This window comes from Hyphococcus sp. D3-15 (assembly GCF_055809375.1).
This window is the reverse complement of the sequence record NZ_CM147910.1, coordinates 2,292,769-2,348,768: the sequence shown is the minus strand read 5'-3', so window position 1 is coordinate 2,348,768 and position 56,000 is coordinate 2,292,769. Positions and strand designations below refer to the sequence as shown.

Annotated in this window: 54 protein-coding genes and 2 pseudogenes (2 of these 56 only partly in view); 22 read left to right on the top strand and 34 right to left on the bottom strand. The window is 59.9% G+C overall.

Annotated elements, in window-relative coordinates; translation table 11 throughout:
* The 5 genes from AC0L8G_RS11595 to AC0L8G_RS11575 form a co-directional block, all read right to left on the bottom strand.
* Positions 1 to 949, bottom strand: partial view of a Ppx/GppA phosphatase family protein gene (locus AC0L8G_RS11595; RefSeq protein ID WP_473384352.1) — the 5' portion only. 533 nt of this gene lie to the left of the window's left edge; the window shows 949 of its 1,482 coding nt (coding positions 1–949); the start codon lies at positions 947 to 949; its stop codon lies beyond the left edge, outside the window.
* Between the two features lie 87 nt (positions 950 to 1,036).
* Positions 1,037 to 3,217, bottom strand: coding sequence for an RNA degradosome polyphosphate kinase (locus AC0L8G_RS11590; protein WP_473384351.1), 2,181 nt, complete (start codon positions 3,215 to 3,217; stop codon positions 1,037 to 1,039).
* Between the two features lie 32 nt (positions 3,218 to 3,249).
* On the bottom strand, positions 3,250 to 3,411 hold the full coding sequence (locus AC0L8G_RS11585; protein WP_473384350.1) for a hypothetical protein: 162 nt from the start codon (positions 3,409 to 3,411) through the stop codon (positions 3,250 to 3,252).
* Positions 3,412 to 3,467: 56 nt separating this feature from the next.
* A complete protein-coding gene (locus AC0L8G_RS11580) occupies positions 3,468 to 3,926 on the bottom strand; it encodes a P-loop NTPase family protein (RefSeq protein ID WP_473384349.1) in 459 nt (152 codons plus the stop codon).
* Positions 3,927 to 4,002: 76 nt separating this feature from the next.
* The gene (locus AC0L8G_RS11575; RefSeq protein ID WP_473384348.1) at positions 4,003 to 5,460 is read right to left on the bottom strand and encodes a DUF2066 domain-containing protein; all 1,458 of its coding nucleotides are present in this window, start codon (positions 5,458 to 5,460) and stop codon (positions 4,003 to 4,005) included.
* Positions 5,461 to 5,647: 187 nt separating this feature from the next.
* Here AC0L8G_RS11575 and AC0L8G_RS11570 point away from each other — a divergent pair, with 187 nt between their 5' ends.
* From AC0L8G_RS11570 to purN, 4 genes are all read left to right on the top strand, one after another.
* Positions 5,648 to 6,007: a serine hydrolase gene (locus AC0L8G_RS11570; protein WP_473384347.1), complete on the top strand. Its 360-nt coding sequence runs from the start codon at positions 5,648 to 5,650 to the stop codon at positions 6,005 to 6,007.
* Positions 5,985 to 6,911, top strand: a complete 927-nt coding sequence (locus tag AC0L8G_RS11565) for a serine hydrolase domain-containing protein (RefSeq protein ID WP_473384346.1) — start codon at positions 5,985 to 5,987, stop codon at positions 6,909 to 6,911. The genes AC0L8G_RS11570 and AC0L8G_RS11565 overlap by 23 nt, the downstream gene beginning before the upstream one ends.
* A 132-nt stretch (positions 6,912 to 7,043) precedes the next feature.
* Positions 7,044 to 8,051: a phosphoribosylformylglycinamidine cyclo-ligase gene (purM, locus tag AC0L8G_RS11560; protein ID WP_473384345.1), complete on the top strand. Its 1,008-nt coding sequence runs from the start codon at positions 7,044 to 7,046 to the stop codon at positions 8,049 to 8,051.
* Positions 8,051 to 8,704 (top strand): phosphoribosylglycinamide formyltransferase, encoded by a 654-nt coding sequence (gene purN / locus AC0L8G_RS11555; protein WP_473384344.1) that lies wholly within the window; start codon positions 8,051 to 8,053, stop codon positions 8,702 to 8,704. The genes purM and purN overlap by 1 nt, the downstream gene beginning before the upstream one ends.
* Here purN and AC0L8G_RS11550 read toward each other — a convergent pair whose 3' ends face one another.
* Positions 8,705 to 9,502, bottom strand: coding sequence for a DUF1499 domain-containing protein (locus tag AC0L8G_RS11550; RefSeq protein ID WP_473384343.1), 798 nt, complete (start codon positions 9,500 to 9,502; stop codon positions 8,705 to 8,707). It lies immediately after the preceding gene.
* A gap of 152 nt (positions 9,503 to 9,654) precedes the next feature.
* Between AC0L8G_RS11550 and AC0L8G_RS11545 the strand changes: the two genes are divergently transcribed.
* Positions 9,655 to 10,533 (top strand): dienelactone hydrolase family protein, encoded by an 879-nt coding sequence (locus AC0L8G_RS11545; RefSeq protein WP_473388858.1) that lies wholly within the window; start codon positions 9,655 to 9,657, stop codon positions 10,531 to 10,533.
* Between the two features lie 57 nt (positions 10,534 to 10,590).
* On the top strand, positions 10,591 to 10,908 hold the full coding sequence (locus tag AC0L8G_RS11540) for a polyhydroxyalkanoic acid system family protein (RefSeq protein WP_473384342.1): 318 nt from the start codon (positions 10,591 to 10,593) through the stop codon (positions 10,906 to 10,908).
* 5 nt (positions 10,909 to 10,913) lie between these two features.
* Here AC0L8G_RS11540 and AC0L8G_RS11535 read toward each other — a convergent pair.
* Both AC0L8G_RS11535 and AC0L8G_RS11530 read right to left on the bottom strand, forming a co-directional pair.
* Positions 10,914 to 12,196: pseudogene (locus tag AC0L8G_RS11535) on the bottom strand (alpha/beta hydrolase).
* A 142-nt stretch (positions 12,197 to 12,338) separates the two neighbouring features.
* Positions 12,339 to 13,742: a carboxypeptidase-like regulatory domain-containing protein gene (locus AC0L8G_RS11530; protein ID WP_473384341.1), complete on the bottom strand. Its 1,404-nt coding sequence runs from the start codon at positions 13,740 to 13,742 to the stop codon at positions 12,339 to 12,341.
* A gap of 87 nt (positions 13,743 to 13,829) precedes the next feature.
* On the opposite strand from AC0L8G_RS11530, the gene AC0L8G_RS11525 reads away from it, so the two are divergent.
* Both AC0L8G_RS11525 and AC0L8G_RS11520 read left to right on the top strand, forming a co-directional pair.
* The gene (locus AC0L8G_RS11525; protein WP_473384340.1) at positions 13,830 to 14,411 is read left to right on the top strand and encodes a hypothetical protein; all 582 of its coding nucleotides are present in this window, start codon (positions 13,830 to 13,832) and stop codon (positions 14,409 to 14,411) included.
* A gap of 29 nt (positions 14,412 to 14,440) precedes the next feature.
* On the top strand, positions 14,441 to 17,098 hold the full coding sequence (locus tag AC0L8G_RS11520) for a glycoside hydrolase family 3 protein (RefSeq protein ID WP_473384339.1): 2,658 nt from the start codon (positions 14,441 to 14,443) through the stop codon (positions 17,096 to 17,098).
* A gap of 56 nt (positions 17,099 to 17,154) precedes the next feature.
* Here the strand turns inward: AC0L8G_RS11520 and AC0L8G_RS11515 are convergent, their stop codons facing one another.
* Positions 17,155 to 18,531 carry an amidohydrolase gene (locus AC0L8G_RS11515; protein WP_473384338.1) on the bottom strand — a complete coding sequence of 459 codons (1,377 nt, stop codon included), beginning with the start codon at positions 18,529 to 18,531 and terminating at the stop codon, positions 17,155 to 17,157.
* A gap of 226 nt (positions 18,532 to 18,757) precedes the next feature.
* Between AC0L8G_RS11515 and AC0L8G_RS11510 the strand changes: the two genes are divergently transcribed.
* A complete protein-coding gene (locus AC0L8G_RS11510; RefSeq protein WP_473384337.1) occupies positions 18,758 to 19,747 on the top strand; it encodes a VIT1/CCC1 transporter family protein in 990 nt (329 codons plus the stop codon).
* A gap of 8 nt (positions 19,748 to 19,755) precedes the next feature.
* Here AC0L8G_RS11510 and AC0L8G_RS11505 read toward each other — a convergent pair whose 3' ends face one another.
* Positions 19,756 to 20,391 (bottom strand): SDR family NAD(P)-dependent oxidoreductase, encoded by a 636-nt coding sequence (locus AC0L8G_RS11505; RefSeq protein WP_473384336.1) that lies wholly within the window; start codon positions 20,389 to 20,391, stop codon positions 19,756 to 19,758.
* Between the two features lie 106 nt (positions 20,392 to 20,497).
* Positions 20,498 to 20,668 (bottom strand): annotated as a pseudogene (locus tag AC0L8G_RS11500) (SDR family NAD(P)-dependent oxidoreductase); the annotation flags it as partial.
* Between the two features lie 274 nt (positions 20,669 to 20,942).
* Here AC0L8G_RS11500 and AC0L8G_RS11495 point away from each other — a divergent pair.
* Both AC0L8G_RS11495 and AC0L8G_RS11490 read left to right on the top strand, forming a co-directional pair.
* Positions 20,943 to 21,320 (top strand): BlaI/MecI/CopY family transcriptional regulator, encoded by a 378-nt coding sequence (locus AC0L8G_RS11495; RefSeq protein ID WP_473384335.1) that lies wholly within the window; start codon positions 20,943 to 20,945, stop codon positions 21,318 to 21,320.
* Positions 21,307 to 22,890: a M56 family metallopeptidase gene (locus AC0L8G_RS11490; protein ID WP_473384334.1), complete on the top strand. Its 1,584-nt coding sequence runs from the start codon at positions 21,307 to 21,309 to the stop codon at positions 22,888 to 22,890. The genes AC0L8G_RS11495 and AC0L8G_RS11490 overlap by 14 nt, the downstream gene beginning before the upstream one ends.
* Before the next feature lie 187 nt (positions 22,891 to 23,077).
* On the opposite strand, the gene AC0L8G_RS11485 is transcribed toward AC0L8G_RS11490, so the two are convergent.
* The 4 genes from AC0L8G_RS11485 to AC0L8G_RS11470 all read right to left on the bottom strand — a co-directional run bounded on the left by AC0L8G_RS11485 (position 23,078) and on the right by AC0L8G_RS11470 (position 26,597).
* On the bottom strand, positions 23,078 to 23,866 hold the full coding sequence (locus AC0L8G_RS11485; protein WP_473384333.1) for an SDR family oxidoreductase: 789 nt from the start codon (positions 23,864 to 23,866) through the stop codon (positions 23,078 to 23,080).
* An 11-nt stretch (positions 23,867 to 23,877) separates the two neighbouring features.
* Positions 23,878 to 24,318, bottom strand: coding sequence for a nuclear transport factor 2 family protein (locus tag AC0L8G_RS11480; RefSeq protein WP_473384332.1), 441 nt, complete (start codon positions 24,316 to 24,318; stop codon positions 23,878 to 23,880).
* A gap of 10 nt (positions 24,319 to 24,328) precedes the next feature.
* A complete protein-coding gene (metG, locus tag AC0L8G_RS11475) occupies positions 24,329 to 26,035 on the bottom strand; it encodes a methionine--tRNA ligase (protein WP_473384331.1) in 1,707 nt (568 codons plus the stop codon).
* Between the two features lie 67 nt (positions 26,036 to 26,102).
* Positions 26,103 to 26,597 carry a GNAT family N-acetyltransferase gene (locus AC0L8G_RS11470; protein WP_473384330.1) on the bottom strand — a complete coding sequence of 165 codons (495 nt, stop codon included), beginning with the start codon at positions 26,595 to 26,597 and terminating at the stop codon, positions 26,103 to 26,105.
* Positions 26,598 to 26,882: 285 nt separating this feature from the next.
* Here AC0L8G_RS11470 and AC0L8G_RS11465 point away from each other — a divergent pair, with 285 nt between their 5' ends.
* Entirely contained in the window at positions 26,883 to 27,716 is an 834-nt protein-coding gene (locus AC0L8G_RS11465) for a glycine/sarcosine N-methyltransferase (protein ID WP_473384329.1), read from the top strand.
* 6 nt (positions 27,717 to 27,722) lie between these two features.
* Positions 27,723 to 28,559: an SAM-dependent methyltransferase gene (locus tag AC0L8G_RS11460; RefSeq protein WP_473384328.1), complete on the top strand. Its 837-nt coding sequence runs from the start codon at positions 27,723 to 27,725 to the stop codon at positions 28,557 to 28,559.
* A gap of 17 nt (positions 28,560 to 28,576) precedes the next feature.
* Here AC0L8G_RS11460 and AC0L8G_RS11455 read toward each other — a convergent pair whose 3' ends face one another.
* The 4 genes from AC0L8G_RS11455 to AC0L8G_RS11440 form a co-directional block, all read right to left on the bottom strand.
* Positions 28,577 to 29,032: a hypothetical protein gene (locus AC0L8G_RS11455; RefSeq protein ID WP_473384327.1), complete on the bottom strand. Its 456-nt coding sequence runs from the start codon at positions 29,030 to 29,032 to the stop codon at positions 28,577 to 28,579.
* Between the two features lie 265 nt (positions 29,033 to 29,297).
* Positions 29,298 to 29,801, bottom strand: coding sequence for a DUF1801 domain-containing protein (locus AC0L8G_RS11450; protein WP_473384326.1), 504 nt, complete (start codon positions 29,799 to 29,801; stop codon positions 29,298 to 29,300).
* Entirely contained in the window at positions 29,798 to 31,216 is a 1,419-nt protein-coding gene (locus AC0L8G_RS11445) for a spinster family MFS transporter (protein ID WP_473384325.1), read from the bottom strand. Before AC0L8G_RS11445 ends, AC0L8G_RS11450 begins: the two co-directional genes overlap by 4 nt.
* A gap of 9 nt (positions 31,217 to 31,225) precedes the next feature.
* Complete coding sequence (locus AC0L8G_RS11440; RefSeq protein WP_473384324.1) at positions 31,226 to 31,537, bottom strand: hypothetical protein; 312 nt, start codon at positions 31,535 to 31,537, stop codon at positions 31,226 to 31,228.
* Between the two features lie 97 nt (positions 31,538 to 31,634).
* Between AC0L8G_RS11440 and AC0L8G_RS11435 the strand changes: the two genes are divergently transcribed.
* Positions 31,635 to 32,630 carry an NADPH:quinone oxidoreductase family protein gene (locus tag AC0L8G_RS11435; protein ID WP_473388856.1) on the top strand — a complete coding sequence of 332 codons (996 nt, stop codon included), beginning with the start codon at positions 31,635 to 31,637 and terminating at the stop codon, positions 32,628 to 32,630.
* Positions 32,631 to 32,994: 364 nt separating this feature from the next.
* On the opposite strand, the gene AC0L8G_RS11430 is transcribed toward AC0L8G_RS11435, so the two are convergent.
* Positions 32,995 to 34,176 carry an acyl-CoA dehydrogenase gene (locus AC0L8G_RS11430; protein ID WP_473384323.1) on the bottom strand — a complete coding sequence of 394 codons (1,182 nt, stop codon included), beginning with the start codon at positions 34,174 to 34,176 and terminating at the stop codon, positions 32,995 to 32,997.
* Between the two features lie 121 nt (positions 34,177 to 34,297).
* Between AC0L8G_RS11430 and AC0L8G_RS11425 the strand changes: the two genes are divergently transcribed.
* Complete coding sequence (locus tag AC0L8G_RS11425; RefSeq protein WP_473384322.1) at positions 34,298 to 35,188, top strand: TIM barrel protein; 891 nt, start codon at positions 34,298 to 34,300, stop codon at positions 35,186 to 35,188.
* A gap of 9 nt (positions 35,189 to 35,197) precedes the next feature.
* Here AC0L8G_RS11425 and AC0L8G_RS11420 read toward each other — a convergent pair whose 3' ends face one another.
* From AC0L8G_RS11420 to AC0L8G_RS11410, 3 genes are read right to left on the bottom strand one after another with little or no spacing between them, the layout of a single operon-like run.
* Positions 35,198 to 36,385, bottom strand: a complete 1,188-nt coding sequence (locus AC0L8G_RS11420) for a thiolase family protein (RefSeq protein WP_473384321.1) — start codon at positions 36,383 to 36,385, stop codon at positions 35,198 to 35,200.
* Between the two features lie 25 nt (positions 36,386 to 36,410).
* Positions 36,411 to 37,370: a Glu/Leu/Phe/Val dehydrogenase dimerization domain-containing protein gene (locus tag AC0L8G_RS11415; protein ID WP_473384320.1), complete on the bottom strand. Its 960-nt coding sequence runs from the start codon at positions 37,368 to 37,370 to the stop codon at positions 36,411 to 36,413.
* The gene (locus AC0L8G_RS11410) at positions 37,309 to 37,461 is read right to left on the bottom strand and encodes a hypothetical protein (protein WP_473388943.1); all 153 of its coding nucleotides are present in this window, start codon (positions 37,459 to 37,461) and stop codon (positions 37,309 to 37,311) included. Before AC0L8G_RS11410 ends, AC0L8G_RS11415 begins: the two co-directional genes overlap by 62 nt.
* Positions 37,462 to 37,616: 155 nt before the next feature.
* On the opposite strand from AC0L8G_RS11410, the gene AC0L8G_RS11405 reads away from it, so the two are divergent.
* Positions 37,617 to 38,093 carry an Lrp/AsnC family transcriptional regulator gene (locus AC0L8G_RS11405; RefSeq protein WP_473384319.1) on the top strand — a complete coding sequence of 159 codons (477 nt, stop codon included), beginning with the start codon at positions 37,617 to 37,619 and terminating at the stop codon, positions 38,091 to 38,093.
* Between the two features lie 15 nt (positions 38,094 to 38,108).
* Here the strand turns inward: AC0L8G_RS11405 and AC0L8G_RS11400 are convergent, their stop codons facing one another.
* The 8 genes from AC0L8G_RS11400 to AC0L8G_RS11365 form a co-directional block, all read right to left on the bottom strand.
* Positions 38,109 to 39,965 carry an ATP-binding protein gene (locus AC0L8G_RS11400; RefSeq protein ID WP_473384318.1) on the bottom strand — a complete coding sequence of 619 codons (1,857 nt, stop codon included), beginning with the start codon at positions 39,963 to 39,965 and terminating at the stop codon, positions 38,109 to 38,111.
* A 184-nt stretch (positions 39,966 to 40,149) separates the two neighbouring features.
* Complete coding sequence (locus AC0L8G_RS11395) at positions 40,150 to 41,463, bottom strand: APC family permease (protein ID WP_473384317.1); 1,314 nt, start codon at positions 41,461 to 41,463, stop codon at positions 40,150 to 40,152.
* Between the two features lie 15 nt (positions 41,464 to 41,478).
* Positions 41,479 to 42,789, bottom strand: a complete 1,311-nt coding sequence (astB, locus tag AC0L8G_RS11390) for an N-succinylarginine dihydrolase (RefSeq protein WP_473384316.1) — start codon at positions 42,787 to 42,789, stop codon at positions 41,479 to 41,481.
* Between the two features lie 44 nt (positions 42,790 to 42,833).
* Positions 42,834 to 43,139, bottom strand: a complete 306-nt coding sequence (locus AC0L8G_RS11385; RefSeq protein ID WP_473384315.1) for a GIY-YIG nuclease family protein — start codon at positions 43,137 to 43,139, stop codon at positions 42,834 to 42,836.
* 104 nt (positions 43,140 to 43,243) lie between these two features.
* Entirely contained in the window at positions 43,244 to 43,573 is a 330-nt protein-coding gene (locus AC0L8G_RS11380; protein ID WP_473384314.1) for a helix-turn-helix domain-containing protein, read from the bottom strand.
* 40 nt (positions 43,574 to 43,613) lie between these two features.
* A complete protein-coding gene (astD, locus tag AC0L8G_RS11375) occupies positions 43,614 to 45,074 on the bottom strand; it encodes a succinylglutamate-semialdehyde dehydrogenase (protein ID WP_473384313.1) in 1,461 nt (486 codons plus the stop codon).
* A 4-nt stretch (positions 45,075 to 45,078) separates the two neighbouring features.
* A complete protein-coding gene (locus tag AC0L8G_RS11370; RefSeq protein ID WP_473384312.1) occupies positions 45,079 to 46,089 on the bottom strand; it encodes an arginine N-succinyltransferase in 1,011 nt (336 codons plus the stop codon).
* Positions 46,089 to 47,336: a hydrolase gene (locus tag AC0L8G_RS11365; RefSeq protein WP_473384311.1), complete on the bottom strand. Its 1,248-nt coding sequence runs from the start codon at positions 47,334 to 47,336 to the stop codon at positions 46,089 to 46,091. Before AC0L8G_RS11365 ends, AC0L8G_RS11370 begins: the two co-directional genes overlap by 1 nt.
* 128 nt (positions 47,337 to 47,464) lie before the next feature.
* On the opposite strand from AC0L8G_RS11365, the gene AC0L8G_RS11360 reads away from it, so the two are divergent.
* From AC0L8G_RS11360 to AC0L8G_RS11345, 4 genes are all read left to right on the top strand, one after another.
* Positions 47,465 to 50,056: an MMPL family transporter gene (locus tag AC0L8G_RS11360; RefSeq protein ID WP_473384310.1), complete on the top strand. Its 2,592-nt coding sequence runs from the start codon at positions 47,465 to 47,467 to the stop codon at positions 50,054 to 50,056.
* Between the two features lie 335 nt (positions 50,057 to 50,391).
* Positions 50,392 to 51,018 (top strand): MlaC/ttg2D family ABC transporter substrate-binding protein, encoded by a 627-nt coding sequence (locus AC0L8G_RS11355; RefSeq protein WP_473384309.1) that lies wholly within the window; start codon positions 50,392 to 50,394, stop codon positions 51,016 to 51,018.
* 14 nt (positions 51,019 to 51,032) lie between these two features.
* On the top strand, positions 51,033 to 51,530 hold the full coding sequence (locus AC0L8G_RS11350) for a hypothetical protein (protein WP_473384308.1): 498 nt from the start codon (positions 51,033 to 51,035) through the stop codon (positions 51,528 to 51,530).
* A gap of 29 nt (positions 51,531 to 51,559) precedes the next feature.
* A complete protein-coding gene (locus tag AC0L8G_RS11345) occupies positions 51,560 to 51,784 on the top strand; it encodes a hypothetical protein (RefSeq protein ID WP_473384307.1) in 225 nt (74 codons plus the stop codon).
* A gap of 7 nt (positions 51,785 to 51,791) precedes the next feature.
* Here the strand turns inward: AC0L8G_RS11345 and AC0L8G_RS11340 are convergent, their stop codons facing one another.
* The 3 genes from AC0L8G_RS11340 to AC0L8G_RS11330 all read right to left on the bottom strand — a co-directional run bounded on the left by AC0L8G_RS11340 (position 51,792) and on the right by AC0L8G_RS11330 (position 53,962).
* Positions 51,792 to 52,679, bottom strand: a complete 888-nt coding sequence (locus tag AC0L8G_RS11340) for a polyprenyl synthetase family protein (protein WP_473384306.1) — start codon at positions 52,677 to 52,679, stop codon at positions 51,792 to 51,794.
* A gap of 139 nt (positions 52,680 to 52,818) precedes the next feature.
* The gene (locus AC0L8G_RS11335) at positions 52,819 to 53,232 is read right to left on the bottom strand and encodes a hypothetical protein (protein ID WP_473384305.1); all 414 of its coding nucleotides are present in this window, start codon (positions 53,230 to 53,232) and stop codon (positions 52,819 to 52,821) included.
* Between the two features lie 64 nt (positions 53,233 to 53,296).
* Positions 53,297 to 53,962, bottom strand: coding sequence for a hypothetical protein (locus AC0L8G_RS11330; protein WP_473384304.1), 666 nt, complete (start codon positions 53,960 to 53,962; stop codon positions 53,297 to 53,299).
* A 310-nt stretch (positions 53,963 to 54,272) separates the two neighbouring features.
* Between AC0L8G_RS11330 and ispH the strand changes: the two genes are divergently transcribed.
* Positions 54,273 to 55,265, top strand: coding sequence for a 4-hydroxy-3-methylbut-2-enyl diphosphate reductase (ispH, locus tag AC0L8G_RS11325; RefSeq protein ID WP_473384303.1), 993 nt, complete (start codon positions 54,273 to 54,275; stop codon positions 55,263 to 55,265).
* Between the two features lie 47 nt (positions 55,266 to 55,312).
* Positions 55,313 to 56,000: the 5' portion of an adenosyl-hopene transferase HpnH gene (gene hpnH / locus AC0L8G_RS11320; RefSeq protein ID WP_473384302.1), read on the top strand. The gene runs 467 nt beyond the window's last position; 688 of the gene's 1,155 nt are visible here — the first part of the coding sequence; the start codon lies at positions 55,313 to 55,315; its stop codon lies off the right edge, out of view.

The window sequence follows — 56,000 nt, the reverse complement described above, 5'->3', positions numbered from 1 at the left end:
CGTAAAAATGACAGGCGTCCAGAAACGGATCGCGCGCTTTTTCTTTGGGGTCCAGCGCGCGATACAACAATCCTTCGCGCACGCCGCCCGTCGACACCACCACATGTTTGGCTTTCATCCGTGTCAGGACGGATGTCAGGACCAGCGACGCGAGCGGCAGCGTATCGATGCGCCGGCGCGGAATGCCCGGAAGGTCTTCAAGCGATTTGCGGCTTTGTTTCGCCAGCAGATCGCAGACTTCGGCAATCTGGGCGACGGACAATTCATAGTGATGGAGAACCGGCAGCGGATAGCCTTTAAGGCCCATGTGAATCCGCGCGACGGCGCGCCAGGCGCCGCCAACAGTGAACAGCGTGTCGGAGACGCCCTTGGAGAGAAACGGCACTTTGTTCAGATGATCGTCAATGATCTTGGCGGCGAGACGCGGATCGCCTTCCGCCGCCTGCATCAAATTCAACGGCCCGATCGGCAGGCTGACGCTTTCAGTGACGTCGCCCGCAATCAGCATGGCGAGCTCAAGACTGCCGCCGCCCATATCGCCGACAATGCCGGTGGCGCCGGGCTCGACCAGCACAACCCCAAGCGCGGCGAGCTCGCCCTCCTCCGGGCCTGACACCACATCCACATCGAAACCGAGCGTGCGCGCCGCCTCGACAAAACGCGCGCCATCCTTGGCGACGCGCACCGCCGCCGTCGCGATGGCGGTGACCGGCGGGCGGCCAAGATCGTCGAGCACATGACGGAAGCGCGCCAAAGTCGCCAGCGCATCGGATACGGCGGCGGGGTTCAGCCCGCCTTCCGGCGTCATGTCGCGACCAAGGCCGCATAGCGCCTTTTCATTGCAGATTGGAATCGGCGCGCGCGGCGGGCCTTCATAGACAACGAGGCGAACGGAATTGGAGCCGATATCCACAACCGCCCGGCGGTCGCTGATGGAATGGTTTGTCATCCGGGCCGCCATGTCTTCAAACGAACTTCATCTTATACAGCAGAAAGCGCAATGAGTACTCTTTGCCGATCTGACCGGGGAGCACCCCTATTTCCGCCGTTTTAGCTCACGCGGGGCGTTATACTGGATGGAGCCGCCGCGCCCGGAGAGCGACGGATTGGTCATCATATAGGTGTGGATATTAAACGCCTCGCCGTCCCCGGAGGGAACGACCCGCTCATAATTGCCATCGGATTTCAGTTTCCAGCTCTGGCCTTCATCATTGAGATTGGCGACCATGATGTAATCGAGGATCTGGCTATGCACCGTCGGATTGTCGATCGGGCAGAAAACTTCGACCCGGCGATTGAGATTGCGCGGCATCAGATCGGCGGAGGAGACAAAAACCTTGGCGCCAGGATTGGGCAGGCTGTCGCCCGCGCCGAAACAATAAATCCGCGCATGCTCCAGGAAGCGGCCGACAATACTCTTGACACGGATGTTTTCGGATAGCCCCGGCACGCCCGGACGCAGGCAGCAAATGCCGCGCACCACCAGATCGATCTGAACGCCCGCGCGCGATGCGTCGTAAAGCTTGTCGATCAGCGCGCCATCGACCAGCGCGTTCATTTTCATCCAGATCGCCGCCGGCTTGCCCTTGCCGGCATTGCGGATTTCCTTGTCGATCAGCTTGGTGATGTGCTGGCGCGCATCCAGCGGCGCGATCGAGAATTTTTCAAGCGCGTCCGGCGCGGCGTAACCGGTGATGAAGTTGAACACTTTCGCAGCGTCGCGGCCAATCGCCGGGTCGCAGGTGAACAGCGACAAATCGGTGTAAATTTTCGCGGTGATCGGATGGTAGTTGCCGGTGCCCACATGCGTATAGGTGCGCGCCCCGGTGTCTTCCTGACGCACCACCAGCGACAATTTCGCGTGGGTTTTATATTCGAGGAATCCATACACCACATTGACGCCGGCGCGCTCCAGCGCGCGAGCCCAGCGGATATTGGCCTCCTCGTCAAAACGCGCCTTGAGCTCCACCAGCGCGGTGACGTTCTTGCCGGCTTCCGCCGCCTCGATCAGCGCTTCGACGATCGGCGATTGTTTGGACGTGCGATACAGCGTCTGCTTGATCGCGACGACTTTCGGGTCCGCCGCGGCCTGTTTCAGGAACTGCACCACCACGTCGAAGGATTCATAAGGGTGATGAACCAGAATGTCCTTCGCCCGGATCGCCGAGAAGCAATCGCCGCCATGTTCGCGGATGCGCTCGGGAAAGCGCGGCTCAAACGGCGCGAATTGCAGGTCCGGACGATCCGCCGGGATAAGCTCATTGGTTTGCGCCAGGCCGAGAATGCCATCCACAAACACCACATCCTGCGCATTCGCCTGCAGGCGCTCGCGGATCAATTCGCGCAGATGTTCCGGCGTGCGCGAGTCGATCTTGACGCGGATCACATCACCGCGGCGACGGCGCTTCAGCATGGTCTCAAACACGCGGACCAGATCTTCCGCTTCTTCCTCGATCTCCACATCGGAGTCGCGCAGCACGCGGAAGGAACCATGAGCCTTGATTTCAAAACCGGGAAAGACGTGGTGAATGAACCGGACGATGGTTTTTTCCAGCGAGATGAAGCGCGCCGGCGCGCGGGTTTCATCGCCGGCGGGGGCGTCGGGCAGGCGGATGAAGCGGCCGATCTTCACCGGCACCGGCAACAACGCTTCAAGCGGGGTGCCGTCGACGCGGTTCAGTTCAAAGCACAGGACGAAACCGAGATTGGGCACAAAGGGAAAGGGATGCGCAGGATCGAGCGCCAGCGGCGTCAGGATCGGAAAGATGTTCGACTGAAATTCCTGTTCCAGCCAGACAAGATCGCTTTCGGTCAGTTCGTCATCATTAAGCACGACGACGCCGGCCTCGCGCATGAGCGGCGTCAATTCGCGCCAGCAGCGCTGTTGTTCTTCCATCAGCGCCGCTGCGCGATCGGAAATCATGTTGAGCTGTTCCTGCGCCGACATGCCTTCCTGGCTGACTGCGGAAACGCCCTCGCGCACCTGTCCGCGCAAACCGGCGACGCGCACCATGAAAAATTCATCGAGGTTGCTGGATGAAATCGACAGGAAGCGCAGGCGCTCCAGCAAGGGATGGTTTTCGTTAAACGCTTCTTCCAGCACCCGGCCATTGAAGGCCAGCCATGACTGTTCGCGGTTGAGGAAACGCGCAGGCGCGTCAGGCGCAATCAATGCGGCGCCCTCAATTGTCTGCCTTACACCGTCATCCGCCGCCATCAATGCGCCCCATCATTACCGTCAAAGGTCTTTTATGGCGCCGGATCGCCTTCAGAAAGGTTATCAAGGAGTTTTTGAATGAAAGGCGCAGTGATTTTGCGCTTTTCTTCAAGCGCCGACTGGTCTGCGAGCGCCACAAAGGCCCGCGCGGCGGCGAAAGTGAGCGGCAGGCGCGGCACGGCGTAGTCGATCACCGCCGGGGCGACCGAAACCTGGCGGTCGCGAAAGCCCTTGGCGATGACCGCGCGGATCAGCGCTTCATCGGGGTCGGCGAGCGCCGCCCGGGGGCCGCCTCGATCCGGGTGCGCAGATCCTTCAGTCCCACCGCCCAGGAAGAGGGATGGCCCTCCCCGGTCAGGATGAACCGCCGCCCTTCCCCGGCGCCGCCCTCCAGCGCCGCCAGAAAGCTTTTCGGATCGCCCGGCGGCAGGTCGTCGATGATGGTGAGGCGGGCCTTGGGCGCGGTGACGAATGTTGCTGCGTCAACGATGACCGGATCGAGGCCTTCGCTCAGGGCTCTGGTGAAATGCGTCTTGCCGGCGCCTTGCGGTCCGCTCACCACCAGCACCGGGGCGGTGTCGGCGAGCCACGCTTCGCCGGCGCGCCATGCGGCGTCATTGGCGGCGGCGCGCACAAACGCCGCGCGTTCATAACGCGGCGGGGCGGCTGGCAGGTTCAGCGGCAATTGGCGCATGCTTGCTGTTTTCACAGCAGACGCGCTTGGGTCAGAACTGGGCATAGGCCTTCAGACGGGGTGTCCCCGCAGATGATGAAATGCAGATGATTTAATATTGCTGGACGCCGGTTTCGCCGCCGTAATTGGCGGGCTGCACCGGCGAATTGTCATCCGTCGCGCCAAAGCGTCGGCCGCGGCGGTCACGCAAGCGCACTTCCTGCGCCGTCGCCGGCGTCGCCACCAGCCAGCGTTCGCCGTCATCGGTCCACAGAACCAGACCTTGCGCTTCCATGGCGATGATCAGCTTGGCCGGATCGCCATAAGCGCGGACCAGCATTTCAGCGCCCTTGCGCGACAGGGAACGCACCTGCACCGAACCCACCAACGGGGTGGAGATCAGCGCCGCGCGGATTTTCGACCATTCGCTCAAGGAGCGGAAATAGGCGCTGGCTTCAAGCAGCGCGGCTTCGGTGTGGTCGATCAGGGTTTGCGTCTTCCATGGCTTTGCATGTTTGGCGATGACCACTTCGATGGCTTCCTCGGCGAGCGCGGGGAAATTGCCCGCCGGACGGCGGAACCAGGATTCCGCGAGCACGTCGCCGACCTTGGCGAGATTGAAGCTGTTGGTGTCCGGCCCTTGCGCGGCGACCCCGAAATCCGCCTGCGGGCGGCCATCGGCTGCGATGCGGTTCAGCAAGTCTTCATCAGCGTCGCCCAGATCGGTGCTTTCGCGATAGCCGTTGATCAGCCGCACGCGCAGAACATGCTCGCCATTTTCCTGTTTGAGATACGCATGCGCGACAATCACCTGGCTCACGCCATAGCGGTCGGCAATGGCGGCGAGCGCTTCCTTGTTGATCGCAATCGCCTGCCGCGCGGAAATCGTGCTGGTGTCGTCAAGATCGCCAAGCGGCGCCGTCATCGGCGTCAGTTCGTTATTATAGGGGCGGACTTTCCACGCCGCCATCCAGGGATTGTTTTCCTCCCATAGATAGAGGCCGTTCTCGGTTTGCAGAACCGGCAGCACCAGCGCCATGCGGGTCTGCGCTTCGGAATAGGGAATCTGCGCGTCACGCAACAGCTTGCGGATCGCGGACGGCTTGAAGCGATAGGTGATGTAAGCGCGGTAGGTCTGTGCCGAACTTTTTTCGTTGTAAACTTCAAAACCGGATTCAAGGCTCTCCAGAGTCTCGTCGGTCAGCGTAATGATCGCGCGCGGTTCCGGTCCGAAGGCGCTGAACGTATCCATACCGTCTGGCATGCTGCCCGGCTCAAGCGGGCTGCCCGCGGCGGCGAGTTCATCAGCGGCGGCTCCGTCATGGGCGTCATTCGATACGGTCGGCAAATAGGGCCAGTCATCTTCGACCGTCAGGCGGCGCAACAGGATCTCGATGGCTTTGCGCCGGCCTTCGCGCTGGGCGATGATCTTCGCCGCTGTCGCATTGTCGGCCTGCGCCTGAACCGTCACGCGCGGCACGACGAAAATATCGTCACCTGCCGCCCAAGCGCCGGAAAGACTGGCGACGCACGCCGCCATCATCACTACTGCCCACCGCAACAAATTCATCAAAAACTCCGTTTTCCGGCTCTCATCGACTATAGCCGCCGAATGCGGCCGTTTATAGCCGCGTCAGCGGCTTGAAACGACCCCAATTCGCCCGCCTTTACGATATTTCAGCATGGTCCGCTCATGCTTGACGGGACAGAGGGGCGCCCAGCATAAGAATTGGCGTGATTGCAGTGTGGAGTATCGAATGGGTAAACGGCTAGCAGCCTTAACAGCCGCCGGATTTTTGGGAATTTCCAGCATTGCCGCGCCGGCGGCGCTGGCCCAAGAGGGCGGCCCGACATTGCTGGCGCCGTTTAATTCGCCCGAAAGCATTCAGTCCGCCCTGCTCGCCGAACTCGACGACACGCTTGAACGCTCAATGGCCAGCGGCGATTTCGTCGGCTTCGCGGTCGCCGTCGTGCGCGGCGAGGAAACGATTTTTCTCAAAACCTATGGCGAAACCGAAATTGGCGGCGGCGCGCCCGTCACGCCGGACACGCTGTTTCAGAATCGCCTCCCTGTCAAAGGGATTCGCCTCCAGCATGGTCGGGCTCGCGGTTTCTGAAGGCAAACTTTCGCTCGACGCCCATGCGACGGATTTTGCACCGACGCTCGCGCTGGCCAATGGCGCGGAAAAATCCCTGACGCTTGAACAATTGCTGAGCCAGCGCACCAGCCTGCCGCCCAACGCCTATGACAATCTGCTGGAAGCGGGCATCGCGCCCGATGCGATCCTGCCGCAATTTCGCAAAGTGCGGCCGATCTGTCCGGTCGGCCAGTGCTACGCCTATCAGAACATCACCTATGACATTGCCGGCAGGGCCGTCGCCAGCGTCTATGGCCAACCTTTCCCGGATCTCGTCGCGGCGCGCCTGTTCACGCCGCTCGGCATGAATACCGCATCTTATGGCTTCGAGGCGCTGACCCAGAGCGCCGACTGGGCGCGTCCGCATTTGCGCAAACGCAACCGGGACAAGACCGCGCCGCCCAATCCGTGGGAAGCGATCGACGTCAAGACGCCCTATTACGCAACGCCCGCCGCCGGCGGCGTCAACGCCAGCATCAAAGACATGGCGCAATGGCTGAAGGCGCAAATGGGCGAAACGCCCGAGGTCCTCTCCCCGCAAGTGCTCAATCTCATTCACGCGCCGCGCGTCGACACGCCGTCGGAATCGCGCCGCATGCGCGCGGTGATGTCGAATTTGCGGGCGTCGAAATACGGCTATGGCTGGCGCGTTTATGATTATGGCGGCACCCGGGTGATCGCCCATGGCGGCTCTGTCGATGGCTATGGCGCCCAGATCGCCTTCATTCCAGAGCTTGAGACCGGCATTGTGATCTTGTCCAACACCCGCACCAGGCGGCTGTGGAGCATTGCGCCGATGTTTCTCGATTTGACCCTGGGACTGCCCCACAAGGACTGGCTGGCGCTGGAGGATATCGCGGCGGCAAGCGCCGGATCGCCGTAGTCACGCGCGGCGCCGGTCGCCGCCAAGCTTGCCCAACCGGGCTCCCCCGCTAGGACGGCGGCCATAGGCAGGCGCCGATTCCGGCCCTGAGCGGAGCGATAAATTCGGCCTGAGCGGAGCGATCATTTCGGCATGAGCGAAGCATATAAAAAAGCTGGCGTAGACATCGATGCGGGCGAACGCCTGGTCGACGCCATTGGCCCCCTGGCCAAGGCGACTGCGCGCCCCGGCGCCGATGCGGCGCTGGGCGGTTTCGGCGGCATGTTCGATCTCAAAGCCGCCGGCTTTAAAGACCCTATTCTGGTCTCCGGCACGGACGGCGTCGGCACCAAGCTGAAAATCGCATTCGAAACCGGTCTGCATGACACGATCGGCGTCGATCTTGTCGCCATGTGCGTCAATGACGTGTTGGCGCAGGGCGCGGAGCCGCTTTTCTTTCTCGACTATTTCGCCACCGGCAAGCTCGACGAAAACACCGCCGCGCGGGTCGTCGCAGGCATTGCGCGCGGCTGCGCCGATGCAGGCTGCGCGCTGATCGGCGGCGAGACGGCGGAAATGCCCGGCATGTACGGACCGGGCGAATATGATCTTGCGGGATTTTGCGTCGGCGCGGCGGAACGCGACCGCTTGCTGCCGCGCAAGGTTTCCGCCGGCGATGTGATGATCGGCCTCGCCTCCTCAGGGGCTCATTCCAATGGCTATTCGCTGATCCGCAAGATCGCGGCTGACGCCGGCGCCAAATATGATGCGCCCGCGCCGTTTGATGCGTCGCGCTCCCTTGGCGAAGCGCTGATCGCGCCAACGCGCATCTATGTGAAAAGCATTCTCGGCCTGCTCGATGATGAAGGCGTCAAAGCCTTCGCCCATATCACCGGCGGCGGGCTTACCGACAACACGCCGCGCGTGCTGACCGACGACCTTGCGCCGCGCTATGATGAAAGCGCGCTCGCTCTGCCGCCGCTGTTTCAATGGCTGAAAGAAGCCGGCGGCCTGTCGGATGCGGAAATGCGCCGGACCTTTAATTGCGGCATTGGCGGCGTTGTCGTGGTCGCGCCGGATGCGGTCGAGGCGGCCTTGTCGAAACTCGCCGCCTCCGGTGAAGATGCGCGGGTCATCGGCGAGATTGCGAGCAACGCGTAATGGCGAATGCGCGCATCGCAGTCCTGATTTCCGGCCGGGGCAGCAATCTCCAGGCCCTGATCGACGCTTGCGCGGACCCGGACTATCCCGGCGAGGTGGCGCTGGTGATTTCGAACCAGCCGAAAGCCGGCGGCCTTGAGCGCGCCCGCAAAGCCGGGATCAAACGCGAAGTCATCGATCACAAGGATTTTGAAAGCCGCGAAGATTTCGAAGCGGCGATCAACCATGCGCTGAAGACCGAAAAGATTGATTTCGTCTGCCTCGCCGGATTCATGCGGGTGCTGACCGGCGGGTTCGCCAGCGACTGGCGCGGCCGCCTGATCAATATTCACCCTTCCTTGCTGCCTTCATTCGAAGGTTTGCATGTGCATGAACGCATGATCGAAGCGGGCGTTAAACTCGCCGGATGCAGCGTGCATTTCGTTTCAGCGGAAGTGGACTCCGGACCGATCATCGGCCAGGCCGCCGTGCCGGTTCTGCCAGGCGATGACGCGGACAAACTCGCCGCGCGCATTCTGGTCGAAGAGCACCGGCTTTATCCCGCTTGCCTGCGTATGCTGATCGACGGAAAAGCGCGGCTGACCGGCGCGACGGTCACTTATGACGAAAGCGTCAAAGCAACCGGCGCGCTGATCAATCCCCCTGCTAGTTAATTACGACGTCGCGGCGTCAAGCTTTTCGAAAAACGCCAGCACGCGTTTTGCGTTGGCGCCGAGATCGGAACCGCCAACCCGTGATTTCGAACGCACATCGACGCGGGTCATCGACCCTTCCGGCGTCAGGCGCACAACAAAGTCATCAATGAAGCCGAACCAGGCGGATTTATAACTCGCCTCGATCAGCCAGCCATCATCGGTCAGCGTTTCATCAAGCAGTTCCATATTCATCGCCTGCACGATTTCGCGCACGATCTCCGCGGTTTCATCAAGCCCGGCATTCACCTTTCTCGGCGTGATGTCGGGAAACGCTTCGATCTGCGCTTCTTTGACCGTTTTCGCCGGCGCGGCGGGATCCAGACTCGGGACCGGATCATCGCCCAGATATTCCGGCGGATTGAGCCGCTCGGCTCCGGCGCCGGCGATAATCTGCGGGGGATTATCGAAATCCGTGGTGATGTCATGAATGAACGGATTGGCTTCGAAATCGGCTTTCATCTGCAATGGCACCTGGCCGAGCGCGCCGGCGATAACCGCCGACAAAATCGCGACGACGCCGAGACCGCGCGAGCGCATAAAGAAACTGATCACGCCGGTGAGCGCCGCCAGTCCCGCCGCCGTAAACAACGGCGACAAGGCAATCGGCCCCACATCAATCGGCGTTGAAACCTTGCGGATCATGGTCAGGCCGTCGCCCCATGACCACCACCCCATTTGCGACCCCGGTCCGGCCGCAGCAATCACCAGCGCGCAGCCCAGCGCCGCCAGCAAGAAAAGTATCGTAATAATTCGCATCAACTAGCCCCTGGATACAAATGCCCCGGCGGGACCATAACCCAAGCGTTAGCGCATTGCACGGGGCGCCGCTGCATGTGATTTGCCTGCCCATGCCGGTTCCGCTAGCGTCGCCCTATACCGGGCCGGTAGCGGAATGGAGCGACAACGCCATGTGTGACGAGCAGACAGCGCAAGAGAATAAAGACTATCTGAAGCGCAATAGCGCGCTCTCCCGCCGTGATTTCAACGTGCTCGCCGCCGGTGCGGGCGCTGCAATAATTCTTCCCGCACCTGCGAACGCGAAAGACGTCAGCGAATCCGATGTCACCATAACAACGCCCGATGGCGAGGCGGACGCGTATTTCGTGCATCCGGGCAAGGGCGAGCATCCCGCAGTGATTATCTGGCCGGATATCAAGGGCATTCGCCCGGCCTTCCGGCAGATGGGCAAGCGCCTCGCGCAGTCCGGTTATTCCGTACTCGTTGTAAATCCCTATTACCGCACCGCCAAAGGCGCGGTGATTACGGTAGGCGAAAGCTTTTCAGATCCGGCCGTGCGCGAGCGCCTGATGCCCCATGCCAGGTCGCTTTCGCCGGAAACAACGGTGACCGACGCCCATGCGTTTGTGAAATTCCTCGACGCGCAGGATTGCGTTGATACGGCGCGGAAAATGGGCGTCACCGGCTATTGCATGACCGGCTCTTTCGCCATGCGCTGCGCCGCGGCGCTGCCGGAGCGTTTCGGCGCTGTCGGCTCGTTCCATGGCGGCGGCCTTGCGACCGATGAGGCTGACAGCCCGCATCTGTTGATCCCGCAGATGAAAGCCAGCACGCTCATCGCCATCGCCGAAAATGACGACGCCCGCGATCCGGAGGCCAAGACGAAATTGCGCGAAGCCTATGACGCGGCGGGCCTTGCGGCGGAAATCGAAGTCTATGAGGGCGCGATGCATGGCTGGTGCCCGCCGGATTCCGACGTGTACAACGAAGCGCAGGCAGAGCGCGCATGGTCGCGGCTGCTGGCGTTGCTCGAAAACTCGCTGGCGTAATCTTGAATTAGCGCTGATCGTTCCTATCTGTGTGAGAAGAGCAGAGGGAGCGCACCTATGGGCCGTCCGGTCACCATCACCATCTCGCATGACCTCGGCAAGGACGAGGCGCGGACACGCGTGCGCGACGGTTTTGACAAGCTGAAAGGCGCCATGACCGGCGGCATGATGTTCAAATTCGCGGAAGAATGGACGAGCGAAGACACGCTGTCCTTCACCGCGAAAGGTCTCGGGCAAAACATCACCGGCACGATCGATATTTTCCCGGCCCATATCCGCATCGTCGCGACATTGCCCGGCGTATTGGCGACGATCGCCGAAACTGTCGCTGGCCGCGTTGAAAAACAGGGCAAGCTCCTGCTTGAACAGAAATAATCAACTCACGGGCAGGACGGGTTTTCACGGCCCTTTCCCGACAGCATTTCCTTCGATATCGCGCGCGTCGGCAAATATAGCGGATGATTTAGGATCCAGGCGCTTTGATGCGCGCCAAACTGGTCTGTGAGCGACGTATTTATTTCTGACAATTCCGCTGGAGACGGCATCCATTGAAAAACCTGAACCGCATCGTCAGCATCAAAAAGCCGATCATATAAATCGAAATCCTCAGACGTTTCGTTTGGCCATTCTTCAAGAAACAACCGGTCAAAATCCGAAGTGAACCGCTCCTCGCCGCCAAATTTCAGCAGCGCTGAAGCAGCATCGAAGGCGCGCAGGCTGCATTGTTTCGGATCAAGTTTGAGGTAAGCCTTGCCTGATCGCTTGCGCGTCTCGTGCTTTAAATAGCACCGGCCCAAAGGCTCGAACTGTCGCTGCCAAATGCGCGAGCGAATGTCGGAGATCACAGATACGCTTGTCGCAAAATATCCGTGACCGAGAAAACTCGTCGCGAGTTCCGTCGTATCAATGCTGGTGATACCGCAAACCAACGGCATGGTGCTCGCTCGCCCGGCGCGGGGCGAACCGGTTTTCAGGGCTTTTGATAGACGCAACGCCTTGTCGCGATCAGACGCATATAGCGTAATTCTTTCAGCGATCGTCAGTAATTCCCCAACCCGGCGCTGACGTTCAAGCTCGCGCGCATCCTGGTCTGGCGCAGCCAGAAACAATTCGCCGATCAGGGGCTCTTCGCGAGTCTGGTCCTCTAAATATATCTCCCTCAGTGCGCGCAGGACGTAACGATTGCCCATGCTGTGCGCCAGGATGTGGACTTTTTTTGCGCCGGCGACTTCAGCAGCAGTCTGAATAAACTCTGCGAGATCGGCGACGGAATGGTCATGCACCTGCGCGTCGCGACCATAATCAAAAAGGAGCCGCCCGCCGGCCAGGAATAAAACATTGCCGCGCCGTCAAAGGCGAGATCATAAGTCAATTGCGCGGTGCGTTTCGCTGCATCGGAAAACGACACATTATATCCATGCACAAAAATGAACGCGCCTTCCTCCCTGTCACCGACCGCAGCCTTAAGTCGTGTCTGAAATTCCTCCTTCGAAAGCGGCTCGGGATCTTTAAGCGAGAAAAAGCGTCCGCGATCCTTGCCGTCATCCCAAGAGCCGCGCAGCAAGGGCGCGCCAAGATCTAGCAACGACGCTTCGAGCGTAATAACGCCTCTTTCGCCTTCGCCATAGCTGACGGCGCCGGAGTAAAACTTCTCAGGGCGCACACTATTGTTTCGCCCGCGTTTTCCGCGTTTACGCGTCGTGCCATAATACAGATCAACCGAATAGGTTGAGCCCTCGATCTCTCCAGGCAAGGACGGTCCGCCGGATTTCCCGCCGGTGACGACTATGACATCCGAACTGTCTTCAATGCGGCTCAAGGTGAATTGAATGTTCGTTGCTTCCCCCGGCGTGATCTCTGACACCCTCAATCATCGTGGGCGTGAACTCTGCTGCGGAGATGCTTATCGAATATTCGCCATTGAGCGGCAAACCCGTTAGTTCAAAACGGCCATTATCGTCCGTCGCGGTGCGATATACCTTTCCGGTTGCGGCGTTTACCGCGAAGACTTCAGCATTAGCAACAGGCGCGCCGCTCTCCTCGGATACAACAACGCCCGTCAGCACCCCTAGAACAACAGATGCACTTCCCGCTTGCGATTCCGAAGAAGCCTGTATGCGCCAAATATCTTGTTGCGCCACCTGACTGAAGGAGGCGACCTTCGCCGGATTGCGAATGATTGGGGGCGCCGCCTTCACTTCAGCGAAATCGCGATCAAATATCGGCAGTTCTTCCTCGAGAGTGTAAACCGTGTCCGAAACGCTCTCCACACAGCGCGCACGAAAACCTTCCTCTTCCACAAACAACGCGCGACAGAATTGATCGAAGAGGTCCGCGCGCGCTTCCGCCGCCTTCATCCACCCCGATGCAAATGGAATAGCGAATTCGCGCTCAAAAAAGAATTCGCCTATAACTTCTATGATTACACCGTAAAAATCATCCTCAATCGCAGACAGTCTGGCTTGCGGAGATTCCCACTCTGCTGCCTCGTAAGCTTCCGCAAGATAACCCGTTGCGGCGCTTATCAATAAGCCATGCGCCTTTTCGCGTTCGCCGAGCCGATCAAACAAAATGGCTTTGTCGATTATATGAGTTCGCTCACCGCTCCCTTCCCACCCGTCATCACTCGCGCTGATGCGTTCTGCACGGTCATAGGCCGCCAGCGCCTTTTCAATATCAAGTTCTGGCGATGCGGCGATGATACGTCCGTAATTCACTTCGAAATAATAAGGATCTACATTTTCCCATAACGGAATAAATGTTTCGACGCCTACCATGTTGCTAAATCGCGATGAAAGCAGGTCGTATATTTCCACTGCGAGCGGGCTTCCTTTGCTTTCGCGTGCAAAGGACAACAAATGATCAACAATGAATGTCGCGAGCTCCCTATCGGAACGCACCTTGCATCCGAGCGAACTCGAAAGCTTGATGACTGCATCACCATCCAGCGCCTCGTCAGCCGCGAAAACTGGGAGCAATTGATCTAGAATTGGCGCAAGGACAGATATGCGCGCGCGTATCATTTCCTCACCCGCACTCAAAGCCGCCTCTGTGTCGCCTGCTTTGGCCTGCAGAGCGCGCATCTCGGACAACGCATAATCGAAAACATAGTTTTCGCCGGGCTCGCCGGATCCGTCGCGGCACAATAATGGTTCGTCACCGCCTGCCTGTTCGCTCAGACGCCCCGCCTCAAAATCGATTTCGACCACAGCGCGCAGCGACGCGAGCCGAACCGAATCGTCTGGCGCAACGCCATCGGACTGAAAGCGCTCGGCGTCATCATAATAATCGAAATCATGATCCTCCCAGTCGAGATCCTCGGGCTCCAACTCTTTTTCATCATAAGCATCGCGCCACGCATCAACGCGCGAATGATCCAAGGACAGAATATTGTACGCATCTGCGTACATGCCTCGCGCTTTAGCCAAATCGCCGGAAGCGCGCGCCTGATCAGCCACGCGGATCGTAAATGTCGCGTAATCGGCGGGTCTCGCCTCGTCATCAGCATCCAGTTGAGTGAGAAGCCGCCCGCCCAGCGCCACGGCGCGTTCATGACGCCCTTCCGCTTCCGCATTGAGAAAGTCGGTGTAAATTTGGTTTTGGTGGTGCAACCAGCCTGCATAGGCCGCATAGATTGCGACCAGCGCCAGAAAAACGATACGCAGATTCGTCATCACGCTTTCCCCGTGAGCGTATGCCAACCTTCAATGATCGTAGAATTAAATTATAACATCGACGCGACGAACGGCAATATTCAGTACTTTAGCGCACTTGTTGCAGTACAGATTGCATGCGAGCCGTTCGATTTTTGTCCTCCGCCCCTTGAAAATCCTCCCGCACTGGGGTCTGTTAGCGATAACAATAACGCCCCGGCTTGATGGCTGCAGGGCGAGGGAGGAAAGACACTATGACGACTCGAGTGAGAACTGCGTTATTCGCCATGACGGCGATGGCCGGGATATTGGCCGCCGGATCCGGCGCTTATGCGGATGACCACGAAAAGCCATATCTGGACACTTCGCTGACGCCGCAGGAACGCGCCGCCGACCTTGTCTCGCGCATGACGCTTGAAGAAAAAGCGCGCCAGGTCGGCAATGACGCGCCGCGCATCGAGCGCCTTGGCGTTCCCGCTTATGAGTGGTGGAACGAAGGCCTGCACGGCGTTGCGCGCGCGGGTTTTGCAACCGTCTTCCCCCAAGCCATCGGTCTCGCTGCGAGCTGGGACAGAACAACCATCGAAGAGATGGGCGAAATCATCCGCACTGAATTCCGCGCCAAACGCGCCGAAGTGCTCGATGAACATGGCGGCTCCCTGCGCTATCAGGGCCTGACCGTTTGGTCGCCCAACATCAACATCTTCCGCGACCCGCGCTGGGGCCGCGGACAGGAGACCTATGGCGAAGACCCGTATCTGACCGGACAGATCGCGATCTCTTTCATCAAGAGTTTGCAGGGCGACGACCCGGAGCATCCATGGGTCAACGCGACAGCGAAACATTACGCGGTGCACTCTGGACCGGAATCCAACCGTCACCGCGAGGATGTTTATCCGTCTGCGTATGATCTCGAAGACACCTACCTCCCCGCCTTCCGGGATGCGGTTGTCGATGGCGGCGTCGCGGCGATCATGTGCGCCTATAACGCGGTTGACGGCGTTCCCGCTTGCGCCAGCGAAGACCTGATGCAAACGCGTCTGCGCGACGATTGGGGCTTTAAAGGCTATGTGCTGTCCGATTGCGGCGGCGCGGCGAATGTCTATCGCGAAGACAGCCTCAACTATGTGGATACCGGCGAAGAAGGCGTCACCGTCGCCTTCACGGCGGGCATGGACCTGATCTGCGGCGACTACCGCAATAATTGGAGCATGGAGGCGGAGCATATCGTCGCCGCCACGCAAAGCGGCATGCTCGCGCAGTCAGTGCTCGACCGCGCGCTGGTGCGCTTGTTTACGGCACGCATCCGGCTCGGCCTTTTCGAAGTGGCGCCGGAAGCGGCGTATAAGGATGTGACGCCTGCGGATAATGACACGCCGGAACATCGCGCCTATGCGGAAAAGGTCGCGGAAAAGTCGATGGTGCTGCTGAAGAATGACGGCTTGCTGCCGCTCAAGGAAGCGCCGGCGAAAATCGCCGTGATCGGCCCGAATGCGGACAGCCTCGATGCGCTGATCGGCAATTATTACGGCACGCCGACCCATCCGGTGACCGTGCTCGAAGGCGTGCGCAAGCGCTTCGCGGACTCCGAAATAAAATATGTTCAGGGTACGGGTCTTATCGGCCCGGCGGAAACCAAAGTGCCGGACAATGTGCTGTGCCAGGACAAGGATTGCCGCCGCAAAGGCCTCAAAGCCGAGCATTTCGATAATGAACAATTGCAGGGCGAGCCGGTCTCTTCCGGCATTGAGCCGAATGCGGCGTTTGAGTGGTTCATTCCCGAACTGCACACCTCTGCGCGCTGGACCGGCTATCTGAAGGCGCCGGAATCCGGTGAGTACCGCTTCCGCTTCGCCAGCCAGAATGGCTATCGCGTCTATATCGGCGACACGGCTGTTGTCGATGAATGGGGCGTCGGCGATGCGCCGTCCATCGCTTCCGGCGCGATCGAACTGGAAGGCGGGCGCATCTATCCGATCCGCGTCGAGGGCTTCCAGCGCGGATTGCGCGGCGACCAGCAACTGGTCTGGAGCTTGCCGAGCGAAAGCCGCGAGCCCGCGCTTGCCGCCGCGCGCGACGCAGATCTGGTGATCTTTGTCGGCGGCCTCACCGCGCGGGTCGAAGGCGAAGAAATGAGGATCGCCGCAGCCGGTTTCGCCGGCGGCGACCGCACCAGCATCGGCCTGCCCGAGCCGCAGCTTTCACAATTGAAAGCCATTCATGAAACCGGCAAGCCCATCGTGCTGGTGCTGATGAACGGTTCGGCGCTGGCGGTGAACTGGGCGGATAAAAACATCCCGGCGATTGTCGAGGCCTGGTATCCCGGCGGACAAGGCGGCGACGCGGTCGCAGGCCTGATCGCCGGCGATTACAGCCCCGCCGGCAGACTGCCGGTCACCTTCTACCACTCCGTCGACAAACTGCCGGGCTTTTCCGACTACACAATGGAAGGCCGCACCTATCGGTATTTCGAAGGCGATGTGCTGTATCCGTTCGGCTACGGGTTGAGCTACACCAGCTTTGACTATGGCGAACCGCAACTTTCAGCCGCCAGCATCAAGGCGAATGAAGAAGTCGTCGTTTCCGTCGATGTGACCAATACCGGCGACATGGACAGCGACGAAGTGGTGCAGCTTTATGTGACGCACAAAAACGTCTCGCCGGCGCCGATCCGCGCCCTGCAGGGCTTTGAACGCATCCATCTCAAGGCAGGCGAGACCAAAACCGTATCCTTCACCTTGAAGGACCGGGCGCTCTCCACCGTCAAGAAGAATGGCGACCGGCGGATTCGCAAAGGCGATGTGGATATCTGGGTCGGCGGCGGACAGCCGGTCGGCCGTGAAGGTCTCGATGTCCCGCCGGGCGGCGCAACGACATTGCGCATCACCTCTTCGGCGAAGCTGCCGAAATAATTTGCGGACTATAAAAAACGGGCGCCGTCTTTCAACACGGCGCCCGTTTTTTCAAATTAATTCTTGTCGAACAATTCCAGCGCGCCAACAGTCATCGCCTGAACGCCTGTTTTGAGGGCGGGCTCTGCTTGCGGTGCAAAGAACGGCGAATGATTTGACGGCGGCGGCGGGGCCTTGCCTTCCGCTGCATCTTTCAGCGCTTTGGCGTCCTGCGCCCCGGTCCAGAAAATCACCGTCGGAATATCGTCTGTCGTGCGGCCAAAGCGGGAAAAATCCTCCCCGCCCATGCTTGGCGGACGGGCGTAGACGCGTTCCGCGCCGACGCTTTCGGCGATCGCGCCCATGACGCGCTTGGTCATATCCTCGTCATTATAGGTCGCGGGTGTCGCGTCGCTTTCAATATGCACTTCCGGCATGAGGTCTTCCGGCAGGCCGGCCGAGCGCGCCTGAGCAATGGCGATCCGCTTAATGCCGGAAAGCAGTTTATCGCGCACGCCGTCTTCATAGGAGCGCACCGTCAATTGCAGATGCGCCTGATCCGGGATGATGTTGTGCTTATAGCCTGACTGAAATGCGCCAACGGTAACAACGCCCGCCGATTGCGGGTCAATCTCGCGGCTGACCAGGGTCTGCAGCGCATTGACGATTTGCGCGCCGATGACAATCGGGTCCTTACCCATTTGCGGCGCGGAGCCATGGGCGCCGATGCCGTGAATGATGATGTCGACGCTGTCCACATTGGCGAGCGCCCAACCCGGCGTATAGGTGACGTCGCCCGCCGCATCCCAGCCGGATGTGTGGGTCGCCAGAATGTAGTCAGGTTTCGGAAACTTTTTGAACAACCCGTCTTCGATTATCGCCAGCGCGCCAAGCCCCACTTCCTCCGCAGGCTGACCAATGATCATCAGCGTGCCGGCCCATTGATCCTTCATCGCCGCCAGCCGGCGCGCCGTGCCGATCATGATCGCCATGTGGCTGTCATGGGCGCAGGCATGCATCACCGGCGCTTCCTGACCGAGATAGTCCGTGGCGACGACTTTCGAGGCGTAAGGCAGGCCGGTTTTCTCCTCCAGCGGCAGCGCGTCCATGTCAGCGCGCAACATGACGGTGGGCCCTTCGCCATTTTCCAGCACCGCCACAAAGCCATAGCCGCCGACGCCTTCAAAGACCTCGCCGGCGTCCGCCTTGGCTTTGGCTTTGGTCCATTTGTCGCCAACCCCGGCAGTCACAGTGAAGCCCAGCCCTTCAAGCTCTGACATCATCCGTTTGGCGCTCTCGCTCTCTTTAAGGGACAGCTCCGGATTTTGGTGGAAGTGCTTGTAAAGGTTGAAAACATAGCCGTAATCCTGAGCGACGGCGTCGGCCAGCTCATCAGCGGACGCGGCGCTGGCGAGGGCAAGGGAGCCAGCGGCGGCAAGCAACAGTTTTTTCATGTAATCCTCAGGTCTATTACGGTTTCAACTCAGCGAGCGGGCGACACAGCCAGCCTTAGCGAAAGCCACGCCTAGCATCTGTTTGGCGATTCTCTCAAACAGTCGGAGATTGCCTTTAACGCCCGCACTTGCGCCGGCAGTCTAGCCCATTCGTTGAAAACGCCTAGCCCGAAGCCGGAACCGCAATATGTCATCCAACTCTCTCCCTGACCGCTGGCGCTCGGAAATGACCGCAGCGTTTCTCGCCCGCGCCGTCGCAATGTCTGAGGGCACGCCTGCGGGCAAGAAGCTGTTTGAGAACATGGCCGAAGCCGCCGAGGAGCAAGCGGAGATCATCGCCAAGGAAATGGGCGGCGCGCCAGCATTCCAGCCGTCGCTTCGCGCCCGCCTGATCAAACGCCTGATCGCCATGGCCGGCCCGCGACGCATGCGCGCCATTCTCGCCGCGACCAAAGTCAGGGGCGTTTCGTTTTATTCCGGACCAGCATTGCGGCCGGGCCATCCCATGCCGACCGATGTGGAAGCGATCGGCAAACGTCACGGCAGCAGCGGCGGAACACTGCGCGCAGCCGTGTTCGGCGTGAATGACGGCCTGATCTCCAATACGTCGCTGGTGATGGGGGTTTCCGGCGCCGCCCTCGCCCCCGATGCAGTCGTGCTGACCGGCATTGCGGGCCTCCTCGCCGGCGCATTTTCCATGGCGGCCGGCGAATATGTCTCCGTGCGCTCGCAGCGTGAAATGTATGAGCACCAGATCGGGCAAGAGCGCGAAGAGCTGGAGCTTTATCCGGAAGAAGAAGCCGAGGAATTGGCGCTAATCTATCACGCCCGCGGCTTGCCTTTGGAAGATGCGCGGATGATCGCCAACGACCTGATCAAAGATCCCGAAGCCGCGCTGGATGCGCTGACGCGCGAGGAGCTGGGCCTTGATCCGGATAATCTCGGCTCACCGGTCGGCGCCGCCTTGTCGTCTTTCACCGCTTTCACCGGCGGGGCGATCATTCCCCTAACGCCGTTCTTCTTCGGCGCCGGCGCCAATGCGGTGCCGGTCGCGGCGGGCCTTGCGGGGATCAGCCTGTTCGCCATTGGCGCAATGCTAAGCTTGTTCTCAGGCAAGAGCGCGCTGGCTGGCGGCGCCCGCATGGCGGTGATCGGCGCAATCGCGGGCGGCGCCACTTATTTCATCGGCAGCTTGTTTGGCGTGGCGATGGGCTGACGCGTGTTTTAAGCTTTTGCGGAAAGCACCATCGCTTCGGTCTCCGCCCAAAGACGCGCCGCATCGTCATTATCGACGATCCAGGATGCGGCGTTGCGCCAGCGCGGCGCATCCGGCGTAGACATCGCGGCGATGTCGCAATCTTCGCAATATTCGCCGCCGCGATCTTTCAGCAACGGACTTGTCGCGGCCCAGAGCAAGGTCGCCGCGCCCTGCTCCGGCGTTTTGACAAATTTCCGCGCCTCTTCCGTAAGCGCGCCAGTCTCGGTGACCCACCCCATCGCCTGTAACTCATTGCGTTCAAGATGCCGCTGAATCGGCGTCATCACCGCACCGGGATGCACGGAGAAAGACTGCACGCCATCCTTGCTGCGCCGATTGTTCACCTCAAGCGCGAACAACGCATTGGCGGTCTTCGACTGCGCATAGGCGACCCATTTGTCATAGGGCTCCTGCATGAAATGCATGTCGTCCCAGCGGATTTTGGATCGCTTATGGGCGACCGAGGCCGTGGTGACGACGCGCGCGCCATTGGCGTTCAGGAGATAAGGCATCAATTCGCGCGTCAACACGAAGTGACCCACATGGTTGACCGCAAACTGCTTTTCCCAGCCCGGCCCGATCCGGGTTTCCGGACAAGCCATAATCCCCGCATTGTTGAAGAGCAGATGGATCGCCGTATGCAGAATCGCCGATTTCCGCCGCGCATTCATAGACGCTGGTCAGATTGGCGAGATCCATTTCGACAACCGCCGCGGCGACGCCCGCGGAGGCCAACGCTTCATTTGCTTTCGCCCGATTGCGCGCCGGAACAATAACTTCCGCGCCCGCCGCTGTCAGCGCCTTCACAAGCTCCAGACCAAGACCGGAAGAACCGCCCGTCACGACCGCCGTCTTGCCGGCGACTTCCACGCCCTTCATCACCTCGGCGGCAGTGGTGGTCGGCCCAAAGCCGGTTTTGAGGGGGATCTGGTTCTCGGCAGGCATTGGAAAGACTCCTTGGACGCAACATAATAAGGTTAATCTCCCCGCAGCGGCGGACCTTAGGGCGCGCCGCCAGCAAGCGCCACCCGCCTCCAGACCCTTGCGTCGCTTTCTCGTGGGCGACACTCGGTTCGTCGCACGGCGCCTTGACTACATTTGTAGTCTATGTGTAGCCTACATTTGTAGTCGACGAAGGGAGCCATAGCGCCGGATGACCAGCCAGATCACCAAAGCCGAGTTTCAGATTATGGATGTGTTGTGGGGTGAAAGCCCGATGGCCGCCACCGATGTCGCCGAAAAGCTTGCAAGCGAGACCGGCTGGAGTTTGAAAACCGTCAAGACGCTGTTGTCTCGCCTGGTCGAGAAAGACGCCATCAGTCATGAGCCGGACGGCCGGCGCTTTCTTTATCGCCCGAAAGTCACCCGCGACTCCTATGCGCGCGGCGCCACCAAAAAACTGGCGGAACAACTTTTCGGCGGCCGCGCGGCGCCGCTTGTCGCGCATCTGGCGGAAGGCGACGGGCTTTCCCAGAACGACCTTCACGAACTTGAAACGCTTCTCAAGGAGTTGAAACGTGACAGTCATTGATCTTGTCCGCTGGATCGCGGAAACCTCTTTTGCGGTCAGCATCCTGGTTCTCCTTGTGCTGATTATTCGAAAGCCCTTCACCAGGGCGTTCGGCGCGCGCGCAGCCTATGCCTTGTGGCTGGCGCCGGTGGTGCGGCTGTTCCTGCCGGAACTGAAGCTGCTGCCCGCCCCGGCGGCGGCGCCCGCCCCCGTCGCCGTTGCGGTTGACCCGGCCATCGTCTGGGAAACCGCAAATGTCGCCATGACCAACGCGGCGCCGGCCTTCGACTGGGCCTCGCTTGCCGCCGCCGTGGCGTTGATTTTGTGGGCGACCATCGCCTTCGCCTGGTTCAGCCTGAAACTCGAGGCGCAAAACCGCTATTCACGCGAACGCATGGCGAGTTCCGAACCGGTCTCCCCGGCGGTCGCCGAGATGGGGCGGACAATCGCCCGCGCTCTTGGCCTGCGCCGCGCGCCCTTGTTGCGCATCAGCAAGGACGATGAGTCCGGTCCCTGCGTCATCGGGCTTTTGCGCCCCGTGGTTTTTCTGCCGGAAGGGTTTGAGCGCAATTACACCGATTGCGAACAGCGCCTCGCCCTCGCCCATGAAATCGCCCATGTGGCGCGCGGCGACATGGCGGCGACCTTTGCAGCCTTCGCCTTGCAGGCGCTGCAATGGCCGAACCCGCTAGCCTATATCTCTCTGCGCGCCTTCCGCACCGATCAGGAAGCCGCCTGCGACGCCTATGTTCTCGCACGCTGCGACGCGGGCGGTCACGCCGCCGGCGATTACGCAGCCGCGATCGTGAAATCCGTCCGTACAGGCGCCAAAACCCCGGCCTACGGCCTCGCCCTCGCGCACCCAGTAAAGGAAAGATTGATGCTGTTGAAATCCCCCAAGAAAAGCCGCCTTCGCCTGCTCGCAGGCGCCGCCGCTGTCGGCGCCTTCACCGCCGCGAGCCTCGCCGCGACCGCGTCTTATGGGTTTGCTGACGAACAACCGGAGAAAAAGGAAACCCGTGTCGTCACCAGCAAGTCTGTCAGCCGCACCATCATCCATGCCGACAAGGGCGAGAAGATCGAAATTGAAGGCGTCAAAGGCGTCGGCAAAGTCGACATCAAAGATGAGAATGGCGAACGCACCGTTCGGCTCTATGACGAAAAAGGAAAACTGATCTCCGAAAATGTTTACGGCCCCGATGCGGAGATGCCCTTTTCGTCGATCACCGTGATCAAGAAAGACGGCGAAGTACAGGACATCAAAATCGGAGAATCCGGTCTCGACCATGATGTCGTCTTCTACGCGGACGGTTCAGACATTCCGCTCCCCCGACGCCTCCCGGCGTTGAACGCCGCGTCATGGTCGTTCGCGCTGACAAAGACGGCAATGTCATGCATCCAATACCGCCTATGCACCCCATGCATGAAGCCGGCTGCACCGGCGTCGATGGCGAAGTCGCGGTGTTCGAGTGGAAAGACGAAGATGGCGATGAAACCAGCAAGACCATCACGCACGACATCATCTGTCTCGACGGTGAAGACGCCGATCCTGAACGGCGCGCCGAAGCCCTTCGCAAGGCGATCACCATGATGGAAAAGCAAGCCAAGATAGAGGCGGAACGCCGCGAAGCGCATATCGCCAAGATGAAACAAGAGCTGAAAAAAGCCGAGAAAGAAGCGAAGAAGAAATAGTCCTTCGCCAACTGAATCGAAAAGGCGCAGCGGGTGACATCGCTGCGCCTTTTTTGTTTGTCCGCCCGGCGCCGCCGCCTGGCCGCTTAGCCCCAGGCTTGTCCGATATGGGAATAGGCGACGCCGCCATCGACCGCGAGCGTGTCGCCGACCACATAGTCTCCTGCGCGCGAGGCTAGAAACACCGCGGCGCCGGCCATGTCGGTCGGCTTGCCGATGCGCTTGGCGGGAATCATATTCGCGACCGCATCGCCATGGTCTTTCGCCGCCTTGTTCATCTCGGAGGCAAAGGCGCCCGGCGCGATTCCCGAAACGCAGATATTGTCGTTGACCAGGTGCGCCGCCATGCGCCGGGTCAAATGAATGACCGCCGCCTTCGACGCTTGATACGCATAGGTTTCCCACGGATTGATCTTGATACCGTCAATGGAGGCGATGTTGATCACCTTGCCGGGACGCTCGGCGCTGGCGGCCGGTTTCATCAAGCCGTAGACCTTCTGGGTCATGAAGAACAAGGACTTCACATTGAGGTCCATGGTCTTGTCCCAGCCGCTTTCGGGATAGTCGGCAAATTCCGCGCCCCATGCGGCGCCCGCATTGTTCACCAGTATGTCGAGTTTGGTTTCGTGGGTCGCGAGTTCCGCGGCCAGCGCTTCGCATCCGGCGACGCTTGAAAGGTCGTGGGGCAGCGATACGCAGGTTCCGAATTGCGAAAGCTCTTCCGCCGCCTGATCGCAAGCGGGGGCCTTTCGCGCGGTGATATAGACCTTGGCGCCCTGCTCCAGAAAGCCCTGCGCGATCATCTTGCCGATGCCGCGCGAGCCGCCGGTGACCAGCGCCACGCGCCCTTCGAGCGAGAATAAGTCTTTCATCATGGGGGACTCTCCTATTGTGGAGGGTAATACCAGAAGCGTTTCACCTTGCCGTCAATGATTTCATACACAACGACGGAGGCCTGGCTTTTGCGTTCGCCGCCTTCTTCCCAGACCGGGCGTTCGACGGCGGTGACGAAATTGCCGTTCACCGAAATATGCTCAAGGCTCGATGAGACGGATGGATAGGCTTCGAAATAGGCGATCAGTTCGGTGTGCAGTTGCGCAGCGGAGGATGTGACGACGCTCGCCTGCTGTCCGGAAAGCTCGATCCAGGTCACATCCGATGTCCAATAGCTGCGCATTTTATCGGCGTCGTGGGCGTTGAACGCCGCCATCAATCCGTTGACGATTTCAACATTATCTCCCGACGCCATCTCCGGCGCGTGACGTTCCGCATCCGGCGAACAAGCGACGAGGAAAAGCGCCGCGAAGAGGAAACCGATTACCCGCATCTTTCTCCGCCTACTCCGCACCGAATTGTTCACGCCACGCCGCCACCTGATCGTCCTCGATCTTGGCGAAGAGCACATCCGCCGGCGTAAATGGCTCGCCGCCCTTGAACCGCGACAGCGCTTCGCCCGCCGATCCCGGCCAGCACGAGGCGTCGTCCGGGTCAAGGCCGAATATAGCAAACATCTTATCCGCCGTGAACGGAATGACCGGACGCGACAGCACAGCGAACAGCGCGATCAGATTAAGCCCGCAGCGCACGGAAGCGGCCGCCTTCTCGCGGTCCTGCTTGATCGCGGTCCACGGCGCGGCGATTTGCAGATATTCATTCCCCGCAACCCAAATGCCGCGCAAATCGGCGAAGGCCTTGCGGAATTCCATCTGCTCGAGATTGGCCGTGTATGACTTGATCTTCGCATCGAGCTCTTTTTCAAGCGCCGCTTCCGCCTCGCCATAAGCGCCTTCGGACGGCACTTCTTCGCTGAAGCGCGCGCTGCAAAAACGGGTGATGCGATTGACAAAATTGCCGAGCACATCGGCGAGGTCCTTGTTCACGACGCCTGCGAAATGCTCAAGCGTGAAGGAGGCGTCGTCGGATTCCGGCGCATTCGCCATCAAATGCCAGCGCCAATAATCCGCAGGCAGAAGATCCAGCGCCTGATCCATAAAAATGCCGCGATTTTCGCTGGTGGAGAATTTTCCGCCATACCAGGTGAGCCAGTTCAATGACTTCAATGCGTCGACGGTCTTCCACGGCTCTTCAGAACCGAGGATCGTCGCCGGGAAGCTCACCGCATGGAAGGCGACATTGTCCTTGCCCATGAATTCAACATAACTGACATCATCCGCGCCTTTGTCGGTGCGCCACCAGCTCTCCCAGTCGCGCCCGGTCGCCTGCGCCCATTCTTCGGTCGCCGCGATATATTCAATCGGCGCATCGAACCAGACATAGAAAACCTTGTTCTCAAAACCGGGGCGCGCCTTGCCGTCATAAGCGACGGGAATGCCCCATTTGAGATCGCGGGTGATCGAACGATCGCGCAGACCTTCTTTCAGCCATTTGCCGGCGATGGATTTCGTCAATTGCGGCCAGTCCGGTTTCGACGCGACCCAGTCGGCGATGCGGTCCTGCATTTTCGATTGCAGCAAATAGAGATGCTTGGTCTCGCGCACTTCCACATTCTTGGAGCCGGAAATCGCCGAATACGGATCAATCAGTTCAATCGGATCAAGCAGGTTTCCGCAATTGTCGCATTGATCGCCGCGCGCCTTTTCATGTCCGCAATGGGGGCATGTGCCCTCGACATAGCGGTCGGGCAGGAAACGCGCATCATCGATCGAATAGACCTGCTTGTCGGTGCGCTCGTCGATCAGGCCCTTTTGCTCCAGCACATGGGCGAAATGCTGGGTCAGGCGGTGATTCGGCGCATTGGAGGACCGCCCGAAATGGTCGAAGGAGAGCCCGAATTTCTCCCCCGCCGCCTTCTGGATCTCGTGCTGCTCGCGGCAATAATCGGCGACATCCTGCCCGGCGGCGCGGGCGGCCAGTTCCGCCGGCGTGCCATGCTCATCGGTGGCGCAGATGAAAAGCGTCTCGACGCCCTGCTGGCGCTTGAACCGGGCATAAACATCGGCCGGCAGCATGGAGCCCACAAGGTTTCCCAAGTGCTTGATTCCATTGATATATGGGAGCGCCGAGGTGATCAGAATGCGGGCCATGCGGGGACTTTCCTTGAGTTGACCACGGTCTATAGCGGGATGCGGGTCGGGTCCACAAGCAAGCGGGTTACAGGGCCCTGTACATCACATGGGCGTCCACAAAGCCCCGGGTCGGATGGCGGAAGGCGCCGGGAATAGTGCCGATAATCTCCAGCCCGGCTTTTTTCCAGGCTTTGATGGCGGCGGCGTTGGTCGCCACCACGAGATTGTACTTCATGCCGCGAAAGCCCATGGCCCGGGCGCGTTTTTGGGATTCAAGGCAAAGGGCGACGGCGTATCCCTTGCCCCGCGCATCGGGAGAAATCACGTAACCCGCATTGCAAATGTGATCGCCCGGCCCGCCTTGATCCGGACGCAAATAATAGACGCCCACAAGGGCGCCCGCCGCATCGCGCGCAACCGCATTGAAACCGTCGGTTTTGAGCCAATAGCGTTTCGCAGACGCTTCGGTGACGTCTCGCGGCAGCGGATAGGACTCGCCGGCGCGGAAAGCGGGCTCGAGAACGGACCAGACTTCCGGCCAGTCCGATTCAACCTGCGGTAGCACATTCAACTCAGTCACTAACTTCACCTGCTCAAGAAAATCGCCATCTTAACGCCTGTCACCGAAAGCACCACCATTGTCCTATTTCGCCGGCGCACCCATTTATCCTTATACTGATGTTTAAAATGCGTCACAAAACGCGCCAAATAAAATATATCTAAGAAATTTCCGCTTTACGGTTCAAATCGCCGATACATCGCGTTAGGGTGCCGCCGCAATCAAAAATCGTGACACGAACTGCGCCGTTTTGCGACATGCAATTCCGCGGGTCGGAAATGTTGTGGCTAAAGCGGAGAGAGATTTATGCCTTCAGACCAACAAATTACCGCCGAACGAGACAGTAATGCGTCAACCCAGGATTTCGGCGACAACCCGATCGACGTGCGCGAGACCGATCATTACCAGGCGGAGTATATTCACGGCTTTGTCGACAAATGGGATCAGTTGATCGACTGGGATGCGCGCGCGGAAAGCGAAGGCCAGTTCTTTATCGACATGCTTAAAGCGCGCGGAAAGAAAACTGTGCTGGATGTCGCCGCCGGCACGGGCTTTCATTCTGTTCAATTGCTCAAAGCGGGGTTTGACGTCACCAGCGTCGACGGCTCTGCGGAGATGCTGACAAAAGCCTTTGAAAATGCGCGCCAGCGCAATTTGATGCTGAAGACCGCCCATGCGGATTGGCGTTGGCTGAACCGCGATATTCACGGCAAATTCGACGCCATTATCTGTCTCGGCAATTCCTTCACGCATCTGTTCAAAGAAGAAGACAGACGCCGCGCGCTCGCGGAATTTTACGCCGCGCTGAAACATGACGGCATCCTGATTCTGGATCAGCGCAATTACGACGCCATTCTCGATGTCGGCTTCGACAGCAAGCACAAATATTATTATTGCGGCGAACAGGTGACGGCGGAGCCGGAGCATGTGGACAATTCTCTCGCGCGCTTCCGTTACACTTTCCCGGACGGCTCAACCTATCATCTGAACATGTTTCCGCTGCGCAAAGCCTATATGCGCAATCTGATGAAGGAAGTCGGGTTTCAGCGCGTCAACACCTATGGCGACTTTCAGGAAACCTTTGACGATCACGAGCCGGACTTTCTCGTCCACATCGCGGAAAAAGCTTACATAGAATAGAGAGCCATGAGCCAGTCAGCCCAGAACATCACCGACATCGCCCGCAATTATTACGACAGCGAAGACGCGGATAATTTTTACGCGGCCATTTGGGGCGGCGAAGATATTCATATCGGCCTTTACGACGGCGCGGGCTCGATCAAGGACGCCAGCCGGCGCACCGTGTTGTACATGGCGAAACGGTTGAAAAACCTTCGTCCCGGCGCCCGCGTGCTCGACATTGGCTCCGGCTATGGCGGCGGCGCGCGCGTCCTCGCCAAAGAGTTCGGCGCCCATGTCACCTGTCTCAATCTTTCCAAGGTGGAAAATGACCGCAACCGCTTGCTGACGGCTGAACAGGGCCTTGATGACAAGCTGACGATTATCGAGGGCTCGTTTGACGACATTCCGGCAGGCGACGCGGAGTTCGATATTGTCTGGTCGCAGGATGCGATCCTGCACGCCGCCGACCGGGCCAGGGTGTTGAGCGAGGTCTCGCGCGTTTTGAAGGCGGGCGGGGAATTCATCTTCACCGACCCGATGCAGTCGGATGAACTGCACGATACGTCCCTGCTCCAGTCGATTTATGACCGCATCCATCTCAGCAGTCTGGCGTCGATCGGGTTTTACCGGCGGGAATTGCTGCAGCGGGGTTTTCGCGAAATCGCTGTTGAGGATTTCACCGGTCAACTGCGCACGCATTATGCGCGCGTCGGTCAGGAGCTTGAGCGGCAGCGGGGAAATCTCGAAGGCGAGATTTCACCCGACTATATTGACCGCATGCTTGTCGGCCTGAAGGACTGGGTCGATGGCGCAGACAACGGCTATCTCGCCTGGGGCGTGCTGCACTTCGAAAAAGTCTGACGCATCGCGCCGCGCTTCTATGCGGTTTCGGCGACCGGTATGGTTTCCAACGCGCCCGCCGCACTGTCGAGAAGGTCTGACGTTGCGCTCAGAATATCGACGACCGTATAGCCATTGGCGTAAGCCGCAAGAAACGCAACGAAAGCCAGCAATCCCGTGGTGCGCGAAATTGTGCGCCGCGCCGCCAGAAACAGGATGATTCCGCCGACCAACTGCAACGGCCCGGTAAGGCCGCTGGAAGCGAGCGACGGAAACACTGCGCCTAAGAGACCGAAATCACCTGTCGCCGTCAGCGGCTGGCCGCTGGCGATGGAGGTTGCGCCGGTGAGGGACAAAAAGCCCGCCCCTGCGCCTTGCGCTGCGTCTTTCAGCATGCAGGCGAGACCGGTTATCGGACCGCCATACAGGCCGCGGTTTTCACTGGCTGGTCTCACATCATAGCGCGGTCCCGCGCTTTTAATTGCTAGTGCCATTTTAAACTCTCCCGGTTCCACGCTTCGGAACAACTTCTCCGATTTGTAATCATTCACCCCAAAAAGCGTACAGGACGTGGCCGAATTGGGGCCGGAACTTGGCGCACGCCTTTGTGAACTTCGATGGCTTGAAGTTACGCGCATGGCGTTTTGGCGCTGTGATCGCCGACACTGAATTTGCAGATTGTTCGCGTGAATTTGCGCCGCTTACGCCTTTAAGGCGAAGTGACCGGCGCTGATTTCGCGTAAAAGGAATGAAGGCGCGTCAAGACCATTTGGCCTTGGTCGCCTTGTAGGATTTCGCGACGATCTTTTCGAGGACCGCAAGATCCACCTTGTCGAGCGCATTCACATAGAGACAGCTCTTGCCGTTTTTATAAGGCCCGAGTTTTTTGAGCAGCGGCTCGTCATCGCCAAGCGAGCCAAGGACATACAAAACCATATTCGCCTTGCGCGGCGAAAACCCGACCGCAAGCATGTCGCCTTCGCGCCCGCTGTCATATTTATAGTGGTACTCGCCAAAGCCAATGATCGACGGACCCCACATTTTCGCCTTCTCGCCCGTGATTTTTTTCATCATGGCGAGAAGGGTTTTGGCGTCCTTGCGGCGGGTTTCATTTTCAACCGCGTTGATGAAGGCGCTGACGCTGACCGCTGTCGGCTTGGTTTTCACCGTGGCTTTTTTCGCCGGCGTTTTCGCCGATGTCTTAGACGAAAGAGTCGCGCCGGGTTTCAGTTTCTTGCCTGCCGCCTTGCGCCGCGCAGTCACGTCACTTTCTCTCCCGTCGCTTTTTCCCAGTCAGCGGGAAGCCGCTTGCCGGCAAGATAGAACAAATAGGCGCCAATCACGCCGCCGATTGAAACGATGGACAAGGACCATCGCAGCGCCAGCTCGCCGCCCAGGGAGTCCGTCAGCAGGCTCGACAAAACGCCCGCGGAAGTCGGCCCAAAGCCAAGCGCGATCATGTTGAGAATGAAAAAGAACACGGCAGTCGAAAGCGCCCGCACGGAGACCGGCGCCAGCGTCTGCGCCAGCGCAAAAGCCGGCCCGAGATAAAAGCCGATCGCGAGTTGCACCGGAATTTGGAACAGCAGCGAGACAACCGGATCGGGATGCCACAGCGAAATCAAAAACAATGGCGCATTGATGAACAGCGCAATCGCCGGGACGAAGCCGTACATGCGCTTGTCCTTCGCGGCCAGCTTATCGACGATGTATCCGCCGAGAAACGTGCCCAGCGCATAGGCCGTTCCCGAAATCAGGCCCAGCGCGAACAGCACCGTCAGCAGGCTGAAGTCGGAGTGAGAGCGTGAATAAAAATCCACGATCCAGCCGCCATTCGCATAGCTCGAAAAGGAAATCGCCGCCGTGCCGAAAACAATGGCGCGATAGGTCGGGATCGCAAGCAAGTGCTTGGCCGCGCGCCAGACCGTGGCGATTTCCGCGAAGACAACGACGCGCGCGGATTTCGGCAATATCGCACATATTGAATGCACGAACTTTTCGAAAACGCCGATAGGCGCTTCAATTTTCAGCGTCTTGAAACTGTCCGTGCTTTTGCCGTCGTCAAACGCGCCGCGCTTGGGCTCGCGAACGGTGAATTTGAGCAAAATCGCGAGCAATATGCCCGGCAGGCCCACAACGACGAATGCAACGCGCCAGGAGAATGCTTGCGTCAGCCAGCCGCCGCCAAGAAACGCGAAGGCGACGCCGATGGGAATGCCCATGGCGTATATCGCCAGCGCGCCAGCGCGTTTTTCTTTCGGGAAATAATCTGAAATGAGCGAATGCGCCGGGGGCGAGCCCCCTGCTTCACCGACGCCGACGCCAACACGCGCCAAGGCGAGCTGAACAAAATTCTGACAAAGGCCGGACAACGCGGTGAACCCTGACCAGAGCGCCAGCGCGACTGAAATGATCGTCACACGATTGGCGCGATCTGCGAGCCGGGCGATGGGAATGCCGAGCGTGGTGTAAAGCACCGCGAAGGCAAATCCTTTAAGGACGCCTAGCTGCCAATCCGCAAGACCGAGATCGGCTTTGATCGCGGGAGAAAGAATCCCGATGATCTGCCGATCGACGAAATTAAACGTGTAAACGCAGGTGAGCAAAAACAGGACATAATATTTATACCCGTTTTTTGCTGATTGTTCGGGGGCTGTAACCGCTGTGTCGCCTTTCACGCGCCGGGCCTACAACCGCAGGCCGGTTACGCAGACAACGCCGGAAGCGCCGATCGCCGTGACCGCGCGCGGATTGTCAATCGTCATCAGGGAACGGATCGCCGCCATGGTGGAATCGGCGCGCGACAGACGCACTGTGTATTTCGCAAGGTCCTGAAGATCCTCACTGGAAAGACGCTCATCCAGTTCGTCGACCATGCAGTCGGAGACTCCGTCGGGAAGTCCGATGGCGCGAAAACGATCCTGCAACGTATAGCGCGCGGCGGTCGCACATCCTGCAATCATCGACGCAGCCAGCGCTGCAAAAAGTAATCTGATCATCCGGCGGCCCTCCCATAGACCTGTTATTGGTCATTTATGTTAACCGCAACAATGCGTAAGATCGCCTTCAAGCGCAAGAACGAAGGGTAGCAAGATGATGAAGGCGATGATGAGCCACGAGCCCGGCGGGCCGGAAACCCTCAAATTGACGGAGCTGGCGACGCCTGAACCGGGACCGGGACAAGTCCGCATCGCGGTCAAGGCGGCCGGCGTCAATTTTCCCGACACGCTGATCATTCGCGACCTTTATCAGTTCAAGCCGCCCCGCCCTTTCGCCCCCGGCGGCGAAGTGGCGGGCGTCGTGGACGCTGTGGGCGACGGCGTCTCCGGTTTCGCACCCGGCGACCGCGTGCTCGCGGGCGGGGTCAATGGCGGCTACGCCACGCATTTCGTCGCCAATGCGGCAGGCGTGCATAAAATTCCCGACGCCATGCCCTTTGATGAAGCCGCCGCCTTCATGCTCACCTATGGCACGTCGCATTACGCGCTGAAGGATCGTGCGAAAATCCAGCCCGGCGAGTCGTTATTTATCCTCGGCGCAGCGGGCGGCGTCGGCGCGGCGGCGATTGAACTGGGCAAGGCCTTTGGCGCGAAAGTCGTTGCGGGGGTGTCGTCGGAAGACAAGGCGGCGTTCTGCAAGGAGCTCGGCGCCGATGAAACGCTGATCTATCCGCGCGAGCTTGATCGCGACTCGCAAAAAGCGCTGTCGGGCGAGATCAAGAAGCTCTGCGGCGGCGAAGGCGCCAATGTGGTCTATGACGCGGTTGGCGGCGACTATGCGGAACCGGCGGTGCGCGCGCTCGCCTGGGAAGGACGCTTCCTCGTTGTCGGTTTCCCGGCGGGCATCCCCAAGCTTCCGCTCAATCTGACGCTGTTGAAGTCGTGCCAGATTGTCGGCGTGTTCTGGGGCGCCTTCACCATGCGCGACCCCGCGAGGAACCTCGACCATATCAAGGAGATGTTCTCCTTTTACGAGCAAGGCAAGATCCGCCCCCGCGTGACCGAGACCATCCCGCTGGCGGACGCCGCGAAAGCCCTTGAGCTGATCGCGAACCGCAAGGTGATGGGCAAAGTCGTGCTGACGGTCGATTAGACCATTTTTAGGCGTTCGGCAGGATCATCCATGAGGGCGAGATAATCTCGCCCTCTACACTGTGTCTTTCCGGACAAAGATCGAAAATTTCCACATCCGGCAACCGAAAACGCCTCGCAAGTCCAGAGAGTTCGTCGGTTCTCTTCGCAACCGCAAAATGACCTCGCGCGACACTCATGCTAGAGGAGCGCACCGGGATGCGGGAGAGAACTGCGGCGGCCCCTACCGAAGCCGGGGCCGAAACGTGGATGCGCCGTCCCCGGGAGGAAACGGCCAGCGAGGAAACGCCCTCTGGACGGCGCGAGGCGTCGGTTAGGACCACCTTAAGTTGGACCGACCGGCGCCGCCGCGCCGATCTTTTTCGCTACTGAAACGCCTGGATGCCGGTCATGGCGCGCCCGAGGATGAGGGCGTGGATGTCGTGGGTGCCTTCATAGGTGTTGACGGTTTCCAGATTCACCGCGTGGCGCAGGACGTGATATTCGTCCGAGATGCCGTTGCCGCCATGGACGTCGCGGGCGAGCCGCGCAATGTCGAGCGCCTTGCCGCAATTGTTGCGCTTCATCAGCGAGATCGCTTCGGGAACATAAGCGCCCGCATCGAGCAGCCGCCCGAGCGCCAGCGCGCCCTGCAGCCCGAGCGCGATTTCGGTTTGCATGTCGGCGAGTTTTTTCTGCACCAATTGCGTCGCCGCGATTGGCTTGCCGAACACCACGCGCTCCATGGCGTAATCGCGCGCCGCCATCCAGCAATATTCCGCCGCGCCCATGGCGCCCCATGAAATGCCGTAGCGCGCCTTGTTGAGACAGGAGAACGGACCGCGCAGGCCTTTCACATTCGGCAGCAGCGCCTCTTCCGGCACGAGCGCGTCATCCAGCGCGATCTCGCCGGTGACGGAAGCACGGAGCGATAGTTTGCCTTCGATCTTCGGCGTTGAAAATCCCTTGACGCCGCGCTCGACGATGAAGCCGCGAATATCGCCGTCGAGCTTCGCCCAGACAATCGCAAGATCGGCGATGGGCGAATTGGTGATCCACATTTTCGCGCCATTGAGCTTGTAGCCGCCGGATACTTTTTCCGCACGCGTGCGCATAGCGCCGGGATCGGAGCCGCCATCGGGTTCGGTCAAGCCGAAGCAGCCGACCCATTCGCCGCTGGCGAGTTTGGGGAGATATTTTTGCTTCTGTTCGTCCGTACCGAAACTTTCAATCGGATACATGACGAGCGAGGACTGCACCGACATGGCGGAACGGTAACCGCTGTCGACGCGCTCAACCTCGCGGGCGATCAGGCCGTAAGCCACATGGCTGGCGCCGCCGCCGCCATATTCCTCCGCCACGGTCGCGCCGAGCAGGCCTTGCGCGCCAAGCTCACTCATGATCTCAGCATCAAAGCGCTCTTCGCGATTGGCCATCAAAATCCGCGGCATCAGCTTGTCCTGGGCATAGCCGCGCGCCGCATCGCGGATCATCCGCTCTTCATCGGAAAGCTGGCTCTCCAGCGACAACGGGTCCTGCCAGTCGAAGGTTTGTTTGGCGTCAGCCATGTGCATCCTCGGTAATTTCAGTCTTCAGTTTGGTTTGGCCCGTCTTAAGCACTGTAACAGGTGCAAGCCAAGGGCATTCACTGTATGATTTCGCGGAAACAGGGCAAATAAACAAACAGCCATGAAAAGACGCGAGTTTATTGCAGGAACGGCGGCGCTGGGCGCCATGACTGCGACCGGCGTAAGCGCGAAGCCCGCCATCCGCAAGGGACGCATTAGGCAGGGGCTCTGGCGCTCCGTCTTCGGTACGAATAGCGACGGCGCCTATCGTTTAACGCTGGACGAGATGTGCCGGGAGGCGGCCAGGCTCGGCGCCCATGGCTTCGACCTCCTGCCCTTTGATGCAAAGCCCACCCTCGACCGTTATGGCCTCAAAATGCTGCTGGTCGGCGGCGGCCAGGAGATGGACCTTCTGACCGGGGTCATTCATCCGGGCGTGCATGACGCCATCGTGCACTCGCTGAAATCCCAGGCGGATCTATGTGCGCAGCATGGCGTGAAAATCGTCGCCGCGCTGTCCGGCCAGTTGCGCGGGCTTAGCTACAAACAGGCCGCCGACAACGCCGTTGAGTTACTGAACCGCATCAAAGAACATTTCGAAGCGCGCGGCGTCATCATGGTGGTCGAGAACGTCAATGATCGCCGCGCAAGTTCAACCGGTCTCGGACGCGACGACATGGCGTTCAATCATTGGGACTGGGGCGTCGAGGTGATCGAGCGCGTCGCCTCGCCCAATGTGAAACTCGCCTGCGATATTTATCACTTGCAGATCATGGATGGCGACGTGACGCGGCGCATTGAGGAAACCATTCATCACATCGCGCATTTTCACGTTGCGGGCGTGCCGTCGCGCGCGGAGATCGGCGAAGATCAGGAATTAAACTACCGCCATATCGCCGAAGTCATCGCGGCGAGCGATTATGACGGCTATGTCAGCCATGAATGGCGCCCCTCGCCCGGACGCGATCCGTTAGAGGCGATCGCGCAGGCGATGGACATCATGGATGTTTAAGCCGCCGATTTAAATAAGTTCGACAGCCACGCTGGTCGCTTCGCCGCCGCCGATGCAAAGCGAGGCGACGCCTTTTTTGCCGCCGGTCTGTTGCAGGGCGTTGATCAGCGTCACGATGATCCGCGCGCCGGAAGCGCCGATGGGGTGACCAAGGGCGAGGCCGCCGCCATGGATGTTCATTTTCTCGGCGGGAATTTTCAGCTCGCGCATCACCGCCATGGGCACAACCGCGAAGGCTTCATTGACCTCATAGAGATCAACATCTGACGCCGACCAGCCAACCTTGTCGAGCAGCGTCTTGATCGAGGCGACGGGCGCTGTCGTAAACCATTCCGGCTCTTGCGCATGCGTTGCATGGCCGACGATTTTCGCGACGGGCTTGGCGCCGCGCTTTTGCGCTTCCGACTGGCGCATGACAATGAGCGCCGCCGCGCCGTCAGAGATCGCCGAGGACGAGCCCGCCGTCACCGTGCCGTCCTTCTCGAAGGCAGGCCGCAGCGACGGGATTTTCGACGCATCCACAAGGCCGGGTTTTTCGTCATCGGAAACCGTGACCGATCCCTTGCGGCCCGCAACCTCAACCGCGACGATTTCGTTTTTGAAGCTGCCGGACTTGATTGCGCCTTGCGCGCGCGTCACCGAGCGCATGGAATATTCGTCCTGCTCCTCGCGGGAGAACTGCCATTCGCGGGCGCATTTCTCCGCGAAGATCCCCATGGAGGCGTGGTTGTTGTAGGGATCTTCCAGACCGTCATAGGCCATGTGATCGAAGATCTGGCCGTTGCCGAACTTGATGCCCGTGCGGCCCGTGGGGAGCAGATGCGGCGCGCCGGTCATCGACTCCATGCCGCCTGCAACAACAACCGACACCGAACCGGCGGCGATGGCGTCATGGGCCATCATCACGGTCTTCATGCCGGAGCCGCAGACCTTGTTGACGGTGACTGCGCCTGCGGAAACCGGAATGCCGGCGCCGATGGCGGCTTGCCGCGCCGGGGCCTGGCCGAGCCCCGCCGGCAAGACGCAGCCCATCATCACTTCGTTCACGTCATCGGCCTTCACGCCGCCGCGCGACAGCGCCGCCTCGATGGCGCGCGAGCCAAGCTCCGTCGCTTTCACCGTGGCGAAGGCGCCCTGAAAATTGCCGATGGGCGTGCGCGCCATGCCGGCGATGACGACGGGATCGGATGCAGTCATGGGATGCTCCTTTAAAGCAGCGGGCCTAAGCCGCTTTCTTGCCGCGTGAAATCACTTCCAGCGCCATCTTGTCGGCGATCGCGCCGGTGGGCAGGTCTTCCGCTTCGGCGCGGTTGAAAATGTCGGTGAGCAGCGCGCCAATATTGTCGATGCGCTTGTTCATTTCCGATGTCGTCCATGTATTGGTGATTTCAAGGCCGATGGAAATCACGCCTGCGCCATTGATCACATAGTCGGGGCAATACAAGATTCCGCGATCTTTCAGGGCCTGATCCATCTCCGGCGTTTTAAGCTGGTTGTTCGCAGCGCCGGCGATGATTTTCGCTTTCAGGCGCGGCAGCGTTGTCTCATTGATGGCGCCGCCCAGCGCGCAAGGGGCGAAAATATCCACATCGACACCCAGCGCATCTTCCGGCGTCGCGGTCTCGGCGCCAAAGCGCTCGACCGCTTCCTTCACCGCCTGCTCGTTCACATCGGCGACAACCAGCCTGCCGCCTTCTTCGTGGACGAGGCGCGCCAGATCCATGCCGACCGCGCCGACGCCGAGGATCGAGACGGACAGGCCCTTCAGGCTGTCGGCGCCGAATTTATGTTTTGCCGCCGCCTGCATGCCGCGCCAGACGCCGCGCGCCGTATGCGGCGACGGGCTGCCGCCAATACCCGCGGTCTGCACCCCGGCGGCGTATTTCGTGACCGTGCGCATCAGCTCCAGATCCGCGTCGCCAACGCCGGAATCCGCGGCGGTGTAATAGAGCCCTTCAAGGCTGTCGACCGCACGGGCGAAAGCCTTGAGCAGCTCCGGCGTCTTCTCGGTTTTCGGATCGGCGAAAATCACCGCCTTACCGCCGCCAAACGGGATGCCGCCCAGCGCGTTTTTGTAGGTCATGCCCCGTGAGAGGTTTTTCACGTCTTCGAGACCGGCCTCAAAACTGGCATATGGATAAATCCGGCAACCCCCGCAGCCCGGCCCGAGCGTCGAGATCATGCACCGCGATCAGAGCGTTCAGGCCGGATGTTTCGTCGGTGAAATGAACAACTTTACGCCAGCCTTCTACCGGCAAAACCTCAGACTTCATGGGAACTTTTCCTCTATACGCCATGGCCGCGCGCCATGCCTGACGCGCCCTCTCTTAACCGTATTCCCGGAGCGCTTCCGGTCAAATATAAGGCTTTCGCGCTTGACGCTTAGCATATAATGCTAAATACAGGCGGGGTTATTGGAAGCAGACATATGAAGCTCGACCATATCGACCACAAGATCCTGAAACACCTTCAGGAAAACGCGCGGATCACCAATGCGGAGCTCGCGGAACGGGTAGGCCTGTCGCCGACCCCGTGCCTGCGCCGTCTGCGGCGGCTTGAGACCGAGGGGATCATTAAAGGCTATCGCACGGAAATCAATCGTGAGGCGCTTGGCGTCAATGTCACGGTGATCATCCTGGTGAAGCTCGAACGCGAAGACGACAAGACGCTGCGCGAATTTGAATCGGCGATCAAAAACCGTGAAGAGGTGATGGAATGTTACCTCGTCACCGGCAAGTTCGATTATTTCATCCGCGTCGTCGTGCCGTCGCTGGCGACTTATGAAACCTTCCTGTCGGAAACGATGCTCCGTATGCCGAATATCGCAACGGTGGAATCAAGCTTCACCCTGCGCGAGGTTGCGCGCAAGGTTGTGACGCCTTTGCCGCAATCGATTATCCGCTAGATTTCCGGGCGGGCGCTAAGCAACGTTGGAAGAGGCTTCCGGGCGCGGCGCCATTGCGCGGTCAATTTCCGCATGCAGCGTTTCCGCGCGGATCGGCTTGGTGACGTAACCGTCAAAGCCGAGCGCGAGATATTCTACGACCTGCTGTTTCATCGCATGCGCCGACACTGCAATGATCGGCGCGGGCGCGTCTCCGCGCTGGCGTTCAATGTCACGGATCCGCCCCATCGCTTCCACGCCGTCAAGGCCCGGCATCGAAATGTCCATCAGGACAAGATCGAAGCTGTCATTTTCAAATGACGTCACCGCGTCGAGACCGTCATCCGCGAAAGTGACCTTGTGGTCGCGCTGGCTGAGAAAGGCGCTTATCACCGCCTGGTTCACCGCATTGTCTTCGCCGACAAGAATGCGCAAGCCCGAAACCGATCCCCGGAAGGGCGATGGCGCAGTCGCCGGACGCCCGCCCAGCGTTTCCGCCATGACCGGCGCCGTCGCCGAACTATCGCCCTGATGCTCAGACAATGGCGCAGGGAATTCCACGATGAAGCGCGAGCCCTCGCCCCGTTTTGACTCGACCCGGATTTCCCCGTCCATCGCCTCGACCAGTTGTCTGGTGATGGCGAGGCCGAGACCGGTGCCGCCATATTTGCGCGTGGTGGTGACATCCGCCTGCACGAAGGGTTCGAAAATGCGCTCAAGCTGGTCCGGCGCCAGGCCAATGCCGGTGTCGCTGACCGTGATGCGGACGCGGCTGCCATATGCCGACGGCGCTTCGATCAACACGCGGACCACACCATTGTCAGTGAACTTGATGGCGTTCGAAACGAGGTTGTGCAGAATCTGCAAAATACGATGCTCATCGCCGGACCGCACCGCGGCGCAATCGCCCGTGCACGCAATGTCGAGACGAATGCCTTTTTCAGAGGCCTTCAAAGCATGCAGTCGCTCGACGCGGGTCGCAACTTCATCGAGAATAAAGGGCGCCGTATCGAGTTCGATCTTGTTCGCCTCTATCTTCGAAAAGTCGAGAAGGTCGTTCAGCACAAGCATCAACAGATCGCCGGAGTCGCTGATGATTTTCAGCTTTTCTTTCTGGTCCGGCGTCAGGTCGCTATCCTCCAGCGCCGCCGCCATGCCGAGAATGCCGTTCATCGGCGTGCGGATCTCATGGCTCATATTGGCAAGAAATGTCGATTTCGCCTGATTGGCCTGCTCCGCCGCGATCTGGCGCTCAAGCGCGCGCTCGCGTTCATAGCGCATGGCCGCGCTGGTCGCTTTATAGGCTTTGAAGGCCACCATGAGATGGGTGACATACAGCACTTGCGAGCAAAGGATCGCGAGGCTGCCTATCCGGCCCGGCGTCTCCCCCGTGACCAGCGTGTAGGTCGGCAAGGCGAAAAAGTAGATGGAATGGGGAATGACCGCAGCAAGGAAGGTGCGCTTTTCATGATGCATATGCATGGTGACATGCAACAGCGCGCCGGCAAGCCACATCATCGCGAAAATTTTGCCCTGGTCGCCCCAATGCATCCACAGCAATACCGGGAAGAATGAGTAGACCGTCGTCGCTTGCGCCGCGGAAAAACACAGCCGCACCCACTCTTTCTCGGAGGGCGGGGTCTTGCGCGATGAATCCGTGAAGGCGCGCCAGATATACGTATCCGCGACCTGGCTCACAACGATCGCCGCAAACCATAAGACGGCCCAAAGCGGATTGACGACCGCCCAAAGAATGACGGCGCCGATCGCTGCAATGATGTAACGGGTTTTCAACTGTTCGCGCCGGGTCTGCGCGGTTGCAATCAGTCCGGAGAGGACCGACGCTTGGGCGTGTCCGTCAGCGACTTCTTGCTGAGGCGCGGCTTGCTGCATTCACTTCTCCCGATGCGGCGGTCATTGAGCGCCGCCTGTTTGAATGCCTCGAATAACGGGGTGTTCAATCAGCTTTAAAATAGAGGAAAAGTCTTAAGCTGATGCTACTCTGACCAGTGTTCGGCGCGCCTATGCACAGATGCATGTTTCAATATGAAACAGCTTCACGGCCGCACCGCGCGGGCTATCGGCGTAAAAACGTCGCAGCGATGTAAAACACCAGCCCGGCGCCAATCACGCCGAGCGCGAACAACCCCTCCGCCGGGCGGTCGATCAGCACATAAGCCAGCGTCCAGCCGGTCAGCGCCAGATAGATCAGCGGCGCAAAAGGATAGAAAGACACGCGGTAAGGCCGCTCAAGCGACGGCTGGCGCCAGCGCAGGACAAACAGTCCGAGCACGGTGACGAAACTGTTCAGCGCGACGGCGAAACCGGCGAAAATCAGCACCGATTGAAAGCTAGAAGTCAGGATGAAGATGATCGCCAAAAGCGACTGGAAATAGATCGCCCGCGACGGCACGCCCGCTTTGTTTGTCCTGCCGAGCCAGGCGAGGATCGGGAAGTCCTCGCCGATGACATGCAAAACCCGGGGCCCGGCAATCGTCATGGCGCTGACGGTTGAGATCAGCAGCAAGGACAAGACGGCGCCGGTCGCGCGCGCCGCGCCCTCGCCGAACAGATGCGACGCAGCGATATACCCAATCTCGATCTTGCCTTCGAGCGCATCCATCGGGGCGGCGTTCAGGAAAACAAAATTGAGCGCCACATAAAGCGTCGCGACGATCGCCGTCCCCGCAAACAGCACCATGGGAAGCGATTTTTGCGGCTCGCGGATTTCGCCCGACAGATAGGTCGCCGCATTCCATCCCGCATAGGCGTAGCTCACATAGATCAGCGCAATCGCGAAGGAGCCGGACATGAGCGGCGAGACATCCTCTACCGATGGCGCAAAGCGCACATTCGCCCCTTCCCCGCCCAGCCAAATGCCAGCCGCGCAGAAGGCGAGGATCACCGCCACCTTGAGGATGGTGAAGACCAGTTGCGTGCCGCCGCTATTGCGCCGGTTGGTGGCGTGAATGACCATCAGCGCCGCGACCAGCGACACCGCGAGCGCTTTCGCAGTCCATGGAGGCGCGCCCTCGCCCATGCTCGCTGAGGCATAGGCGCCGAAGGTCATGGCGGCGAGCGCGGTCGGCGCGGCGAAGCCGATGGTCGAGGAAATCCAGCCCGACACGAAACCGGCGGCGGGATGATAGATCCGCGTCAGGAAATTATATTCGCCGCCCGAGCGCGGCAGGGCGGCGCCCAGTTCGGCGTAACTCATGGCGCCGCACAGCGAAGCAAGACCGCCCGCCGCCCATAACAGCAATAGCAAAAAACCTGAGCGAAATTCCGCGACCTGAAAACCGAGACTGGTGAAGACGCCAGTGCCGATCATATTGGCGACGATCACCGCCGTCGCCGTGCGCGCCGTAAATTTGTCGCCGCCCCCCATCATGGGCGTCAGCTTGCTTTATCGCTGAAAATCATAAAACGACCCCATAGCGAGCAGGTCGGTCAAGGCCTGCATCGCGGCGAGACTTTCCGTCATTAATTCGGGGTCTGCAAGGTCGTCCGGGGTCAGGCGGTCGCGATAATGCGCCTTCACCCAATGTTCGAGCGCCGTGATGCGCGCATCATCGAGAATGAAATTCGGGTTCGCGGCGCTGGCTTCTTCATCCGAAAGCACAACGCGCAACCGCAGGCAGGCCGGGCCGCCGCCATTGCGCATGGATTCGCGCACATTCTTGTAGATGATGCGGTTGATCGGATTGTTCTTCGCCAGCGTGTCGTCAACAAAGGCTTTGACGCGGGCGTTTTCCTCCGCCTCGGCGGGCAGTAATAGCGCCATCTCGCCGCCGGGGAGCGTCAGAAGCTGCGAATTGAAGAGATAGGATTTGATGCAGTCGTCGAGGGAGACATCCTTCGCCGGCGCCTCGATGATCTCCACATAAGGCGCCGCCTCGCGGATCGCCTTATAGGCGGCTTTCGGGTCGGCGAAGCTTTGCGCATGCAGGAACAACACGGTTCCGTTGGCGACGCCGACCACATCATTGTGGAAGGCGCCGGCGTCGAGCGCGGCTTTCGATTGCTGCACGAAGACGGTTTGCGCAGGATCAAGCAGATGATTACGGGCGACCGCTTCGCTGGCGACCTTCTTCTGGCGCGCGGGGAATTTTTCACCGTCAAGGCCATAGACGAACAGATGCACGCCCTTGTCGCCATGGTTTTCGCAGAGGCGGCCATGGTTCGCCGCGCCCTCATCGCCAAAATGCATGGCGCCGGGCAATGGCGGGTGATGGACGAAATATTTCTCGTCCTTGAAAATATGGGCGAGCACGCGCGCGGTCGTGTCCGCTTCAATCGACCGGTGAAAATTTGCGGCGAGATTGGCGGGCGTGAAATGCGCCTTGCCGTCTTGCGTGTCCGGCGACGGCGCGACGGTTCCCGCATTCGCGGTCCACATGGGTGAAGCGGCGTAACAATTGGCGAGCAATTGCGGCTCGGCCTTCGCCGCCTTTTCGATGATCTGCCTGTCGGTTCCGGCAAAGCCTAGTGCGCGCAGGGTCTTCAAATGCGGGCGATCCTGCGGCGGCAGGAAGCCCTGCTTCAGGCCCAGCGCCATCGCCGCGCGCATTTTGGCGAGCCCTTGCAACGCCGCCTCTTTCGGGTTCGACGCCGCGCCGGCGTTTTTCGCCGACGCCAGATTGCCGAAGGAGAGCCCCGCATAATTATGCGTGGGTCCGATCAGGCCGTCGAAATTGTATTCGTTATATCGAGTCATATCTCTCAACCGCTCATCCCTGCGAAAGCAGGGATCCAGAATAGTCACAGATTAAGCGTTTCATACAAATCCACCCAATCGGGATTTTCTTTCTCAATCAGTTCTATCTTCCATGCTCGCTTCCATTTTTTCATCTGCCGTTCACGAATGAACGCCGCTTCACGCGTCTCATGCGCTTCATGCCAGACCAGAAGCTTTACGCCGTATTTCGATGTAAATCCTTTGTAGACATTTTCTTTGTGCTCCCAAATTCTCTTGCCAAGGTCATCCGTAGAGCCAATGTAAAGCGTGCCATTCCTTTGGCTCGCAAGAATATAAACCCAGAAACACTTCTCACCGGGATAGGCCATGTTGGTCGTTTCCCTCCACAGAAACTCAACATTCTGGATCCCTGCTTTCGCAGGGATGAGCGGGGAAAGGTTTCGTAAACGCCACTATCCAGTCGAAATTATATTCAGCGTAGGTCATTTTTGTTTTTCGATCCATCATCAACTAGAGCGCGCAACATTTTCAGAACAACTTCTCTTTCTGAATCAGCCAACTCCGTCCAGATTTTGACGATATCAACTTCTTCTTCGGGGCCACGAAACATCAAATCATAGGAAGTGCAATTTAGAGCTTTCGCCAAGATATCCAAATCTGCAACGTTGAGGTTTCTTACGCCACGCTCCCACCTAGATACCGTATCATCACTCTTGCCGATAATCTCGCCAAGCTCAGCGCATGTAAGTCCGCGAAAGAGTCGCCATAGCCTAATGTTTGCAATGACTCGCGTTCCGGTCACCTCCAAACTCCGCATAGGACGCCTAAATTGGCATCGACGATCACTTAACCCCTACCTGCCCCTCCGGCATCGCGAGCAATCCCTCGCCTTCCATGCTCGCGACCGGATAAGCGCAATAGTCGGCGGCGTAATAGGCGGACGGTTTGTGATTGCCGCTGGCGCCAATGCCGCCAAAGGGCGCCGCGCCTGACGCGCCCGTGGTCTGACGGTTCCAGTTGACAATGCCGGCGCGCGACAGCGCCAGGAATTTCTCCCATTTCGCCTTGTCGTCGGTGAGGATGCCGGCGGACAACCCGAAGCGCGTTTTGTTGGCGCGGCGGATTGCTTCGTCGAAATCCTTGACGCGCCAGACCTTCAGCAGCGGGCCGAAATGTTCTTCATCGGGCACGCTGTCGCTCAAGGTAACGTCGATGATCCCCGGCGAGACAAACGCCTTGCCCTCATCGATGACGGAAAGATTCTTGATCGGCACGCCGTCGCTATCGAGCAGTTGATCGAAAGCGCGTTCCAGCCCTTCAGCGATTTTCGGCGAGATGACCGGGCCCATGAACGGTTGCGGATCGTCAAACGGCGCGCCAATGCGCAGCCGTTCGGTAAGTTTGGCGAGCGCCAGCAACGCCTTGTCGCCCGCCGCGCCTTCCGGCACGATCAAGCGGCGCGCACAGGTGCAGCGCTGGCCGCTGGTGAGGAAGGCCGATTGCACGACCGTAAAGGCGGCGGCGTCCACATCATCCACGTCCCACCAGATCAGCGGATTATTGCCGCCAAGCTCCAGCGCCAGAATAACATCGAGCCGGTCGGCGAACATTTTATGGATCGCAAGGCCGGTCTTGGCGCCGCCGGTAAACAGAACCCCGTCCACATCGGCGCCGGTGAGCGCCTCGCCGGTTTCGCGTCCGCCCTGCACCAGATTGACGACGCCTTCCGGCACGCCCGCCTCAAGCATGCGCTCGACGATGAAGGCGCCCGGCCCCGGCGTCATTTCCGACGGTTTGAACACGACTGTGTTGCCCGCAATCAGCGCCGGCACGATGTGCCCGTTCGGCAGATGCGCCGGGAAGTTATAAGGCCCGAGCACTGCCATCACGCCATGAGGCTTGTGCCGGAGCATGCCGCGCGTCGCGCCGGTCGCGGTTTCTTTCTCGCCGGTGCGTTCATGATAGGCGCGGATCGAGATATCGACCTTGCCCGCGACCGTGGCGGCTTCGGTTTTGGTTTCCCAGAACGGCTTGCCGGTCTCGCGCGAAATCAGGCGCGCCAGTTCTTCGCCGTCGCGTTTGATGATGTCGCGATAGCGCTCCATTATGGCGATGCGTTCCGAGAGCGGGGTGAGCGCCCATTTTTCAAAGGCGCCGCGCGCCGCGCTGACCGCTTCATTGACGTCATTCTTGGTCGCCGCCGCGCCGGTCCAGATGGTCTCGCCGGTTGACGGGTCGAAGCTTGAAAATTCCGCGCCCGCGCCATCGCGCCATTTGCCGTCGATCAGGATTTTGTTTGTCATTGTTTCACCATGCTACTGCGCGAATCTCATCGCCCGCTTTAACGCCAAGCGCCTTTGCCGCGTCGTCCGAAATCGTCATGACATCGCCGTCGATTTTTCCGTGACCGCGCGCGGCGCGGAAACTCTGCAGCCGCCCGGCGCCGATCAGTTGCATCGGCGCATCGCCCGGTTCGCCGATCTGCACTTTATAGACCTTGCTTTCTTTCACGGTTTTGATGTCTTCGATGTCCGCATCCACCAGCGGCCCGCCGTCAAACACGTCGATATAATTGTTAAAGGCGAAGCCTTCGCCCAATAACATTTTATATGCGGGAAAGGCGCTGTCATGGGGCTTGCCAAGCGTATTGCGCGCCGCCTCCGGCAACATCGCCACATAGATCGGGTGGCGCGGCAGCAAGTCGGAAATGATCTGATTGCCGAGGGAGGAGTTGGCGGAATCGGCCTCCTCAAACTCCATGTCAAAAAAGTTCTTGCCGATCGCTTCCCAGAAGGGCTGCTCCCCATCCTTGCCGCGCCAGCCGCGAAGCTCCGCGCAGACAGGGTTTGCGATTAACTCGCGATGCTGGGCAATGAACAGATAGCGCGCGCGGGCGAGAAATTTGCCATAGCCGCCGCCGCGCGCATCGGGCGACAGGAAAAGCGAGCCGACTTCCGACGCGCCGGAGAAATCGTAACTTAAAACGAGCTGGCGCTGTTCGAACCGTTTGCGCAATTCCTTGGAGACATGCACCGCCTTGTTGATGCGGTAATTGACGAAACCATGCTCCAGCCCGACCGAGGAAAACACTGCGGAAAGACCGAGCACCTTGCCGTCCTGCTCCAGCACCATGGTGTAGACTTCACCGCCGGGCGCTTTTGCATTCTTTTCAAAACTCGCCGCAGCGAAGTCGATGCGCGGGCGCAAGGCCGCGGGGTCGGAAGGAAGATTGGTCATGCCGCCGCCCGATTGTTTGGCGAGCGCATGGATCGCGTCGAAATCCTCGCGCCGCACCGGGCGCATAAAGGCCAGCGACATCAGCTTTTCTCCGTCTCAAAGGTGCCGGGATTGGGGATCTCTCCGGCCGCAATCTTCAAAAGCAAAAGCGCGGAGAGTTTCGCGCGCTCGACCAGACTGTCGAGTTTGGCGAATTCCTGCGCCGAATGGATGTTTGCGCCCCTGACGCCCAGCGTGTCGATGACGGGAATGCCCGCCGCCGCAATATTGTTGCCGTCGCAGCAACCGCCGGTGGGCGCCCAGTCAATGTTGATCCCGAGATCGACCCCGGCGGCGCGCAGCGCCAGAAAGAATGCGTTCAATTGCGGCGTCATCGGTTTTGGCGGGCGGGTAAAACCGCCTTCAAGCTTCGCCGCATATCCGTCGCGCCCGTCAATATCGGCGATCAGCGCATTTGCCTGCGCCAACAGCCAGTCGGAATCGTCCGGCTGTTCAAGGCGCACATTGAAGCGCACCACCGCCAGATCGGGGACGACATTGTTCGGACCGCCGCCATCGACCCGCGCCACATTGACAGTCAGGCCTTCGCGCCCGCCCGACAATTTGTCGATGCCGGAAATGAAATCCGCCGCCGCCGCGATGGCGTTGCGGCCAAGATGGTGTTCGCGCCCCGCATGGGCGCTCTTGCCGCGAATGACCGCCGCGAAATTTCCGCTGCCCTTGCGGGCGCCGGCCAGCGTGCCGTCAGGCAGCGCCGGTTCATAGACGCAGGCGAATTGCGCGCGCCTGGCGGCTTCGGTCAGCATATGCGCCGAACCGATAGAGCCAATCTCTTCATCTGCGTTGATCAGCACTTCATAGCCGATGCGATCTGCGAGCGATGAATTTTCAATCGCCAGCAGCGCGTTGAGCATGACCAGCAGGCCGCCCTTCATGTCGGCGGCGCCCGGCGCGTTCAGCGTATCATCGTCGAGAAATTTTTCGCCCTGAAACGGATGATCCGGGGCGAACACCGTATCCATATGGCCCGCCAGCAAGACCCGCACCGGCGCTTGCGGCCGCACCACAAGGCGCAGCATGTCGCCGACCGGTTGCTCGATCACTTCGCCTTCGCGGGTCACCACCTGATGCGGGCGCGACGGAATGGTTTCGATCTCCGCGCCCAGCGCCGCGAACCCCTCCGCCAGAGCGGCGTGCATCCGCTTCAGTCCGGCCAGATTGGCGCTGCCTGAATTGATGGCGCACCAGGCCCGCAGGGTTTCGGTCATGGGCGCGCGCCTGTCGTCGAGAAAGGCGAGATCGGCTTTATAGTTATGGTTGGTTGTCATAGCCAATGCACTAGCGATCCTTGCAAACCCCCGCAAGGGAGACCCCCATGGGGCCGCCGCTTCCGGTCGTTTCTTCCCGCCGCGAAGCAGCCTATAGTCTCCGGAAAGATAACCATTCCAGAAGGCGGATGCTGAAATTCATTGAAAAATTGCTGGCGGCGTGGACCGAAATGGCGCGCCGGGCCGGAGCCCCCCTGGCGGCGTTGATTTTGCTCCTTGCGGGCGCCTGCGGCTATTACGCGGCGACCCATCTGAAGGTGAATACCGACACGAGCGCCATGCTCGACCCGGAACTGCCGTTCCAGCAGCGGGCGGGCGAATTGCGCGATGCTTTCCCCCAGATCAAAAACGATGTCCTGATTATCGTGCGGGCGCCGACGCTTGATGAGGCGGACGCCTATGCGGGGGATCTGCGCGCCGCGCTGCTGGCCGACAATACGAACTTCACCGAAGTCTTCGCCCCTGCCGCCGATCCGTTTTTCCGCAATAACGGATTGCTATATCTGACGCAGGACGAGCTTGAATCCCGGCTGTCGCAAATGTCGAAAGCCGCCGGGCTGATCGAAACGCTGATCAAGTCGCCGACGCTCGGCACCTTGTTCACAACCCTCGCGGATAATGACAAACTCGCCGAACGCTCCGACCTTGGTCAGGAAACCCTGCAACTTCTCTATGCGGAATTGGCCGGAGTCGCCGAAGCCAGTCTCGCGGGCGAACAGCGCCCGTTTTCGTGGATGGGCGTTCTCGATACGCAAGCCGGGGAGGAAGAGGTTCACACCCGGCTGCTCTACGCGACGCCGGTGCTCGACTTCACCAAGCTGAAACCGGCCAAGACCGCGATCAACGCCCTGCGCGCAGACACAAAAGAACTCGACGCGAAGTATGGCGGGCGGGTGGAAACCTTTGTGACCGGCGATCCGGCCCTGCGCATGGAAGAGCTGGAAGCGGTGACCACAGGCATCGGCCTCTCCTTCCTGTTGTCTTTCGTGCTGGTCACTTTCCTGCTGCTCATTTGTTATCGCTCTCTGCCCATGGCGATCGTGACGCTGCTCGGGCTGATCGTCACCCTGACCGTGACATCTGCACTGGCGGCGATATTCATCGGCGAACTCAATCTTGTATCCGTCGCCTTCACGGTGCTGCTGGTCGGTCTCGGGCTCGATTTCGCCATTCACCTGCTGTTGCATTTGCAGGAACACCGCGCCGCAGGCCGCGATAATATGAGCGCCCTGCGCCGGACGGTGCATGAGGTCGGCCCCGCCCTCGCCCTCGCCGCGCCGACCACGGCGATCGCCTTCCTGTCCTTCGTGCCGACCAAGTTTGACGGCATCGCGCAATTGGGGGTCATCGCCGGCGTCGGCGTTGTCGTCGCGTTTTTCGTAACCGTGACCTTCGCGCCCGCCGCCTTGTTCATTTTCAAGGGCACGCCGAAACAGACCCAGAGCGGCGCAGTCCGGGGCATGTTCGACTGGATCGCCGGGCATGCCGGCCCGATCTCCCTGTTGACGATCGCGCTCGGCGTCGCGGCCCTGTTCCTGATGCCGCAAGTTCGCTTTGACGCAGACCAGATGGCGCTGCGCAATCCAAAGGCGCCGTCCGTGCAGGGGTTCAACCTGTTATTCGACAATCCCGAGACCGCGCCCTATCGCCTGAGCCGGCTTGTGGACAATGAAGCACAAGCCAATGAGACCGACAGCCTTGTCCGCGGATTGCAGACCGTAGACAGCGTGCGCGCCCTCTCCGATTTCATTCCCGATGAACAGGATGAAAAACTTGAGCTGATCGATTTCGGCGCGGGCACTTTGGTGTTCGCCCTCGACGCCGAACCGTCGTCTATCGAAGGCTCGGCTACGGCGGCAGGCATTGCTGCACTGAAAGCCCGCCTTGATGAAGCCTATACGGACGGACCGGCGAAGCGCCTTGCCGGACTGCTGGGCCAGCTCGAAGCCGACCCGGCCGCGCAGGCGAAAATGCAGGAAAATGTCTTTGCTTTCTGGCCGCAGCTTGTGGCGCAACTGCGCGACGGTCTGAATGCGGATTATGTTGAGCTCGAAGCCCTGCCCCCATCCTTGCGCGAACGCTATCTCTCCGCCGACGGCAAATGGCGCGTCGACATTCTTCCCAAGGCGGATGTGCGCGACTTCCGGGCGCTTGATGAATTTGTCGACGAGGTGGAGGCGGTCATTCCCGATCTCGCCGGCGGCGCCTATCAGGCGCGCAAGGCGGGCGAAACGATTTCAATCGCCATGCTGCAGGCGACGGGCATCGCCTTTACGGCCATCGCCATCTTCCTGTGGTTGCTGGTGCGCAGTTTCCGCACCGTGCTGCTCATGTTGTTTCCATTGGCGCTGGCGGCGGTGCTGACCTCTGCGACCGGCGTGCTGCTCAACATTCCGTTCAACTACGCCAATGTGATCGTGCTGCCGCTGCTGATCGGCATCGGCGTCGATAGCGGCATTCACCTCGTCTTGCGCAATGAGCAGGTGAAGGCCGGCGACGGCGTTTACGGCACCTCGACCCCGCGCGCGGTGTTGTTCTCGGCGCTGACCACGGTCGCCTCCTTTGGCAGCCTGATGCTGTCGCCGCATCGGGGCACCGCCTCCATGGGCGAGCTCTTGTCCATCGCCATCGCCTTCACCCTGGTCTGCACCTTGATCGTGCTGCCGGCGGCCTTCCGGTTTGAGGAAAAACGTGCGGCGAAGCGTGCTCACAAATCCTGACGGTACTTCCAGCGCGTAGCATCGCCGCGTCCTTCGAGACGCCCCCGATCCCTTCATCCTGAGGGCGTTCACGCAGTGAACGTGTCTCGAAGGGCGAAGGGAGGTCGGGGCTCCTCAGGATGAAGAGCGGCGATGAAGCGCCTCAAGCTGACAAAAAATACCAACGTATTTTCATGATGTTAGGGCATTTTTCAGACCACACGCATGAGCCTTTCTAACGCATTTGTCATTTGCCCGGCGGCGCATTGCTGGAATTCCGCCGCAATCGCCCCATATTGTTCGAACTTCATTCCCGCGCCGTTCGCGCGCACCCGCATTTCTTGAGGGCCTTACCCATGTTCATGTCCCGTGTCCGCGTTCTCGCCGCCTTGATCGCCGCGACCTCCGCCGTTCCCGCTGTCGCGACCGCGGCTGAGGAGCCCGCCGCCGCCGCCGAGAGCGCAGCGATTGACGGCGCTGTCGCCTTTGCGAAAGAGCTGACAGCCGGCGCCACGGCGGCGCTCACCTCCGACAAGTCAGAGGCAGTGCAGCTTGAGGAGTTCCGTCAGGTGCTGGCCGAAGGCATGGCGCTCGACGTGATCGGTAAGTTCATGATCGGCGACACCCGCAAATCCATGAGCGAAGCGCAGCTCGACCGCTACAATGCGGTGTTCCCGCTATACCTGACCAAGCTCTACGCTGAGCAGTTTCAGGACATTGTCGGCAAGCCGCTGGAAGTGGTTGAAGCCAAAGCGCTCGGCGCGCGCGACGTGATCGTCAGGACGAAGTTCGACCGCAAGGATGGCGGGCCGATCATGGTCGACTGGCGCGTGCGCGAATTGCGCTCCGGCGAGCGCAAAGCCATCGACATTATCGTTCAGGGCGTGTCGATCATGCTGGTGAAGCGCGAGGAGTTCTCGTCCTTCATCGCGTCGAACAGTGTTGATGCGTTGCTGGACCGGCTGGAGGAAGAAGCTAAATAAAAACGGACAACGCCATGTCGCCTCACAGCCCTAATGAGACGAAACTTGCGGAATTGTTTTTTCAAGACGCGCGAGCGGTCATGCTTGGCGACAAAGAAAGGATTGAATTCGATAGTCCGACCTTTCTGAAAATTATCGAGTACCCCGCCTCCCGTGCCCGATTCAAAGCACTGGTTCGCGAGCAATGCCAAAATAAAGAACTCCGAGATGTTATTGTGACATTTCTTGAAGATATTGCAGACGAAGAATCTGATCAGTCAGAAAAGCACGGAGCAAATGCAAAACTGCTCGATCAGTCGGTTACCGGGGTTGGGCTAGTTACCGCCGGCGCCGGCATTGCAGCAATTCTCGCTTCCGGTGGAGTAGGAGCTGTTGTGGTGGTCGCAGGCGGCCTTTTCAGCATTGGCGTCGGTGCCGTCTCGGCTGGCGCACAGCGGCAAAAATCAACCCAAAAGAAAGCTGATCTGCGCAAACTCAACCGATTAATAGATGACTTGAAAAACGCGTCTTAAATTGCGAGATTAGTACTATGATATTCGGAATGTCAGATTTTGAACTTTCATTAACCGTATTGGGCATGCTGGTTTCAGTTTGGTCAGTTGGGGCTGCTTTGTTTTTTAGCCTTTTAGCCGAACGCAGAAGCCGCACGGCGTTTGCACACCTTGTTTCCTCCTTCGCCGACCAAATTCGCACGCTATACCAACGCGAAGGCATCCATTTCATTATTCCCGCCGAAAACCATGCTGAGCGCCCGCGCCGAAAGTAACCAGAATCTAGCTCTTCCGTTCAAACACAAAATCCGCCGCGCCTTTAAGCGGCTCCGCAGCAGAACCGAAGCGGTCGAGATGGGCCTTGCAGCGCTCGACAAGCTCGGCGGCTTTTGACTTGGCGCCGTCCATGCCGAGAAGCTTGATGAAGGTCGCCTTGTCCATTTCCGCGTCCTGGCCGGCGGGTTTGCCCAGCGTTTCGGCGTCGGCTGTCGCGTCGAGAATGTCGTCGACAATCTGGAATGCGAGGCCGAGATCTTCCGCATAGTTCGTCAGCGCCGCGACTTCATCGCTTGAGGCTTCGCCGATAAGCCCGCCGCCAACCGCGGAGAAACGGATCAGGGCGCCGGTCTTCAGGCGCTGCAACTCCTCGATGCCCGTCAAATCGAACTCTTTCTGCTCGGCATAGATGTCGATCATCTGGCCGCCGACCATGCCGATCTTGCCCGACGCGCGGGCGAGTTCCAGCGCGATGGCGCAGCGAATATCGCCATCGGGATGGGTTTCTTTCTCGGCCAGAATCTCAAACGCTTGCGTCAGCAAGGCATCGCCCGCGAGGATCGCCGTCGCATCATCAAATTTCTTGTGCACCGACGGACGGCCCCGGCGCAGATCGCTGTCATCCATCGCCGGCAAATCGTCATGGATCAGCGAATAGCAATGGATCATCTCGACCGCGCAGCCGACGCGCACCGACCGCGCGCGCGGCGCGTCGAACATGTCCGCCGCGGCGACAACGAGGAAAGGGCGCAACCGCTTGCCGCCATCAAGCGCCCCCCAGCGCATGGCGTCTACGACCCGGCCAAGCGGGCCGTCGCGGGTTGGCAGGAAGTCTTCCAGCGCGGTCTCAACCAGTCCCGCCGTTTCCCGAATCGTCGTTTGAAAATCTGACATCGCCCCGCCTTCAACCCCGTCTTAACCGATCTGCCGAATCCCGGTCCGGCGCCGGGCCGGACCCATGCGGCTGATTAAACGGGGCGGGTCGAAAACGCCACCCTGAAAACCGATGCTGAAAGCCGTCGCCCGGTCGAGATCACCAGACCGGCAACACGCCATGGGCCTTGCCCATCTTGCCGCAATAGCGAACCCAGTCGAGATTTTCGCTGGCGTCAAGAATGAATGCGGCGTCGGAGGAATCGAGCCAGCGCGCGCCCCATTTTTTGCGCTTTGCGTTGTAGGTCGCGGCGACAAACGCTTTCGGATTGGCGACGCCTTCCTGCGACGCACGCATCACCGCCGCCTTGCGGAACGCATAGGCGCCTTCATGCATGGCGGTGATTTGCCGGTCCGGCTTGCCCTTGTCATCTGCTGAAATCGCGGTGACTTCAAAGATCGCAGCGCATTCCGCCATGCTCTCGGAAATCGGCTGGCTTGCGCTGTTTCCCTCGCCCGCCTGGGCGCAAGCGCCGAGCGCGAACGCCGCCATTCCCCACAACATAAACCGCATGCCCGCCTCCCGCTTAGCAGGGCTATTCAAGCGGGATTTGGTTGCCCAAGGGTTGAGCGCGAGGTCAGGATTGTCGCTTGGCGGTAAACCCTGTTCCCTCGCAGGCCGCACAGATACGGGCGATGAGGCCGCGTTTGCCGCGTCCGCCGCAATCGCCGCAGGCCTCACGCTTAATATCCGCGCCAAGAAAACTCGCCAGCAGGTCCATGGGCCGCCCCTCAACCGGCGCCGGAGCCGTGTTCACGGCGAATTCCCGCGCCGCCTCAAGGCGCGCCGCCGGGAACGCCGCCGCCATGGAAGCCCCTTCGCCGGAAATCCGGTGCAGCGTCATCATCAGATCGCGCTTCCAGGTCTCAAGCGTCATCACGAACTGGCCATGATCATAAGCGCCGACCACCTCAAGCCCCGCCATCAGGAAGAGGTCGCCATTGGCCTCAATCGAGGCCACCGAAATATGCAGATTGCGGTTAAGCGCTTCGATCATCGGCTCGCTCAGATCAAAACCGAGAAAACGGGCCAGAAAGCCCATTTCCGCCAGCTTGCCGGACCCTTCCGCCGTCTGCATCAGGGCGATGATGAAGTTGACGCCATTTTGCTCAACCCCATAGACCGCCAGCGGGCCTTCTTCGCCCAATTTGTGAAGCGCGCCATACTGGCCTTCCAGCGCGGCGAGGACTTTGTCCATGGGCCAGGCGCTGGCGTCCTGATTGCCTGAGAAAATGCGAAACATGCCGGACTGGCCCCCTCACTCGATCGTTACCCCGGCGCAAACGCTACACGAGCGCCGCCGGGCCGCCAAGACGGCGGCGATCATGCGCTAAACCTCAATGACAGCGCGCCCTGGCGGCTTGCGCCCCCGAAGCCACAAGCCGGCTGAATTTCGCGTAAGACTGGCGAGGTTCTTTTGCACTGCAGCGCAACTCACGATATAGGTGACAAATGAAAGCGCATCTGTGGGTCGCCGCCCCGTTGAAGACTGGGCGGAGCCGTGGAATATATTCGCTTTCGGGCAACTGAGTAAGGCCGAGGGGCGAGAAGCGATGACGACGAATAACAAGAAAATCAAAGTCGTTCTGGCTCAGCCGCGGGGCTTCTGCGCCGGCGTCGAACGGGCGATCGACATTGTCGAGCGCGCCCTCGAGAAATTTGGCGCGCCGGTCTATGTCCGCCATGAAATTGTCCACAACAAATTCGTTGTCGAAACCCTGCGCGCGCGCGGCGCGATCTTTGTCGAGGAAATTGACGAGATCCCCACCGGCGCGGTGACGGTGTTCTCCGCCCATGGGGTCGCCCGCAAGGTCGAGGACGGCGCCCTGGTGCGCGAGCTCGGCGTGATCGACGCGACCTGCCCGCTGGTGACCAAGGTCCACAAGGAAGGCCGCCGCTACGCCGAGAAGGGATATGACATCGTCCTGATCGGCCATATCGGTCATCCGGAAGTGGAAGGCACGCTGGGCCAGATCCCCGGCACGGTGCATGTGATCTCCGAACCGGAAGACGTCGCCGGCCTCGAGGTCGCCGATGCGGAGCGCGTCGCCTTCGTGACGCAGACGACTTTGTCGGTGAACGACACCAAGGATGTGATCGTCGCCCTGAAAGAACGCTTCCCGAAAATCGTCGGGCCCGATACGCGCGATATTTGTTACGCGACGCAAAACCGCCAGACCGCCGTCATCGCCATGGCGAAACAGGTCGATCTGCTGCTGGTTGTCGGCGCGCATAACTCATCGAACTCAAACCGCCTGCGCGAAATCGGCGAGAATTTCGGCATCCCCAGCCATCTGATTGAAGATGCGCGGATGTTCGACCCCGCCTGGCTCGAAGGGGTTGCAACGATTGGCCTCACCGCCGGCGCGTCCGCACCTGAAACGCTGGTGCAGGAAACCATCACCCGGTTGAAGACTTACTGCGATGTGACGGTCGAAACCCTCGACGGCGTCGAAGAGAACGTTCACTTTAAGCTGCCGAAAGAACTCGCCGACGTGCCGCGTCCGAAAGACGCCATGGAAGCCTGGGCCGTCAGCAACGCCTAACCAATACGATCGACCTGCATCAACAAGAACACTTCGGAGACCCGCAAATGTCAGTATCGCTTCATCAGCAAGTCCGCGTCGGCGCCTATGTAGCAAAACAGACTTTGCTCGGCCGGGAAAAATATCCGCTGGTCCTGTTTCTGGAGCCCCTCTTCCGCTGCAACCTCGCTTGCCCCGGCTGCGGCAAGATCGATTACCCGGCGCCGATCCTCAATAAGCGCCTGTCGGTGCAGGAATGTCTTGATGCGGTCGATGAATGCGGCGCGCCGGTTGTGGCGATCCCCGGCGGCGAACCGCTGATCCACAAGGAAATCGGCGAGATCGTTGCGGGCATCGTCAAGCGCAAGAAATTCGTGTCGCTTTGCACCAACGCGCTGCTGCTCGAAAAGAAACTCGACCTCTTTACGCCGTCGCCCTTCCTGTTCTTCTCGGTTCATCTCGACGGCCTTGAAGAAGAACATGACCACGCGGTGGACCAGAAAGGCACCTTCAAAATCGCCGTCAAAGCGATCAAAGCGGCGCAGGACAAAGGCTTCAACGTCAATGTCAACGCGACGATCTTTGACAATATGACCGCGAAACAGGTCGCCGATTATCTCGACTTTGCGACGGACCTTGGCGTCGGCATTTCGATTTCGCCGGGCTACGCCTATGAACGCGCCGAAGACAAGGAACATTTCCTGTCGCGCGAAAAAACCAAGAACCTGTTCCGCGATATTTTCAAAATCGGCAAAG

Coding starts and splice junctions, on each gene's coding strand:
- AC0L8G_RS11545 (WP_473388858.1), top strand. CDS start 9,655: ATGTGTGACGAGCAGACAGCGCAAGAGAATAAAGACTATCTGAAGCGC.
- ispH (WP_473384303.1), top strand. CDS start 54,273: ATGACGACGAATAACAAGAAAATCAAAGTCGTTCTGGCTCAGCCGCGG.
- AC0L8G_RS11350 (WP_473384308.1), top strand. CDS start 51,033: ATGTCGCCTCACAGCCCTAATGAGACGAAACTTGCGGAATTGTTTTTT.
- AC0L8G_RS11440 (WP_473384324.1), bottom strand. CDS start 31,537: ATGATCAGATTACTTTTTGCAGCGCTGGCTGCGTCGATGATTGCAGGA.
- astB (WP_473384316.1), bottom strand. CDS start 42,789: ATGACTCGATATAACGAATACAATTTCGACGGCCTGATCGGACCCACG.
- AC0L8G_RS11460 (WP_473384328.1), top strand. CDS start 27,723: ATGAGCCAGTCAGCCCAGAACATCACCGACATCGCCCGCAATTATTAC.
- AC0L8G_RS11550 (WP_473384343.1), bottom strand. CDS start 9,502: ATGCGAATTATTACGATACTTTTCTTGCTGGCGGCGCTGGGCTGCGCG.
- AC0L8G_RS11385 (WP_473384315.1), bottom strand. CDS start 43,139: ATGGCCTATCCCGGTGAGAAGTGTTTCTGGGTTTATATTCTTGCGAGC.
- AC0L8G_RS11505 (WP_473384336.1), bottom strand. CDS start 20,391: ATGGCTTGTCCGGAAACCCGGATCGGGCCGGGCTGGGAAAAGCAGTTT.
- AC0L8G_RS11590 (WP_473384351.1), bottom strand. CDS start 3,217: ATGGCGGCGGATGACGGTGTAAGGCAGACAATTGAGGGCGCCGCATTG.
- AC0L8G_RS11395 (WP_473384317.1), bottom strand. CDS start 41,463: ATGATGGGGGGCGGCGACAAATTTACGGCGCGCACGGCGACGGCGGTG.
- AC0L8G_RS11360 (WP_473384310.1), top strand. CDS start 47,465: ATGCTGAAATTCATTGAAAAATTGCTGGCGGCGTGGACCGAAATGGCG.
- AC0L8G_RS11355 (WP_473384309.1), top strand. CDS start 50,392: ATGTTCATGTCCCGTGTCCGCGTTCTCGCCGCCTTGATCGCCGCGACC.
- AC0L8G_RS11520 (WP_473384339.1), top strand. CDS start 14,441: ATGACGACTCGAGTGAGAACTGCGTTATTCGCCATGACGGCGATGGCC.
- AC0L8G_RS11515 (WP_473384338.1), bottom strand. CDS start 18,531: ATGAAAAAACTGTTGCTTGCCGCCGCTGGCTCCCTTGCCCTCGCCAGC.
- astD (WP_473384313.1), bottom strand. CDS start 45,074: ATGACAAACAAAATCCTGATCGACGGCAAATGGCGCGATGGCGCGGGC.
- purM (WP_473384345.1), top strand. CDS start 7,044: ATGAGCGAAGCATATAAAAAAGCTGGCGTAGACATCGATGCGGGCGAA.
- AC0L8G_RS11495 (WP_473384335.1), top strand. CDS start 20,943: ATGACCAGCCAGATCACCAAAGCCGAGTTTCAGATTATGGATGTGTTG.
- AC0L8G_RS11420 (WP_473384321.1), bottom strand. CDS start 36,385: ATGACTGCATCCGATCCCGTCGTCATCGCCGGCATGGCGCGCACGCCC.
- AC0L8G_RS11335 (WP_473384305.1), bottom strand. CDS start 53,232: ATGCGGTTTATGTTGTGGGGAATGGCGGCGTTCGCGCTCGGCGCTTGC.
- AC0L8G_RS11575 (WP_473384348.1), bottom strand. CDS start 5,460: ATGAATTTGTTGCGGTGGGCAGTAGTGATGATGGCGGCGTGCGTCGCC.
- AC0L8G_RS11405 (WP_473384319.1), top strand. CDS start 37,617: ATGAAGCTCGACCATATCGACCACAAGATCCTGAAACACCTTCAGGAA.
- AC0L8G_RS11425 (WP_473384322.1), top strand. CDS start 34,298: ATGAAAAGACGCGAGTTTATTGCAGGAACGGCGGCGCTGGGCGCCATG.
- AC0L8G_RS11345 (WP_473384307.1), top strand. CDS start 51,560: ATGTCAGATTTTGAACTTTCATTAACCGTATTGGGCATGCTGGTTTCA.
- AC0L8G_RS11480 (WP_473384332.1), bottom strand. CDS start 24,318: ATGCGGGTAATCGGTTTCCTCTTCGCGGCGCTTTTCCTCGTCGCTTGT.
- AC0L8G_RS11510 (WP_473384337.1), top strand. CDS start 18,758: ATGACCGCAGCGTTTCTCGCCCGCGCCGTCGCAATGTCTGAGGGCACG.
- AC0L8G_RS11565 (WP_473384346.1), top strand. CDS start 5,985: ATGGTCGGGCTCGCGGTTTCTGAAGGCAAACTTTCGCTCGACGCCCAT.
- AC0L8G_RS11400 (WP_473384318.1), bottom strand. CDS start 39,965: ATGCAGCAAGCCGCGCCTCAGCAAGAAGTCGCTGACGGACACGCCCAA.
- purN (WP_473384344.1), top strand. CDS start 8,051: ATGGCGAATGCGCGCATCGCAGTCCTGATTTCCGGCCGGGGCAGCAAT.
- AC0L8G_RS11485 (WP_473384333.1), bottom strand. CDS start 23,866: ATGATGAAAGACTTATTCTCGCTCGAAGGGCGCGTGGCGCTGGTCACC.
- AC0L8G_RS11365 (WP_473384311.1), bottom strand. CDS start 47,336: ATGACAACCAACCATAACTATAAAGCCGATCTCGCCTTTCTCGACGAC.
- AC0L8G_RS11340 (WP_473384306.1), bottom strand. CDS start 52,679: ATGTCAGATTTTCAAACGACGATTCGGGAAACGGCGGGACTGGTTGAG.
- AC0L8G_RS11330 (WP_473384304.1), bottom strand. CDS start 53,962: ATGTTTCGCATTTTCTCAGGCAATCAGGACGCCAGCGCCTGGCCCATG.
- AC0L8G_RS11455 (WP_473384327.1), bottom strand. CDS start 29,032: ATGGCACTAGCAATTAAAAGCGCGGGACCGCGCTATGATGTGAGACCA.
- AC0L8G_RS11570 (WP_473384347.1), top strand. CDS start 5,648: ATGGGTAAACGGCTAGCAGCCTTAACAGCCGCCGGATTTTTGGGAATT.
- AC0L8G_RS11525 (WP_473384340.1), top strand. CDS start 13,830: ATGATCCTCCCAGTCGAGATCCTCGGGCTCCAACTCTTTTTCATCATA.
- AC0L8G_RS11430 (WP_473384323.1), bottom strand. CDS start 34,176: ATGGCTGACGCCAAACAAACCTTCGACTGGCAGGACCCGTTGTCGCTG.
- AC0L8G_RS11540 (WP_473384342.1), top strand. CDS start 10,591: ATGGGCCGTCCGGTCACCATCACCATCTCGCATGACCTCGGCAAGGAC.
- AC0L8G_RS11435 (WP_473388856.1), top strand. CDS start 31,635: ATGAAGGCGATGATGAGCCACGAGCCCGGCGGGCCGGAAACCCTCAAA.
- metG (WP_473384331.1), bottom strand. CDS start 26,035: ATGGCCCGCATTCTGATCACCTCGGCGCTCCCATATATCAATGGAATC.
- AC0L8G_RS11410 (WP_473388943.1), bottom strand. CDS start 37,461: ATGAAGTCTGAGGTTTTGCCGGTAGAAGGCTGGCGTAAAGTTGTTCAT.
- AC0L8G_RS11370 (WP_473384312.1), bottom strand. CDS start 46,089: ATGTCGCTGGCCTTTATGCGCCCGGTGCGGCGCGAGGATTTCGACGCG.
- AC0L8G_RS11465 (WP_473384329.1), top strand. CDS start 26,883: ATGCCTTCAGACCAACAAATTACCGCCGAACGAGACAGTAATGCGTCA.
- AC0L8G_RS11415 (WP_473384320.1), bottom strand. CDS start 37,370: ATGATCTCGACGCTCGGGCCGGGCTGCGGGGGTTGCCGGATTTATCCA.